This window comes from Clostridium vincentii (assembly GCF_002995745.1).
In the GTDB taxonomy this organism is placed as follows: Bacteria; Bacillota; Clostridia; order Clostridiales; family Clostridiaceae; genus Clostridium; species Clostridium vincentii.
Genome location: NZ_PVXQ01000006.1, coordinates 57,672 through 115,342, shown reverse-complemented (window position 1 = coordinate 115,342; position 57,671 = coordinate 57,672). Strand labels below are relative to the sequence as shown.

General features: G+C 31.6%; 57 protein-coding genes and 1 riboswitch (2 of these 58 cut by a window edge). Of the genes, 10 read left to right on the top strand and 47 right to left on the bottom strand.

Annotated features, from left to right (window positions below; all coding sequences use genetic code 11):
- Positions 1-164: the 3' end of a methyl-accepting chemotaxis protein gene (locus CLVI_RS04430; protein ID WP_106058915.1), read on the top strand. The gene continues 1,837 nt to the left of window position 1, outside the view; 164 of the gene's 2,001 nt are visible here — the last part of the coding sequence; its start codon lies off the left edge, out of view; its stop codon occupies positions 162-164.
- 141 nt (positions 165-305) lie between these two features.
- Here the strand turns inward: CLVI_RS04430 and rd are convergent, their stop codons facing one another.
- The 7 genes from rd to CLVI_RS17790 form a co-directional block, all read right to left on the bottom strand.
- Positions 306-470, bottom strand: coding sequence for a rubredoxin (gene rd, locus CLVI_RS04425; RefSeq protein WP_106058914.1), 165 nt, complete (start codon positions 468-470; stop codon positions 306-308).
- Between the two features lie 133 nt (positions 471-603).
- A complete protein-coding gene (locus CLVI_RS04420; RefSeq protein WP_106058913.1) occupies positions 604-2,598 on the bottom strand; it encodes a methyl-accepting chemotaxis protein in 1,995 nt (664 codons plus the stop codon).
- Positions 2,599-2,752: 154 nt separating this feature from the next.
- On the bottom strand, positions 2,753-2,929 hold the full coding sequence (locus tag CLVI_RS04415; protein WP_106058912.1) for a Spo0E family sporulation regulatory protein-aspartic acid phosphatase: 177 nt from the start codon (positions 2,927-2,929) through the stop codon (positions 2,753-2,755).
- A gap of 314 nt (positions 2,930-3,243) precedes the next feature.
- Positions 3,244-3,576, bottom strand: coding sequence for a helix-turn-helix domain-containing protein (locus CLVI_RS04410; protein ID WP_106058911.1), 333 nt, complete (start codon positions 3,574-3,576; stop codon positions 3,244-3,246).
- 158 nt (positions 3,577-3,734) lie between these two features.
- Positions 3,735-3,974, bottom strand: coding sequence for a YdbC family protein (locus CLVI_RS04405; protein ID WP_106058910.1), 240 nt, complete (start codon positions 3,972-3,974; stop codon positions 3,735-3,737).
- A 99-nt stretch (positions 3,975-4,073) separates the two neighbouring features.
- Positions 4,074-4,427: a PHP domain-containing protein gene (locus CLVI_RS17795; protein ID WP_242980553.1), complete on the bottom strand. Its 354-nt coding sequence runs from the start codon at positions 4,425-4,427 to the stop codon at positions 4,074-4,076.
- A 48-nt stretch (positions 4,428-4,475) separates the two neighbouring features.
- Positions 4,476-4,931, bottom strand: a complete 456-nt coding sequence (locus tag CLVI_RS17790; protein ID WP_242980552.1) for a PHP domain-containing protein — start codon at positions 4,929-4,931, stop codon at positions 4,476-4,478.
- Between the two features lie 269 nt (positions 4,932-5,200).
- Between CLVI_RS17790 and CLVI_RS04395 the strand changes: the two genes are divergently transcribed.
- Positions 5,201-6,001: a hypothetical protein gene (locus tag CLVI_RS04395; protein WP_106058909.1), complete on the top strand. Its 801-nt coding sequence runs from the start codon at positions 5,201-5,203 to the stop codon at positions 5,999-6,001.
- Between the two features lie 97 nt (positions 6,002-6,098).
- On the opposite strand, the gene CLVI_RS04390 is transcribed toward CLVI_RS04395, so the two are convergent.
- The gene (locus tag CLVI_RS04390) at positions 6,099-6,512 is read right to left on the bottom strand and encodes an Lrp/AsnC family transcriptional regulator (RefSeq protein ID WP_106058908.1); all 414 of its coding nucleotides are present in this window, start codon (positions 6,510-6,512) and stop codon (positions 6,099-6,101) included.
- Between the two features lie 97 nt (positions 6,513-6,609).
- Between CLVI_RS04390 and CLVI_RS04385 the strand changes: the two genes are divergently transcribed.
- Positions 6,610-7,362, top strand: a complete 753-nt coding sequence (locus CLVI_RS04385) for an MBL fold metallo-hydrolase (RefSeq protein ID WP_106058907.1) — start codon at positions 6,610-6,612, stop codon at positions 7,360-7,362.
- 146 nt (positions 7,363-7,508) lie between these two features.
- Here the strand turns inward: CLVI_RS04385 and CLVI_RS04380 are convergent, their stop codons facing one another.
- Both CLVI_RS04380 and CLVI_RS04375 read right to left on the bottom strand, forming a co-directional pair.
- Positions 7,509-7,799, bottom strand: a complete 291-nt coding sequence (locus tag CLVI_RS04380) for a YciI family protein (protein ID WP_106058906.1) — start codon at positions 7,797-7,799, stop codon at positions 7,509-7,511.
- 405 nt (positions 7,800-8,204) lie between these two features.
- Positions 8,205-8,990, bottom strand: coding sequence for an SDR family NAD(P)-dependent oxidoreductase (locus tag CLVI_RS04375; RefSeq protein ID WP_106058905.1), 786 nt, complete (start codon positions 8,988-8,990; stop codon positions 8,205-8,207).
- Between the two features lie 86 nt (positions 8,991-9,076).
- On the opposite strand from CLVI_RS04375, the gene CLVI_RS04370 reads away from it, so the two are divergent.
- Positions 9,077-9,445, top strand: coding sequence for a MerR family transcriptional regulator (locus CLVI_RS04370; protein WP_106058904.1), 369 nt, complete (start codon positions 9,077-9,079; stop codon positions 9,443-9,445).
- Here CLVI_RS04370 and CLVI_RS04365 read toward each other — a convergent pair.
- The 5 genes from CLVI_RS04365 to CLVI_RS04355 form a co-directional block, all read right to left on the bottom strand.
- The gene (locus CLVI_RS04365) at positions 9,438-9,635 is read right to left on the bottom strand and encodes an AlbA family DNA-binding domain-containing protein (protein WP_106058903.1); all 198 of its coding nucleotides are present in this window, start codon (positions 9,633-9,635) and stop codon (positions 9,438-9,440) included. The two genes, CLVI_RS04370 and CLVI_RS04365, sit on opposite strands and share 8 nt — an antisense overlap.
- 245 nt (positions 9,636-9,880) lie before the next feature.
- On the bottom strand, positions 9,881-10,024 hold the full coding sequence (locus CLVI_RS17365) for a hypothetical protein (RefSeq protein WP_170065586.1): 144 nt from the start codon (positions 10,022-10,024) through the stop codon (positions 9,881-9,883).
- Positions 10,025-10,788: 764 nt separating this feature from the next.
- Positions 10,789-10,923 (bottom strand): hypothetical protein, encoded by a 135-nt coding sequence (locus tag CLVI_RS17960; protein ID WP_278320498.1) that lies wholly within the window; start codon positions 10,921-10,923, stop codon positions 10,789-10,791.
- A gap of 13 nt (positions 10,924-10,936) precedes the next feature.
- The gene (gene glmS, locus CLVI_RS04360; RefSeq protein ID WP_106058902.1) at positions 10,937-12,763 is read right to left on the bottom strand and encodes a glutamine--fructose-6-phosphate transaminase (isomerizing); all 1,827 of its coding nucleotides are present in this window, start codon (positions 12,761-12,763) and stop codon (positions 10,937-10,939) included.
- A gap of 615 nt (positions 12,764-13,378) precedes the next feature.
- Positions 13,379-14,527: a trans-sulfuration enzyme family protein gene (locus tag CLVI_RS04355; RefSeq protein WP_106058901.1), complete on the bottom strand. Its 1,149-nt coding sequence runs from the start codon at positions 14,525-14,527 to the stop codon at positions 13,379-13,381.
- Positions 14,528-14,624: 97 nt separating this feature from the next.
- Positions 14,625-14,730: riboswitch (SAM riboswitch) on the bottom strand.
- Between the two features lie 209 nt (positions 14,731-14,939).
- On the opposite strand from CLVI_RS04355, the gene CLVI_RS04350 reads away from it, so the two are divergent.
- From CLVI_RS04350 to CLVI_RS04340, 3 genes are read left to right on the top strand one after another with little or no spacing between them, the layout of a single operon-like run.
- Complete coding sequence (locus CLVI_RS04350; RefSeq protein ID WP_106058900.1) at positions 14,940-15,941, top strand: ABC transporter ATP-binding protein; 1,002 nt, start codon at positions 14,940-14,942, stop codon at positions 15,939-15,941.
- A gap of 3 nt (positions 15,942-15,944) precedes the next feature.
- Positions 15,945-16,763: an ABC transporter permease gene (locus CLVI_RS04345; RefSeq protein WP_106058899.1), complete on the top strand. Its 819-nt coding sequence runs from the start codon at positions 15,945-15,947 to the stop codon at positions 16,761-16,763.
- A gap of 4 nt (positions 16,764-16,767) precedes the next feature.
- Positions 16,768-17,559 (top strand): ABC transporter permease, encoded by a 792-nt coding sequence (locus CLVI_RS04340; protein WP_106058898.1) that lies wholly within the window; start codon positions 16,768-16,770, stop codon positions 17,557-17,559.
- Positions 17,560-17,650: 91 nt separating this feature from the next.
- On the opposite strand, the gene CLVI_RS04335 is transcribed toward CLVI_RS04340, so the two are convergent.
- The 27 genes from CLVI_RS04335 to cdaA all read right to left on the bottom strand — a co-directional run bounded on the left by CLVI_RS04335 (position 17,651) and on the right by cdaA (position 50,409).
- The gene (locus tag CLVI_RS04335) at positions 17,651-17,917 is read right to left on the bottom strand and encodes a GIY-YIG nuclease family protein (RefSeq protein WP_106058897.1); all 267 of its coding nucleotides are present in this window, start codon (positions 17,915-17,917) and stop codon (positions 17,651-17,653) included.
- Positions 17,918-17,919: 2 nt separating this feature from the next.
- Positions 17,920-19,776 carry an ABC transporter ATP-binding protein gene (locus tag CLVI_RS04330; protein ID WP_106058896.1) on the bottom strand — a complete coding sequence of 619 codons (1,857 nt, stop codon included), beginning with the start codon at positions 19,774-19,776 and terminating at the stop codon, positions 17,920-17,922.
- A complete protein-coding gene (locus tag CLVI_RS04325) occupies positions 19,769-22,000 on the bottom strand; it encodes an ABC transporter ATP-binding protein (protein ID WP_106058895.1) in 2,232 nt (743 codons plus the stop codon). The genes CLVI_RS04330 and CLVI_RS04325 overlap by 8 nt, the downstream gene beginning before the upstream one ends.
- Complete coding sequence (locus CLVI_RS04320) at positions 22,000-22,473, bottom strand: MarR family winged helix-turn-helix transcriptional regulator (protein ID WP_106058894.1); 474 nt, start codon at positions 22,471-22,473, stop codon at positions 22,000-22,002. Before CLVI_RS04320 ends, CLVI_RS04325 begins: the two co-directional genes overlap by 1 nt.
- Before the next feature lie 239 nt (positions 22,474-22,712).
- Positions 22,713-23,714, bottom strand: a complete 1,002-nt coding sequence (ilvC, locus tag CLVI_RS04315; protein WP_106058893.1) for a ketol-acid reductoisomerase — start codon at positions 23,712-23,714, stop codon at positions 22,713-22,715.
- Between the two features lie 24 nt (positions 23,715-23,738).
- Positions 23,739-25,409, bottom strand: coding sequence for a biosynthetic-type acetolactate synthase large subunit (gene ilvB, locus CLVI_RS04310; protein WP_106058892.1), 1,671 nt, complete (start codon positions 25,407-25,409; stop codon positions 23,739-23,741).
- 65 nt (positions 25,410-25,474) lie between these two features.
- Positions 25,475-27,133 (bottom strand): dihydroxy-acid dehydratase, encoded by a 1,659-nt coding sequence (ilvD, locus tag CLVI_RS04305; RefSeq protein WP_106058891.1) that lies wholly within the window; start codon positions 27,131-27,133, stop codon positions 25,475-25,477.
- 3 nt (positions 27,134-27,136) lie between these two features.
- A complete protein-coding gene (leuB, locus tag CLVI_RS04300; protein WP_106058890.1) occupies positions 27,137-28,219 on the bottom strand; it encodes a 3-isopropylmalate dehydrogenase in 1,083 nt (360 codons plus the stop codon).
- A 35-nt stretch (positions 28,220-28,254) separates the two neighbouring features.
- On the bottom strand, positions 28,255-28,743 hold the full coding sequence (leuD, locus tag CLVI_RS04295) for a 3-isopropylmalate dehydratase small subunit (protein WP_106058889.1): 489 nt from the start codon (positions 28,741-28,743) through the stop codon (positions 28,255-28,257).
- Positions 28,744-28,757: 14 nt separating this feature from the next.
- Positions 28,758-30,017: a 3-isopropylmalate dehydratase large subunit gene (leuC, locus tag CLVI_RS04290; RefSeq protein WP_106058888.1), complete on the bottom strand. Its 1,260-nt coding sequence runs from the start codon at positions 30,015-30,017 to the stop codon at positions 28,758-28,760.
- 16 nt (positions 30,018-30,033) lie between these two features.
- The gene (gene cimA, locus CLVI_RS04285) at positions 30,034-31,620 is read right to left on the bottom strand and encodes a citramalate synthase (protein WP_106058887.1); all 1,587 of its coding nucleotides are present in this window, start codon (positions 31,618-31,620) and stop codon (positions 30,034-30,036) included.
- Positions 31,621-31,656: 36 nt separating this feature from the next.
- On the bottom strand, positions 31,657-32,178 hold the full coding sequence (gene ilvN / locus CLVI_RS04280; RefSeq protein ID WP_106058886.1) for an acetolactate synthase small subunit: 522 nt from the start codon (positions 32,176-32,178) through the stop codon (positions 31,657-31,659).
- Positions 32,179-32,969: 791 nt separating this feature from the next.
- On the bottom strand, positions 32,970-34,730 hold the full coding sequence (locus tag CLVI_RS04275; protein WP_106058885.1) for a class I mannose-6-phosphate isomerase: 1,761 nt from the start codon (positions 34,728-34,730) through the stop codon (positions 32,970-32,972).
- Positions 34,731-34,744: 14 nt separating this feature from the next.
- A complete protein-coding gene (locus tag CLVI_RS04270) occupies positions 34,745-35,287 on the bottom strand; it encodes a glucose-6-phosphate isomerase family protein (protein WP_106058884.1) in 543 nt (180 codons plus the stop codon).
- A gap of 17 nt (positions 35,288-35,304) precedes the next feature.
- A complete protein-coding gene (locus CLVI_RS04265) occupies positions 35,305-36,078 on the bottom strand; it encodes a glucose-6-phosphate isomerase family protein (protein WP_106058883.1) in 774 nt (257 codons plus the stop codon).
- Positions 36,079-36,302: 224 nt separating this feature from the next.
- Positions 36,303-37,700, bottom strand: coding sequence for a glycoside hydrolase family 1 protein (locus CLVI_RS04260; protein ID WP_106058882.1), 1,398 nt, complete (start codon positions 37,698-37,700; stop codon positions 36,303-36,305).
- Between the two features lie 75 nt (positions 37,701-37,775).
- A complete protein-coding gene (locus CLVI_RS04255; RefSeq protein WP_170065585.1) occupies positions 37,776-39,086 on the bottom strand; it encodes a PTS sugar transporter subunit IIC in 1,311 nt (436 codons plus the stop codon).
- Between the two features lie 160 nt (positions 39,087-39,246).
- The gene (locus CLVI_RS04250; protein WP_106058880.1) at positions 39,247-39,957 is read right to left on the bottom strand and encodes a GntR family transcriptional regulator; all 711 of its coding nucleotides are present in this window, start codon (positions 39,955-39,957) and stop codon (positions 39,247-39,249) included.
- 309 nt (positions 39,958-40,266) lie between these two features.
- Positions 40,267-41,613, bottom strand: coding sequence for a phosphoglucosamine mutase (glmM, locus tag CLVI_RS04245; protein WP_106058879.1), 1,347 nt, complete (start codon positions 41,611-41,613; stop codon positions 40,267-40,269).
- Between the two features lie 81 nt (positions 41,614-41,694).
- Positions 41,695-41,994 (bottom strand): YerC/YecD family TrpR-related protein, encoded by a 300-nt coding sequence (locus tag CLVI_RS04240; RefSeq protein ID WP_106058878.1) that lies wholly within the window; start codon positions 41,992-41,994, stop codon positions 41,695-41,697.
- A 132-nt stretch (positions 41,995-42,126) separates the two neighbouring features.
- Entirely contained in the window at positions 42,127-43,641 is a 1,515-nt protein-coding gene (locus tag CLVI_RS04235; RefSeq protein ID WP_106058877.1) for a sialate O-acetylesterase, read from the bottom strand.
- 31 nt (positions 43,642-43,672) lie between these two features.
- Positions 43,673-44,503 (bottom strand): AIM24 family protein, encoded by an 831-nt coding sequence (locus CLVI_RS04230; protein ID WP_106058876.1) that lies wholly within the window; start codon positions 44,501-44,503, stop codon positions 43,673-43,675.
- A 65-nt stretch (positions 44,504-44,568) separates the two neighbouring features.
- Positions 44,569-45,636: a butyrate kinase gene (gene buk / locus CLVI_RS04225; protein ID WP_106058875.1), complete on the bottom strand. Its 1,068-nt coding sequence runs from the start codon at positions 45,634-45,636 to the stop codon at positions 44,569-44,571.
- A 21-nt stretch (positions 45,637-45,657) separates the two neighbouring features.
- Positions 45,658-46,566, bottom strand: a complete 909-nt coding sequence (gene ptb, locus CLVI_RS04220) for a phosphate butyryltransferase (RefSeq protein WP_106058874.1) — start codon at positions 46,564-46,566, stop codon at positions 45,658-45,660.
- 141 nt (positions 46,567-46,707) lie between these two features.
- Complete coding sequence (locus CLVI_RS04215; protein WP_106058873.1) at positions 46,708-48,309, bottom strand: NAD(P)/FAD-dependent oxidoreductase; 1,602 nt, start codon at positions 48,307-48,309, stop codon at positions 46,708-46,710.
- Between the two features lie 49 nt (positions 48,310-48,358).
- The gene (locus tag CLVI_RS04210; RefSeq protein ID WP_106058872.1) at positions 48,359-49,585 is read right to left on the bottom strand and encodes a CdaR family protein; all 1,227 of its coding nucleotides are present in this window, start codon (positions 49,583-49,585) and stop codon (positions 48,359-48,361) included.
- A complete protein-coding gene (gene cdaA / locus CLVI_RS04205) occupies positions 49,558-50,409 on the bottom strand; it encodes a diadenylate cyclase CdaA (protein ID WP_106058871.1) in 852 nt (283 codons plus the stop codon). The genes CLVI_RS04210 and cdaA overlap by 28 nt, the downstream gene beginning before the upstream one ends.
- 150 nt (positions 50,410-50,559) lie before the next feature.
- Between cdaA and CLVI_RS04200 the strand changes: the two genes are divergently transcribed.
- Entirely contained in the window at positions 50,560-51,549 is a 990-nt protein-coding gene (locus tag CLVI_RS04200) for a hypothetical protein (RefSeq protein WP_106058870.1), read from the top strand.
- 62 nt (positions 51,550-51,611) lie between these two features.
- The gene (locus CLVI_RS04195) at positions 51,612-52,166 is read left to right on the top strand and encodes a cell wall hydrolase (protein ID WP_106058869.1); all 555 of its coding nucleotides are present in this window, start codon (positions 51,612-51,614) and stop codon (positions 52,164-52,166) included.
- Positions 52,167-52,192: 26 nt separating this feature from the next.
- Here the strand turns inward: CLVI_RS04195 and iadA are convergent, their stop codons facing one another.
- Genes iadA through CLVI_RS04175 form a run of 4 tightly spaced genes read right to left on the bottom strand, consistent with a single transcriptional unit; the run spans position 52,193 to position 55,699 of the window.
- Complete coding sequence (gene iadA / locus CLVI_RS04190) at positions 52,193-53,365, bottom strand: beta-aspartyl-peptidase (RefSeq protein ID WP_106058868.1); 1,173 nt, start codon at positions 53,363-53,365, stop codon at positions 52,193-52,195.
- 16 nt (positions 53,366-53,381) lie between these two features.
- Positions 53,382-54,629 (bottom strand): tetratricopeptide repeat protein, encoded by a 1,248-nt coding sequence (locus tag CLVI_RS04185; protein ID WP_106058867.1) that lies wholly within the window; start codon positions 54,627-54,629, stop codon positions 53,382-53,384.
- Positions 54,630-54,631: 2 nt separating this feature from the next.
- Positions 54,632-55,162: a chromate transporter gene (locus tag CLVI_RS04180; protein ID WP_106058866.1), complete on the bottom strand. Its 531-nt coding sequence runs from the start codon at positions 55,160-55,162 to the stop codon at positions 54,632-54,634.
- A complete protein-coding gene (locus CLVI_RS04175) occupies positions 55,163-55,699 on the bottom strand; it encodes a chromate transporter (protein WP_106058931.1) in 537 nt (178 codons plus the stop codon).
- A gap of 163 nt (positions 55,700-55,862) precedes the next feature.
- Between CLVI_RS04175 and CLVI_RS04170 the strand changes: the two genes are divergently transcribed.
- Positions 55,863-56,732 (top strand): DegV family protein, encoded by an 870-nt coding sequence (locus CLVI_RS04170; protein ID WP_106058865.1) that lies wholly within the window; start codon positions 55,863-55,865, stop codon positions 56,730-56,732.
- A 98-nt stretch (positions 56,733-56,830) separates the two neighbouring features.
- Here the strand turns inward: CLVI_RS04170 and CLVI_RS04165 are convergent, their stop codons facing one another.
- A protein-coding gene (locus tag CLVI_RS04165) for a YARHG domain-containing protein (protein ID WP_106058864.1) crosses the window boundary here: on the bottom strand, positions 56,831-57,671 show its 3' portion. The gene runs 677 nt beyond the window's last position; only the last 841 of its 1,518 coding nucleotides appear in the window; its start codon lies beyond the right edge, outside the window; its stop codon occupies positions 56,831-56,833.

The window sequence follows — 57,671 nt, the reverse complement described above, 5'->3', positions numbered from 1 at the left end:
ACATTTCATCAATATTAGAGCAAACAGCCGCGGCTTCACAAGAAGTTACTGCTTCAACAGAAGAAATAACAGCTACTATGCAAGAGTTTACAAGGCATTCAAGCGAACTTGAAACTTTGGCAAAGCAATTAGGCGCTGAAATAAATAAATTTAAAATTAATTAATTTAGGTAGAAAGAGCTGTTGCAGAATGATTTTTAAAATCATTCATGGCAACAGCTTTTTTTTAAATTATTCTTCCATATAACTAAAAAGTAGGAATACTTAATCTAAGTATTCCTACTTTAAATAAACTATTTTACTAATTTATTCTTCTACTTTTTCAAAATCTGATTTTGGTACTCCACATAATGGACATACCCAATCCTCAGGGATATCTTCAAATTTTGTTCCAGGATCAATACCATTATCAGTATCACCTTCCGCTGGATCGTAAATATAACCACATACTGTGCAAATATACTTTTCCATAATAACCCTCCTTAAATATAGCATACCTAGGACAAACCACCTTTCAGCTTATGTACCTATACTAGTAATTATAACCATTAATATCAGTATTAACTACCAAAATATAATTTTATCTACTCAATTATTATTTTATTTAAATTTTAAACTTGTTTACTTCCTTAATCATTTCATTAGTCATAGTGCTAAGCATTTGTGCTGCGGCGGCAACTTCTTCTGTAGATGCATTCATTTGTTCTGCTGATGCTGCAATTTCCTCTGATGAGGCTGAAACTTCAAGCGCAACTGATGATACACCATCTACTCTATCCAAAATAATATTTTTATCCTTGTTTATATCTTCAGCAGAATTTTTAACTGTTTCTATTTTAGGAATCACTTCATTCACCGCTTCTATAATCTTCTTGAAGGATACTATTGAACTATCTATAATCTTAACTTGGTTTATTAGTTCATCATCCATATCAACAGAATCTTGAACTATAACATCTGTATCTTTAGATATTCCATTAATCAATCTACTAATATCTCCTGAGGATACCTTTGATTGCTCAGCAAGTTTTCTTATTTCATCTGCTACCACAGAAAATCCTTTTCCGGCTTCCCCTGCTCTAGCTGCTTCAATAGCAGCATTTAATGCTAATAAATTTGTTTGCGCCGCAATATCATTTATTATATTAGTGATTTCATTTATTTCATTTATGTTTTTTCCAAGACCAATAATTTTCCCATTAAAGCTCTTGAAGGAATGGCTAACCTTTGTTACGGACTGGTTTAATTCATTCATTTCACTACTACTCTCATTTGCCATCACACTGATTCCCCTAGAATTTGAATCTACAACTTGTATTTCACTAACCATTCCAGATAACTTGTCACTAAAGTCATTAAGAATTTCGGTTACATTTATTAGATCATCAGCCTGGGAACTTGTACCTTTTGCAATCTCGTTTATTGCTTCTGCAACATTTTGAGTCGAACTAGAAATCTCTTCTGCAACTGCAGATAAATTTTCTGATTGAATATTAATATTTGAAGAATTACCTTTTATACCATTAATCATTCCCCTTAATGAGTCTTGCATTACCTTCATAGAATTAGTCATATCTCCAATTTCATCCTTTAGTTTCAGAGATTTAGGCGAAACCTCTTCACATAGATCTCCCTCTGCTAATAACTCTAAATGTTTTGAAGTGGATTTTATTCCTTTAGATATACTTGTTGAAATTATGTAAACTACTCCAAATCCAATTAATAAGAATACTATGGATACTATTAAAGTGGAAATCCTCAGACTATCAAGTTCTGATAATACCTCCGTTTTTGATACTACTACTGCTAATGACCATCCAGTTTTTCCTACAGGTGCATAACCTACATACTTGTCTACTCCATCAAACTCGTATTGATCTATCCCTGTCTCTCCTAAAGCCATCGTCTTTTCGATATCCGCTAAAGGCTTTAAACTAGCATCATTTTCAGACTCTTTAATGGCATTATACATTTTTAATACTAAATCTTTATTACTATGTGAAATGGTTGTCCCATCCCCTTTTATCATAAATGCATTACCTGTTTCTCCAAATTTAACTTCATTAGTTAAATTACTTAATTGATTTCCATCTCTTGTTGATATTAAAACTCCTACAACTTCATTATTATTTGTAATAGGAACTGCATATACTAATATTATTGAGTTATCAATCTTACTTACTATTGGATCAGATAGATTTTTTTCTCCTGCTATAGCCTTTTTGAAATATTCTCTATCTGTAAGATTTAAATTTGTTCCATCAGTAAATTTTGCCTCTCCATTTTTATCCGCAATCGCCATTTGTATATTTCCATTTCTTTTAACTTCCTCTAAAAGAATTAACTTTTTATTTTCCCACGAATTCCCAGAATCTTTTATGTCATTTCTTGATGCTACAACCTCTAATACACCCAGCTGTCCTTCAATTCTCCCTTGAATATTAGTGGCTGCTTGTTCTGCAATTTTAGGTAGCGTCTTACCTAGATTTGAAGTTAGCGCTTTTGATGCGTTAAGGAAAGAAGTCACACCTAACCCTATGCATATGCCCCCTATTAATAGTGCTAAAAATACTATTAGTTTTGCTTTTATACTTTTCATGATTTCCCCCTAAATTTAATTTGTTTTCGCTGAAATTTAATTTAGTACATAGTAATCTGATAAAGCCCTTTTTTCTTATGTGTAACAATCACTTATTTTTTTCTCTGCTACGGTTACAAATAACCATATTATGTAACTTTCAAATATTATCTCTTTATTTATTCATATATTTAACAATAAGCTTATCCATTTTCTTACTTACACTTAGTCTTTTTTTTAATTGTTCTGTGTCTTCATCTGTAGCACAGATTTCATTTAAAACATCTCTTAACTCTTCAATATCCCTTTTAAGTTGTACTTTATCAATGTAATAGTTTATCTCCCTATTCATAAATACCTACCTTTAAATATATTTAAGAGTTCTTATCCATATAAAAAAGCTATTATTTAGACAATATTATTTTCTTTGTCTCACCATTTATTAATCAAGTAGCATAAGGAATGATTTTTATTTATATAAAGGTTTTTTCTTTAACTTATAAATTCATCACCAAACCCCTTATAATCAACTCTATTTTACATAATATTATACTTTATACCATATTATACCTAAGTAATATAAAATAAAGGATATGCCATAAGCCTACTATTAACATTAGCTTACAGTATATCCTTTGTTTTTATGTATTTTTTTCATATAATTCTTTATCTTACAATGTGAGGTAAAATTGCTTTTGTAATTTCTTCGATAACCTTGGCCTCTTTTTCTGAACATTTGTTAATTAACTCTCGTAAACTATTATTCTCTTGGACCTTGTGAACCTTTCCAAATATCAAATAATCTATTGATATATGTAAACACTCTGAAACGTTTATCAATGTACTAATGCTCATTTTTCTCTCGCCTCTTTCAATTTGACCTATAAAAAATGGAGATAGGTCTAACAATTCCGCGAATTTTTCCCTTGATATATCGAATTTTTCTCTTTCAATCCTAATTTTATCGCCAATTTCCCTATAATTAATTTTTCTTTCCATAGTACTTTTTACCTCAATTATGCTATACTTAATTGTTTTTTCTAAATCTATAATATTTATTTATTTCTTAAATTTTATTGATTTTTTAAATTGTAATTGTTTACCTCTTTTATATATTTAATGACTGCTGAAAACTTTCAGCAGTCATTAATAACTATTTATTCTATATCTAATCCATCAATATCAACTTGATTTAAAATATCCTTTAACTGTTTTAATTCCTCTTTGTTTAGTGTTATACCTTTTCCCATTTGTTCATGATTTTCATCCCATTCACGAATATCGATCTTTACCTTTTTATTGTTCCAAGTCATTAAATTAACTTCTCTTTTCCATCCCTTTGCACTTTCTGATATAGTGCCTAAAGTCTTTTTGATATCAAATTTAAAATCTGCCATTTATATCACCCCTTTTACTCAACTTATAAATTCACCCTAACGCATAGTTTATATACTTTAGTTTACCACATTTTCATCTTTTTTTATTGCTGTACTTTTCTATTTTAATTTGATTGAAATTTTCTTATAAATATCATAAGGTATAAATAAATTATTATCTTTTCCAGTTCCAAGCTTTATTTCCGGTCTATTTTTACCATGATAATCAGTTCCGCCAGAGATCATTAGATCAAACTTTTCTATTAAATAATCTAAAAACTTATAATCCTCTTCTTTAAATGAAGGATAATATCTTTCAAGTCCATCTAAGCCTACACTAATTAAACATTTAATTTCTTTCTCTATATCTTTATTGTTAAGCCCAGCAAACCCTATAGATTTATTATAATGAGTTAAAAATGATAGACCTCCTGCTTTTTTTATAATACTAATTGCATCTTCTGATTTAATCAATTCTTTATCCCTAAAAGGAATTGGATTTAAATACTTATCCCAGACTTCTTAAGCAGTGTTGCATATTTTATTCTCAATAAAGTATCTATAAACATCATATCTATCTAAATATTTCCCTACAGCTTTTTTTCTTAACTCTTCTATTTCTATAATTATCCCTTGTTTTTTTATCTCTACTAATATAGGTTTTATCCCTTGGTCTCTAGCTTCTCTCATTTCATTGTAAGCACATAGAAACTCTTCATTATATAAATCAATTCCAATCCCTAAAATATGAAGTATTCTTCCATCTTTATATAAAGTGCTTATTTCAATCCCTTTTAGAAAATCTATGTTATTATTTTTTGCAAACATAGCTGCTTCTTCTACTCCAGCAATATTATCATGATCTGTAAGTGCTATTGCTTTAATATTTTCTTTGACAGCAACTTCTATTAATTCCTTAGGAGTACATGCTCCATCTGAAATATTCGTATGTGTGTGTAAATCTATTTTATAATTCATAATTCCACTCCTAAATAATATTATTTATAATTCACTGTGTTCCAATTTGATAAACAATGTCCCTTATCTGATTACGTTTATCTTCAATATATCATAAAGAACTGGAGGAATAAACCTTGCAGCAACAATGTGTTAAATGTAGTAAAGTAATATTGTTTCCTATCTTTTATTACTGTAATAAATCTTTAATTAATTTGGGTTAGATTTACTATACTAATAAAGGTATACTGGGATTACTGATTAAAACTAAATCTAAGGGAGTTGATTGGATGGATTATTTACTAACATTATTAATAAGAACATCGTTAGGCACATTGTATATGACAGGAATGATAATTCTTGTAGGTTTTATTCTTGGATTTTTAAGGAACCATTCAATTGCAAATTTTCAAAGGAGTTTTGGCTGGAAGGCTGTTGCTATTACTGCAGTTATAGGCGTTCCAATACATGAAATATCTCACGCTATATTTTGTTTTATCTTTAGACACAAAGTTACAAAGGTGGTACTGCTACAAAAGAGGGATGAAAATGGAGTACTTGGATATGTAACACATTCTTATAATCCAAATAGTATCTATCAACAAATAGGAAACTTTTTCATAGGGATAGCTCCTATCTTCGGAGGGATTGCAACTATAATTGCTTTAATGCACTTCATAATCCCTGGGACATATGATGAATTCATAACTATATCTATGAATAATTTAAGCATAACTGATATAAGCGGCATAAATTTGAATGGAATATTTACCTCTTATCTTGATTTAATAAAAATAATTTTTTCAATTAATAATCTAAGTAATCCATATTTCATATTGTTTCTATTTTTAGCAATATGTATTTCAGCTCACATATCATTGAGCTCTGCGGATATTAAAGGAGCTTCTTCTGGATTCTTTATAATCGTACTTATAATATTAGGTCTTAATATCCTTGGCTTTTCAAAATTCAATATAGCTGAAAGCATATTAAAATATAACCTTATACTAATAGGATTTTTGATAGTAGCACTGATTTTTTCAAGTATAACTTATTTAATAAGTTTAATACTATCACTTATAAAGAAATAGACTGAATAAAAAAGTGAAGGAGATTTTGGGGATTACCCCTATATTTCCTTCACTATTTTTTATCTCTTTATATCAATTTTCAGAGCAGTTCCCTGATTTACTTTATATTTTCTATTGATAGATTTACTTTATAATTCCCATATTTTAAAATTTCATCTAATATACCTACAAGTTCTTCTTGAGTAGATGCTATTACTTTTATCAAATAGCAACCTTCCCCACTTATTCTATTAGCTTCAGCTATCAGCAGGTTATTTTGAATATATTTTTGAAATGATCCATGGTTAGTTGTTTTCATGAAAATAGTTACAAAAGCAGTTAATTCTTTACCAATCATCTTAGAATTTATTTTTATAGTATATCCCTGAATAACTCCTAGTTTTTCCATTTTCTTTATTCTATTTCTAACTGCCTGTCCAGTTAAGTGAACTTCTTCACCAATTTCCTGCCACTGCATCCGTGAATTTTTTGTAAGCAAATTTAAAATTTGTATATCTGTTTGATCAAGCATAATTACTCAAATCCTTTCATGATGAAATCATTTTCCCCCTACACTTACTCTAAGCAAGTAATATTAATTATATAATAAAGAACTGGAGGGATAAACATTGAAGATTCAATTGATTCGTCATGCTACCTTAATAATATCCGTAAATAATAAAAGAATCCTTGTAGATCCTGTTTTAAGCGAATCTGGCTCTATGGAACCTATTAAGAAAATACCCAACCAGAACTACAATCCATTAGTAGAATTGCCTACAAGCATTGATAATATTACTAATTGTGACGCTGTACTTGTTACCCATACGCACCGCGACCACTTTGATGAGGCTGCAGCAAAACTACTTCCTAAAAGTATTCCTATCTTCTGTCAGCCCAAAGATGAACTAAAATTGCATTCCTATGGATTTTCTGATGTGCACCCTATTAAGTATACTTACATTTGGAATAATATCCTCTTTAACCGCACTAAAGGAAAACATGGTCACGGCGTACTTGCTATGAAAATGGCGCCCGTATCTGGCTTTGTTGTTTCCTCCCAGGGAGAACCTTCTGTCTATATTGCCGGGGATACAATATGGTGCAAAGAAGTTGAAAAATCTATAGAAAAGTTTAAACCTGAAGTAGTTGTCTGTAATTGTGGTGGAGCACAATTTTCCTTTGGAAAACCAATTACTATGGCAACTAAAGATATAGATGAAATATGCTGTAGATATGCAAATATAAAGGTTGTTGCTGTACACATGGACGCATGGAATCATTGCAGATTATCAAGAAGATATTTGAGAAATTATATTAACGCCAATAAAATCACCTCAAATGTATTTATCCCCGAGGATGGAGAATTATTAATTTTCTAAAATTTAAATCCTCATTTTTGTTAAAACTTAAAATAATTCTTTTTTAATCATACAAATAGCCTAGACCCCTCATGTTTCCTATAACTTCTTTTCTTCTTTTCTCCATATCTCATTATATTCTGCAGCGTATTTATTCTACAGAATATTTACTCTCCAATGAAACGTTCAAAACCATCAGCATATTTTGTAGGTGAAAATTCAGTTATTTCGTATTCTGCAATTTCATTAATATAGAATGGATCTTCTTTAATTATTGTTTTAACTTCCTCCATATTCTTTGCATTACAAATAATTACTCCACCTACTCTGGGATTTCTTCTGCCTGAACAAATAAATTTTTGTAACGAATAATATTTCTCTAGATGTTTTATATGTGACTTTAATTCTTTTTCAACTTCGTCTAGTGACTTTATGTACTTTAATACTAAAATAAACATTAATGTTCTCCTCCTAAAAATTATTTCTTCAATTCTCTTATATAATTCAGTGATTTTTTATATGCTACATAAGATAAATAGATCTATATAATTGTAGCGATTACTACGATATCAACATAATCTACAACTTATATTTCCCCCATTAAATTTGTTCACCCAAATAATGCTATATTTAAATCATAATACATAAAATTTTTATAATCAATACGCGGCATGTTTTTTCAACTACCTTATTTAGTACGTTTAGTACTATCTGTGAACAAACATCAGAGTTTGATGGGTATTCCTAAAATAAAAATTGTCCACACTAAAACTGAATTTTATAGTTCTACTGTGGACAACTTTGTTTATAACATATGGGTCTACACCAAATGGATCCCGTTAGGCTGAATTTTAATTAATACTTTAAGTCGTTTGATTGTGTTTTGAATTTCCTGCATAAGCAAATAGTGGAGAGCCCAAATTAAATTCAAAAGCCTCTCGATTGACTGTTCCAACAACCTCACGACTATCATACAATTGAAGTAAAAAATCAGCCATTTCTTTGCTAGTATGATAAGTACCAAAAGACTTATCATAATCGTAGCCTTCTATATTATTAGCTACGTTTCCAAAGTTTGTTTTTGTAGCAGCCGGCGCTAATACTTTTGCTTGTAATTTGGCATGAGATTCTTGCAATTCTCTTGCCAATCCCTCAGTGAATGTGCTTACAAAAAATTTGCTTGCACAATAAGTAACAGCATTTGGAACAATAGTATAGCCACCAGCAGATGAAATATTTATAAGTTGAGAACCCTCAATATTTTGATAATCATGTACAAACAAGGAAGATAGAATGACCAATGTTTCTACATTCAATCGTAGCATAGTTTCTACCTTTTCTAAACTTTGATTAGCTACGCTGTCATAATTACCAAAACCAGCATTGTTTATCAATGTTTCAATATGATATGGCTTTAGTTCTTGATACAACTGATAAACATTGGGGGTAATAGATAAATCAACATTTTTAACTATGACATTTAATGATGGATTATCATGTAAAATCTCCATTCTTAATTTTTCCAAATTCTCTTTGTTACAGGCAACAATAACTAAATTCTTACCCCTTTTTGCAAATGCCTTTGCAGTTTCATATCCAATGCCTGAACTTGCACCTGTAATAACTGTATATTTATTATCTTGTTTCATTTGAAAAACCCCCTTTAATATGTTATTATTCACATTATATAATGTAGAGTTAACTCTAGGTCAAGTATTAAAAGGAGATTTATAAAATGAATTATTCAATCGGAGAATTTTCAATTCTTACTAATACGAGCATATACACATTACGATACTACGAAAAAGAACATTTAATTATTCCAAATCGCAAAGAAAACGGTAGACGTTGTTATAGTGAACAGGACGTGACTTGGATGCAATTTATAAAACGATTAAAGGATACTGAAATGCCTATCAAGGAAATTCAGAAATATGCCAACCTTCGTGCTGCTGGTGATTGTAGTATGAATGCAAGGATGGCAATGCTGATAAAACATAGAACTGCTCTTAAAGAAGAAATTGCCAAATCCACTGAACATCTTGAAAAATTAAATGATAAAATTAATTTTTATAAAATGGCAATAGATAAACAACCTATATAAAGAATGTGAAGACCACTTGTTTATCCAGGTCTTCACATTCTTTAGATTCGTCTGATAAACCAACAATTAACTTGCCTCCAGCTGTATTTGTAAATGCAATAATGATCTTGATGTATTTTTTACTTTCTGGAAGTTTTTCTTTTAATTCTAGTTTCTTAGATTCACCTTGTAGACTTTCTTCTAATATCATTTATTGTCTCCTTCTTTCCAGAATTCTTGCAATCTTAGTAGATATATTATATCCCTATTAATTACAAAAGTATAAGAGAGCCTTGCACCCCTATTATGCTTTTTTACTCTAAGGTTCTTTTACTCTTTTATTTTCACCTTCTAAAAATTTTAAATTGTGCAGACAGTGTATGCACAATTTAAAAATCTCCAAAGTTTATTACAATATTAAAAGGGCAGATGTCATCATGACATCTGCCCTTCCCCTTAAACTCTACTAACCAACCCTTCCAAATCTTTAATTATAGTCTGAACCATCTCCAACTTTGCCTTAGCAAAATCATTTTCCGGCTGCTGTAAACAAACATCAGAGTCTGTCCCAAATCCCCCATCACTCCAACACCCTCTCATCCCTTCACCCCCAACCCATTCCACCCATTCCAACCCTCAACCCAATTTCTCCCACAAACATTAAAGTCTGTCCCAAAATCACTCCTTTTCTCTCCTCCATTCTCCTAAAATACTCCTAAATCACACACAAATACGAATATTAAAGTCTGTCTTTTTTCATTAATTTAATCTACCCTTCCATCATATTTTCATACCCTTTTCCCTACTTAAATCTATCATCCTATCCGCCCTTAGCTCCCTCAAAAGGTCTGACGACCATTCTATTAATCCCTCTCATATCAAGCCTTTCATCAGCTTTGTTTCTATTTTAATCAATCATTTTATCAATCCTTATTCAATCTTTTCTGTTAGTTCTTCAATCATTTGGTCAATCTTTTTATCTGTATTCAGTGGCTTAGGCAAAGGAGGCACAATGATAAGAGAAGGGGCGGTAAACCGCCCAATACCCTATGTTATGGGATATGGAGAGATTTATATTTGAACAAAATAAAAGAAAAATTGTCCACAGTAGCACTCAATTTTATGAGTCTGATGTGGACAGTTCTGTTGATAACTCTATTTAAATATACCTGGTATTTTAACCTATCAATCCACCATGGCGTAGCCTTAGGCCCATTCTCTCACGCTTTTTTCTTGAATTTATTCGGGTAAATTATCGGGAGGGTTGGTCGGGTAGGAATCTGCGATTAGGGGGCGGGGGAAATAAAAAAATGAAGGAAGGCAGGTTGGTGTTCCTGCGTTTCCTTCATATATTGAGACAGACTTTATTGTTTGTGGACAGACTTTAATATTCGGGGACAAGGTTTATTGTTTGTGTACAGCTGCCACTCTAATCCTTGATTTAAGCATTTTTCTGTTTCTCTATATTCACTTAGTAGATTATTAATGTTTTCATTCATTAACTACACCTCTTTATTCAACAGTAACAGATTTTGCAAGATTTCTTGGCTTATCTATATCAAAATTCTTTTCCTTTGCTGTATAGTATGCTAATAATTGTAGTGCAACTGCAGCAACTACTGGAGCTACCATATTTAGAATCCTTGGTATTCTTATAATATTATTGAATACTGATTCATCTATTTCATCACCTTCGTAAGCTAAACCTATAGTCTCTGCTCCTCTAGCCTTAACCTCTACAATATTACTTATCATCTTTTCCTTTAATCTTGTTTGAGTTAATAAAGCTATAACTTTTGTACCTTTTTCAATTAAAGCTATTGGTCCATGCTTTAATTCTCCACCAGCATAAGCTTCTGAGTGAATATAAGTTATTTCCTTAAGCTTTAATGAACCTTCTAATGCTAAAGCAAAATCAACTCCTCTTCCTAAGAAGAATACATCCTTTTCCTTAGCTAAAATCTTAGCCACTTCTTCAATTTGTTCCTTATTAGCTAGAAGTTCTTCTATCTTTTCTGGAATTAATAATAAAGCATCTTCTAATTCCTTTTCAGCTTCCTTAGTTAGAGTTCCCTTTAATTGTCCAAAGTACATTCCTATTAAATTCATAACAACAACTTGAGTTGTATATGCCTTAGTAGATGCAACAGCTATTTCAGGTCCAGCCATTGTGTATATAACATGTTCAGCTTCTCTTGAAATAGTACTTCCAACAACATTAGTTATTGCTAAAGTTTTAGCCCCTGCTTTTTTACTATCTCTAAGAACTGCTAAAGTATCAGCAGTCTCTCCTGATTGACTTACTGTAATTACTAATGTCTTATTTGTAACTAATGGTTCTCTATATCTAAACTCTGAAGCTATATCAACGTCTACTGGAATCTTTGCAAACTTTTCTATAGCTACTTTTCCTATAAGTCCTGCATGGTATGCAGTACCACAAGCTACTATATAGACTTTATCAATTCCTTCAAGTTGTTCTTTTGTTAACTTAAAGTCTTCAAATACAACCTTTTTATCTGCTGATATCTTACCAGTTAGAGTATCTCGTATTGCCTTTGGTTGTTCATGGATCTCCTTCATCATAAAGGAATCAAAACCACCCTTTTCAGCAGCCTCTGCAGTCCATGTAACTTTATATATTTCTTTATCTATATTTTCCCCATCACTATTTAGAACCTTTGCTCCTTCTCTAGTGATAAGAACAAATTCATTATCTTCTAAAAGATATATATCTCTTGTATAACTTATTACAGCTGGAATATCTGAAGCAATGAAAGTTTCATCTTTTCCAAGTCCTATTATTAACGGGCTATCCTTTCTAACTGCAACTATCTTATCTGGATCATCTCCACAAATTACACCTAAAGCATAACTTCCTTCTAATTTTTCAGTAGCTTTTACTACAGCTTTTAAAAGATCTCCTTCATAATAAAAGTCAATAAGGTTTGGTATTACCTCTGTATCTGTTTGAGATAAGAATTCATAACCTTCTTCCTTAAGCCATTTCCTAAGTCCAAGATAATTTTCTATAATTCCATTATGAACTACAGTTATATCTCCCTTTGAACTTCTATGTGGATGAGAGTTAGCATCTGAAGGCTCTCCATGAGTTGCCCATCTAGTATGTCCTATACCGATAGTTCCTTCCACAGGGTTCTTTTCTAAATCATTACTTAGATTTAAAAGACGTCCCTTATGCTTTACTACTTCAATTTTTCCGTCCTTTTCAACAGCTATCCCCGCTGAATCATAACCTCTGTATTCAAGCTTTGATAATCCATCTACTAAAAAAGATGTTGCCCTCTTATTTCCTATATAACCAACTATTCCGCACATATTTTTTCTTCCTTCCTTCTTTAAATATTTATTTATTTTTATCCTCTTTAAATCTCCGTCCTAGCAAAAATCTTATAGGTATAATGCTCCTAGGAATAAAAGGACTTAAATGAAGGTTTTAACACCAAGCTGAGTTTGTACTATAAATCACTTTATAGTTTTGTCAGCCGTTTACGGTAGTGCAATACCGTGGGGCATCCGCCGAAGGATTCGATACTCCCCATCCTCGTCAACTTAAGTGAACCTTGCAAAATCATAGATACGTTATACCATTTCCAAAAAGGAAACTCGACTCTCTACTTTCGCTGAGTAAGTTCGATCAACCAAATCAAAGATTTGGAATCTCACTTAAGTTCTGGCGCTTTAACTAATTTAATCTATATTTCTCTCTATAATAATACACTTCCTTTTTTTTGTACTTTATACCCTATAAACATTTTATCATAATTACTAGGATTGTCTATATAATATACTATTTGAAATCTTACAATTGAGTTACAATTAATATTATTCCAATAAAATCATGTGAAATATACCTCGTCTCCCTTTAAGATTATTCTGTGCAATAATGCCATAAAAAATCGACTTATCGTAAATAGATAAGTCGATTTTTTATTATCCCTTAATAGCTTGCTTTAAATCACCTAATATATCATCGATGTTTTCTATTCCTACTGAAAGTCTTAATAAATACTCATCTACACCTAATTTCTTTCTAAGATCATCTGGCATTTCAGCATGAGTCTGAGTGAATGGATAGGTTATTAATAAATCTACTCCTCCTAAACTTTCTGCAAAGGACACTACTTTTACACTTTTTAAGATTTTAGCTACTAACCCTATATCTTTAACCCTAAAGGATAATGTAGTTCCAAAACCAGAACTTTGAGATTTGTTTATTTCATAACCTTCACTTCCCACAATCCCTACATAATGAACCTCTGTAATTTCTTCTTGCTTATCTAACCAGTTCGCAACTGCAATGGCATTATCCTGTGATCTATCTAGTCTTATATGAAGAGTCTTAATTCCTCTTAAAACTAGCCAAGCCTCAAAAGCTCCTAGTGTTGCCCCCGTAGACATTTGAATATATTTTAATCTTTCAACATGGGTCTTATCCTTAACTACAATAAGTCCTGCTAAAACATCATTATGCCCTCCTAGATACTTTGTTCCACTATGTACTACTACATCTGCTCCAAGCTCTAAGGGTCTTTGATAGTAAGGAGTTAAGAATGTATTATCCACTATAAATATAAGATTATTCGTTTTTGCTATTTTCCCAATGGCTCTTATATCTGTAATTCTTAAAGACGGATTGGAAGGAGTCTCAATTAGTATTCCCTTAGTATTTTTCTTTACCGCTTTTTCTACTTCCTCTAAATTTCTAGTGTCTACAAAGGTTGCCTCTATTCCAAGGTCATTATATATATCATGAAATAATCTAAAAGTTCCTCCATATAAATCTTCTGAAATAATAACATGGTCTCCGCCCTTAAATAAATGAATACAACAGGTAATCGCTGCTAGACCTGTGGCAAAAGCTAAGGCCTCTTCACCCTTTTCTAATAAAGCTACTGTCTTCTCAAGTTCTTCCACAGTTGGATTTTGAAGTCTTGAATAATCATATCCTGTACTTTCATTTAATCCAGCGTGCTTAAATGTTGCACTTTGGTATATTGGAAAACTTATGGCACCAGTTATACGATCTCCCCCTGATGCTCCTCTTACTGCTCTAGTTTCAAAATTACATTTATCACTCATATTCTTTAGCCTCCATTTTTTTGTACAAAAAAGTCGCTTCTTTTATAAGAAGCGACTGTTATCAGTCTAAATTTATAGTCTAATGAGACTATTATTTTTCTTATCTGCCAGGAGATATTCCTGCAGGATTTAGCACCACGTAATAAAACATTACAGGTTGCTGGGCTTCAAAGGGCCGGTCCCTCCACCACTCTTAATAAGGTATACTTATTTATTTAATTGTCGTTAGACTCTATTATACATTTTATTTTGGGATTGTCAACGCGACTTAAAGTTTTCCACTAAGATTACTTATTTTCTCTGATTTATCTTCTTATATAATTCATTTTTAATACTTAACCATTAAACTTTTCAATTCAAAAATTTAATGTTAAAATTAAGTAATTAAGTTAATTATTAAAGGGGTGAATTTATGATTAGGGTTGATAATTTAACTAAGAAATTTAGAATTAATAAAAAATATCCTGGATTTAAAGGAGCTATTAAATCCTTTTTTTCTACTGACTATACTAATAAAGTTGCTGTTAACAACATAAGTTTTGAGATAAAAAAAGGAGAGATAGTTGGATATATAGGTGCTAATGGAGCCGGTAAATCTACGACAATAAAAATGATGACAGGCATTCTTACACCCAACTCCGGAACCGTTTACGTTAATGGGCTTATCCCGTATGAAAATAGGGAAGCTAATGCTAAAAATATAGGTGTAGTCTTTGGCCAAAAGACTCAGTTATGGTGGGACTTGCCTATTTCAGAAACATTCACATTGCTTAAGGATATTTACAATGTACCTGATGATGCTTTCAAAGAAAGGATGTCTTTTCTAAATGAGGTTTTAGACTTGCAGCCTTTTTACTTAAGCCCTGTTAGAACTTTATCTTTAGGTCAAAGAATGAGAGCTGATTTAGCTGCTGCATTAATTCATAATCCAAAGGTTTTATATCTTGACGAACCAACAATTGGGTTAGATGTTGTAGTAAAAGAAAAGGTTAGAAAAGCTATTAAGCTTATTAATGATGAGTTTGATACAACAATTATATTAACAACTCATGATTTAATTGATATAGAGGAACTATGTAGCAGGATTATTATTATTGATAATGGTCAAAAAATATATGATGGTAAAATCGATGATATAAAAGCGCTTTATGGATATTTAACAACTATAGAAATTCAATTTAAGGAAGACATAAAATTAGAGGAACTAGATCTTAAGAATGAATTGGACCTGCAGGATGATGAGTTTAAAATAGAAGTCATAGAAAATAAATTTATGATAACATTTAATAAAAATAAAATAACTACATCTGCTATCATGTCAAAAATCATGAAACAATTTACTGTTTTAGATTTTTCAATTAAAGATACAAGTATTGAGGATATTATTAAAAAGATGTATAGAAGAGGGGTGTAGGTTATGAACTACGTAAAAAATTTAAAAACCTACTTACCCTTTGCTACTAATACATTTCAACGGCTTATATCTTATAAAGCAAATGTACTTATATTTATATTTGGTGAATCATTAATGCTCGCAGTAACCTATTATTTATGGAAAGCAATCTATGGAAGTTCTACAGGTGCTTCTATACATGGATTTAGCTTTAATGAAATGATAATATATCTATTTATTTCATTTTTGACAAACTTAATGATATCTGTTGATATTGGCTCTGATATCTCTAGAGAAGTGAAAGATGGATCTATTGCCATTAATTTAATTAGACCAATTAGCTATGAGAAGAGAATGTTATTTCAGGGCCTTGGAACTATATTTTATAATTTTATATTTATATTTATAGGTACCTTCTTGATCACAACAACTATGTTTTATAGATTCTTTGGGTATATAAGTATAGTAAATATTTTATTTTATTTCATCAGTATGATACTTGGAATACTGCTTAATTTTTATTTTAATTATATCTTTGGGTTATTATCATTTAAAATAACTAATATGTGGGGCTTATCTCAAATAACACAAGCTATAGTCCAACTTTTATCTGGAATTATGATACCAATTGTGTTTTTTCCAGTATGGGCACAGCCTTTATTTAAATTTTTGCCTTTTAGTTCTATGATTTATACCCCTACTATGATATACCTGGGAAAATTAAATGATTTTGAAATTTTAAAAGCATTAACAGTCCAAGGTATATGGATAATAATATTAATACTAATAGCAAAAATAATGTGGAAAAAATTAATTAAAACTTTAACTATTTTAGGAGGTTGAGTATATGAAGAGATATATGAAATTATATTTAAAATTTCTACAGCAATATATTAAAACCTTAATTGAATATAGAGCAGATTTTATCTTAGGATTAATAGGTTTTGTGTTAGTACAATTTGTTGGTGTAATTTTTATTCAATTAATATTTAATTCTATTCCAACTCTTCAAGGATGGAATTTCTACGAAATATTATTCATCTATGGATTCGCACAAATCCCTCGAGGAATTGATCATGTTTTTACAGACTATTTGTGGATATTTAGCTGGAAAACAATAGTTCAAGGAGAATTCGATAAATATTTAGTTAGGCCTCTTAATCCACTTTTTCAAGTTATTTCAGAAAAATTCCAACCAGATGGCTTTGGTGAAATAATTATAGGTTCAATCCTTCTTATAACATCTTGGATTAACCTTGAAATTGAAGTAACTATAATTAAATTGCTAACACTAATAGTTGTAATTTTATTTGCAACATTAATATATACATCTATAAAACTCGCAGTTACTTCCTTAGCTTTTTGGGTTAAATTTGCACAAAGCTATATGTTTATGGCTTATCAATTAAGTAGTTTTGTTAAATATCCTATTTCTATATATCCTTTTGGTATCAGATTTATAGTAACTTTCTTAATTCCTTTTGCTTTTACTGGATACTATCCAGGAGCATATTTTTTAGGAAGAGAAAACTTTGTACAGGGAATATTATTAACCTGTTTAATTGCAGTAGTAGCATTTATAATTGCTTATAGAATATGGGTTATAGGTATTAGTAAATATGAAAGCACTGGAAGTTGATTAGTATTTTTTAGCTTTAGACATAAAAAAGTCGCTTCTTTTTATAAGAAGCGACTTTTATCAGTCTAAATTTATAGTTATAATTCGGATATTATTTTATCGTTGTAACCCTACTCTTGAAGCTTTCTACTAAAACGTCCTTTTCTTTTCTGGTTAGTTTTTTTATAGCATATTCTCTTTTCATAGCATCCACCTTATTTTCAAAGACTTCATGATATACAATTTCTAGGGGCCCTCGCCCCTTAGTATACTTAGCTCCTTTTCCCTGTTTATGATCTTCAAATCTTTTTTCTAAGTTATTTGTCCATCCTGTGTATAAGGTATTATCTCCACATTTTAAAATATAAACATAATTCATTTTTAAACAGCTTCATCACTAATCTTATCAAATTGTGAATTATATAAATTGCAATAGAATCCATCAGCCTTTAATAATTCTTCATGGCTTCCCTGTTCTACTATATCTCCATCCTTCATCACTAAAATTAAATCTGCATTGCGAATAGTAGATAATCTATGAGCTATTATAAAGCTTGTTCTGCCATGCATTAAATTATCCATAGCTTTTTGAATTAAAACTTCTGTTCTTGTATCAACAGAGCTTGTTGCTTCATCAAGTATTAATATCTTTGGATCTGCTAAAATAGCACGAGCAATTGTTAAAAGTTGCTTTTGTCCTTGAGATACATTACTCGCTTCTTCATTTAACTCCATATCATATCCAGCAGGCAGTGTTTTAACAAAATGATGAACATGAGCTGCTTTAGCAGCTTGAATAACTTCTTCATCAGTTGCATTAAGATTACCATATCTGATATTTTCTCTTATACTACCATTAAATAACCAAGTATCTTGAAGAACCATTCCAAATAATTCTCTTAATTCACTACGATTAAAATCTGTAATACTATTTCCATCAATTAAAATATCACCGCTATTTAGATCGTAGAATCTCATAAGAAGCTTAACTATAGTAGTTTTACCAGCTCCTGTAGGTCCAACAATCGCCACCTTCTGTCCCGGCTTAATCTTAGCTGTAAAATCATTAATTATAGTCTTATCAGCATTATATCCAAAATTAACATCTTGGAAAGTAACTTGACCTTCAAGACCTTCAATAGAAACAGCTTTTTCAGATATTTGTTCTTCCTCATCTTCATCAACAAATTCAAATACTCTTTCTGCTGCTGCTGCTGTAGATTGCATTAAGTTCGCAATTTGAGCAACTTGTGCCATAGGTTGAGTAAAGGATCTTATATATTGAACAAAGGCTAAAATGTCTCCAACTGCAATAGTCTTTTTAATTGCAAGCCATCCACCAAGTATTGATACCATAACATATCCTAAATTACCAATAAATATCATTATTGGCATCATCATACCTGATAAGAATTGTGACTTCCAACCTGAATCATATAAGTTATCATTTAGCTTATCAAATTCTTTTACAGCATCTTCTTCACCATTAAATGCCTTAACTATATTATGTCCACTATAAATTTCTTCCACTTGCCCATTTACATGACCTAAAAATTCTTGCTGAGCTTTAAAAAACTTTTGTGATTTCTTAACTACAAGAGCAATTAACACTCCTGAAACAGGTATCATTAGTAATGTTGCAATAGTCATAGTAGCACTTATTGATAACATCATTATAAGTACACCAATCATAGTAGCAATAGATGATATTACCTGCGTCATACTTTGATTTAAATTTTGGCTTACTGTATCTATATCATTTGTAACCCTTGATAATACTTCTCCATGGGTTCTTGTATCAAAATACTTTAAAGGCATTCTATTAATTTTCTCTGAAAGGTCCCGTCTTAATTTATAAGAAACCTTCTGAGTAACACCACTCATTATATAGCCTTGAATAAAGGAAAGTAGTGCACTAATAACATATAAGCCTAAAAGCATTAATAAGGTCTTTCCTAAGGACTCAAAGTCAATCCCATCTCCAGTTCCAGATATTTTAGCTAATAAACCTTCAAATATATTTGTAACTTGTTCACCTAGTATTTTAGGTCCAACTATATTAAAGGCTGAACTTCCAATGGCAAATATTACAACCATTATTATTGATGTTCTATAAGGCTTTAAATATTTTAAAAGAGTCTTCATAGTTTCCTTAAAATTCTTAGCCTTTTCTCCGCCTTTCATCATTGCGCCCATAGGGCCTCCGCCCATATCTTGTTTTTTGTTTTCCTTACTCATGGTCTAGCTCCTCCTTTGAAAGTTGTGATAAAGCTATTTGCTTATATACTTCACAATTATTTAGAAGCTCTTTATGGGTACCTATCCCAACTACCTGACCTTCTTCTAGCACTATAATTTGGTCAGCTTGTAAAATTGTACTTATTCTTTGAGCAACTATAAGTACTGTGCTTTCTGCTGTTTCATGCTTTAATGCTTTTCTTAAAAGTGTATCAGTTTTAAAATCTAGTGCTGAAAAACTATCATCAAATATATAGATCTCTGGATTCTTAGCAATAGCTCTTGCAATAGATAGTCTTTGTTTTTGCCCACCTGATACATTTGTTCCACCTTGGGATATTTCAGTTTGAAGCCCTTCTGACATTGAGGAGATAAATTCTGTAGCTTGAGAAATTCTTGCTGCCTTTGTAATTTCTTCTTCTGTAGCATTATCTCTACCATATTTCAGATTAGACTCAATTGTTCCAGAGAATAATATGCCCTTTTGTGGAACATATCCAATTCGTTCTCTTAAGTCATGTTGAGATACATCTTTAACATTAACTCCATCAACTAAAATTTCACCCTTACTTATATCGTAAAATCTAGGTATTAAATTAATTAACGTAGATTTACCACTACCTGTACTACCAATAAATGCTGTTGTTTCACCTGGTTTTGCTGTGAAACTTATATTACTTAATACATTTTCATCTGCCCCTGGATATTTAAAGGCAACATCCTTAAATTCAATTACTCCCTTTTTATTATCATCAAAATTCTTTTTATTCTTAGGATCTTCTATTGAAAGACCCGTTGATAATATTTCTTCTACACGAACAGCTGATACAGCTGCTCTAGGAAGCATTATAGATACCATTGATATCATTAAGAATGCCATTATGATTTGCATTGTATATTGTATAAATGCCATCATATCTCCAACCTGCATTACACCATCATTAATACTATGGGCTCCACTCCATACAATTAATATTGTAATACCATTCATAATTAACATCATAAGTGGCATCATAAGAGACATTGTTCTAGTTACAAAAAGATTTGTTCTTGTTAAATCTTGATTAGCAACATCAAATCTCTTTTCTTCATGCTTTTCAGTACTGAATGCACGAATTACAAGTATTCCTGTTAAAATTTCACGAGTTACCAAGTTAAGCTTATCTACAAGTTTTTGTACTATCTTAAACTTAGGCATTACTACTGCAAATAATAATATTACAAGGGATAAAATAGCCATAACTGCCACTCCTATTATCCATCCCATAGAAGTATTAGTATTTAATACTTTAATAACACCACCAATTGCAAGAATTGGTGCATAGAATAATATCCTAAGTAGCATAACCATAAGGGTCTGAATTTGTTGAATATCATTAGTGCTACGGGTAATTAAAGATGCTGTTGAAAATTTATCCATTTCTGTATTGGAAAATGAAACAACCTTCTTAAATACCTTACTTCTAAGATCTTGTCCAAGTTTTGCTGCTACCTTAGCTCCTAAGAATCCTACTGCAACTGTAGCAATCATACTTATAAGTGCTAGCCCAAGCATTTTAACGCCTGCTAGTAATATATAATTTTTCTGAAAACTATCAGTGTCTAATCCTAGATTGGTATATTCAGCCTTTACATAGGAAACTGCGCCTTGAGTTATTATAGTATCTGGCATTTCCTCAAAACTTTTGTTTATTTCATCTGTAATATTCGTTAATTGTTCTTGAGGTAACATAGCTAATATTTTAAGAATGTCCCCATCAGCTGCCTCTATCATTTGAGGTGGCATATTAGCTAATAATTGTTCCTTCATAACCTTTGTTTGGTCGCTATCTTCATTAATACCTGATACTATTAGCATCGGCTTTCCAAATATAGCATTAAGATTATCAAGTTTCTCTTTATCTTCAGTATTTAACTCATATACGGCTCCATCACCACTAAGTTCTTCCTTTGTAGCGTCTGAAGCCTTATCTAAGCTTTTATAATTATCTAAAACTATATTTTTATCTTCTTCATTCATAAACAAAGTTAATTTTTCAAGTTCACTTTTACTTATTACATCAGGTACTGCATTTAGAACACCACCCTGTTGTATCCCCACATTAACTATTTTAGATGTATAGTCTGGAAGGGCAAGATCACAGGCTGCTTGTAGTACTAAAAGTGCTACTATAACCATAACTGACAAGGCTGATTTTTTCATGTATTTTAATATTTTTAACATTATCTATTATCCTCCACTTCCTGGCTTTCCTTAGATTTATCACAACCTACAACTAAATTATCTCTTATCTGCATCAATAATCTTCTTAACACTATCTTCTCGTCTTGAGTAAAATTTTCAAAGCATTCCGCTTCCATTCCTTTGTGTATCTCTATTAACTGTTTACAAACATCATTACCTTTTTCAGTAATATAAATTCTAGAAATCCTTTGATCCTTTTCATCCTGCTCACGTTTAATAAAATTTGTTTTCTCCATCCTTTTTATCATTACCGTCATAGTGGCAGGTTGTATTCTCATTTTCTTTGCTAGATCCTTTTGACTTTGTCCATTTTTTTTATAAAGTGCAAATAGTAATGGAGGTTGACCTGGGTATACCCCTGTTTTTTCCAAAAAACTATGTGTCCTTAAAAAATGTAACCGTCCTATTTCTGCAAACAAACCATATACGGAATCTTTAGGGAAACATTCCATTTCAAACCTCCTTTAATTAGTCGACTAACTAATATAATACTTATCTTATATAAATATTGCAACATATTTATACAACATTTAGACATTATTAATATTATCGTCATATTTTAGGATATTTATAGTTAGGTGGCTACATATTAATTCATTGTATAAAAAGTAACTATGCCATTTTTTTAAATTAAAAAAGGAGTCTTACTAAATAATTTAGTAAAACTCCTTAATTCTAGAATTAATTGATACTAGTCTAACTTCTTGTTAATCCAGCTCATCATTCCTCTTAATTCAGCACCAACCTTTTCGATTTGGTGTTCAGATTCCATTCTTCTCTTAGCCTTGAAGTTTGGTCTTCCTACTTGGTTTTCCATTAGCCAATTTCTAGCAAATGTTCCATCTTGAATTTCAGTAAGAACTTTCTTCATTTCTTTCTTAGTTTCAGCAGTGATTATTCTATCACCTATCATGTAGTCACCGTATTCAGCTGTGTCTGAGATTGAATATCTCATTGTAGCCATACCACCTTGGTACATTAAGTCTACGATTAACTTCATTTCATGCATACATTCAAAGTAAGCATTTTCTGGAGCATATCCAGCTTCAACTAAAGTTTCAAAACCAGCTTTGATAAGAGCTGTAACTCCTCCACAAAGTACTGCTTGTTCTCCAAATAAATCTGTTTCAGTCTCGTCTTTAAATGTAGTTTCAAGTACACCTGATCTTGCACCGCCAATTCCATTAGAATAAGCTAAAGCTAATTCCATAGCATTTCCTGAAGCATTTTGATGTACAGCTACTAAACATGGAACTCCTGATCCTTCAGTATATGTTCTTCTAACCATGTGTCCTGGTCCCTTTGGAGCAACCATGAATACATCTACACCTGCTGGTGCAGTTATTTGTCCGTAGTTTATGTTAAATCCATGAGCGAAAGCTAAAGCATTACCTTCTTCTAAAAATGGAGCTATTTGTTCTTTATATATTGCGCCTTGTCTTTCATCTGGAACTAAAACCATTGTTATGTCTGCTTCCTTAACAGCATCTGCAACAGTAGCTACCTTTAATCCATCTTTTTCAGCTATTGCCCATGACTTACTTCCAACATATAACCCAACAATAACATCAATTCCGCTATCATGTAAGTTTAATGCATGTGCATGTCCTTGGCTACCATAGCCTATTACAGCCACCTTCTTGCCCTTTAAATAATCAAGATTTGTGTCTTTTTCGTAATACATTTTTACCATTTTAATATTCCTCCTTAAGTTTTGTTAAAGATCTTCTTCGCATATTATTTGATTAATTGGCGCACCAGGTGCAACCATAGGAAAAACTTTTTTATTATTATCTATTCTATAATCAATAAGAACTGGTGTCTTACTGGCTAAAGCTTCTTTAAGTATACCACGAAGTTCTTGCTTTTTGTTAACTCTATAGCCCTTAGCCCCAAAAGCTTCTGCTAATTTAACTAAATCTGTCTGCCTATCCAATGTGGTATTTGAATACCTTCCCTCAAAAAATAAGGTCTGCCATTGTCTAACCATCCCTAGCACATTGTTATTCATAATAACTTGAACAATAGGTAATTTGTTTTGAACAGCTGTTGCAATCTCCTGACAATTCATCATGAAACTTCCGTCTCCAGCTATATTAATAACCTTACATTCTGGCCTTGCAAATTGAGCTCCAATTGCAGCTCCAAGACCAAACCCCATAGTCCCCAGACCACCTGATGTAATGAAGGTTCTAGGCTTTTTAAAGTGATAATGCTGTGCTGTCCACATTTGATGTTGTCCAACCTCTGTTGAAATAATCAAGTTTCCTGGATCTAAAGAATTTAATTCTTCGAAGAAATACTCTGGAGTTAATTCCTCTCCTTTGCTTTTCTTATATGCACTTAATGATTTCAAGTTCTTCATACTATCTAACCATTCTTGATTTTTTGCTTCATTAACATTAGGTAGCAATCTTTGCAAAACTGACTTTAAATCCCCTATAATAGATAAATCAACCTTAATATTCTTGTTAATTTCAGCTGCATCAACATCAATATGAATTATCTTTGCATTACTTAGATTTTCACGATTTGTAATAACCCTATCAGAAAACCTCGCTCCTAATGCCATGAACAAGTCACATTTTGTTGCACTTATATTTGAGGCCTTAGTTCCATGCATTCCAATCATTCCTGTGTACAATTCATGGTCAGATGGTATTACTCCCCTTGCCATTAAAGAATTACAAATCGGAGAGTTTATTTTTTCAGCCAAAGCAATAACTTCTTCACTTGCATCTGCGGCTATTGCTCCACCACCTACATAAATAAATGGATTCTTGGCATTGTTAATTAACTCAATAGCTTCCTGAATCTTTTTATCTCTAATTGTAAACTCTTTTCTTTCAATCTTCCAAGGCTTAATTTTCTTATACTCAGTCTTCTCTATTTGAATATTCTTAGGAATATCAATTAAAACCGGTCCAGGCCTACCTTCCTTGGCAATATAAAATGCCTCATTTATAACAGCTTGTAACTTACTTATATCTTTAACAATATAATTATGTTTTGTTATAGGCATTGTAATACCTGTTATATCTACTTCCTGGAAGCTATCTTTTCCAAGCAAATTCATTGGAACATTACCAGTAATAGCAACCAATGGAATGGAATCCATATAAGCAGTTGCTATTCCAGTAACTAAATTTGTAGCTCCAGGACCAGATGTAGCAATACATACTCCAACCTTGCCTGTAGCTCTAGCATATCCATCAGCAGCATGTGATGCCCCTTGTTCATGACAAGTCAAGACGTGCTTTATTTGGTCTTTATACTTATACAATGAATCATAAAGATTAATTACTTGACCACCTGGATACCCAAAGACTAGATCAACTCCCTCATCAATAATAGATTGTATTACTATGTCAGATCCTGTTAATATCATCTAGTCCCCTCCTTTTCATAAAATTCAATATTATAAATTTACTCATTTAAATACCCTAAATAATGCTATTTAAATATTGCTCCAGTACTAGCTGAACTTACAAGTTTTGAATATCTAGCTAGATAACCTTCAGTAACATTTGAAACAAATGGCTTTAAATCTTTTCTTCTTTCAGCTATTTCCTGGTCTGAAACCATAAGTTCAAGCTTTCCTTCAATCATATCAATAGAAATAACATCTCCATCTTGAACTAGTGCTATAAGTCCGCCTTCAGCAGCTTCTGGTGATACATGACCTATCGAAGCTCCCTTTGTAGCTCCACTAAATCTTCCATCAGTTATAAGAGCAACTGATCTATCAAGTCCCATTCCAGCAATTGCTGATGTAGGTGACAACATTTCTCTCATTCCAGGGCCACCCTTTGGTCCTTCATATCTGATTACAATAACATCTCCAGCTACTATTTTCTTCCCTTTAATAGCTGCAATACAATCTTCCTCAGAATCAAATACCTTAGCAGGTCCTTTATGTTGATGCATTTCAGGTGCCACTGCTGATTTCTTTACAACTGCTCCATCTACTGCAAGATTACCTCTAAGAACTGCTATACCACCAGTTTTGCTATATGGCTTATCTATTGGCATAACAACATTATAATCTAAAACATTCTTGCCTTCTATATTTTCTCCTTGAGTTTTACCTGTAGCAGTTATGCAATCAAGATGAATAAAATCCTTCTTTGAAAGTTCATTAATTACCGCTTGAATACCTCCTGCATAATACAAATCTATTATATGAGTTTGTGATGCTGGTGCTAACCGACAAAGGTTAGGAACTCTAGCTGCAACTTCATTAATAATATCAAGATTTATTGGTAACTTAGCTTCATTTGCTATAGCTGTTAAATGTAAAACTGAATTTGTAGAACACCCTAATGCCATCTCTACAGATAAAGCATTTTCTATAGAATTTCTAGTTACTATATCCCTAGGTTTTATGTCCTTTTCCAAAAGATTCATAACAGCCATACCAGCATGTTTTGCAAGTCTTATTCTTTCAGAATAAACTGCAGGTATTGTTCCATTACCTGGTAGTGCAAGCCCTAAAGCTTCTGCTAAACAGTTCATTGAGTTTGCAGTAAACATTCCTGAACATGATCCACAAGTTGGACATGCATTATCTTCTAAGTCCTTAAGATCAGCTTCCAGCATTGTTCCATTTTCAAAAGCTCCAACACCTTCAAAAACAGTTGTTAAAGAAACATCTTTTCCCTTAACCCTGCCTGGAAGCATTGCACCTCCACTAACTAATACTGATGGAATATTAAGTCTTAATGCAGCCATCATCATACCAGGTACGATTTTATCACAATTTGGTATAAAAACTAAAGCATCGAAAGCATGTGCCATTGCTACACATTCAATTGAATCTGCGATAAGTTCTCTAGTTACTAGAGAATATCTCATTCCTTCATGGCCCATTGCTATACCATCACATACTCCTATGGTTGGGAATACTAATGGTGTCCCCCCTGCCATAAGTATGCCTTTCTTAACACCTTCAACTATTTGCCCTAGATTAATATGCCCTGGAATTATATCATTTTGTGATGTTACTACTCCAATTAGCGGTCTATCTATTTCTTCATCAGTAAGACCGGTAGCTTTGAGTAGTGATCTATGGGGTGCTCTTTCAGGACCTTTTTTTATAGCGTCACTTCTCATAACTTACATCCCCTTTTCTATTTTTTCCATTACTAACTTTCCAATTTCTGTTGTTCCAACAAGTTTCATGCCTTCACTCATTATATCTCCTGTTCTATACCCATCTTCTAATACTCCTAGAACAGCCTTTTCTATTACTTGAGCTTCATCTTCTAATTTAAAGCTATTTCTAAGCATCATTGCGCCTGATAAAATAGTTGCAAGAGGATTTGCTATTCCTTTTCCTGCTATATCAGGAGCACTTCCATGGATTGGTTCATACATACCAAAGCTATTTTCTCCTAATGATGCTGATGGTAACATACCAATTGAACCTGTTACCATGCTTGCTTCATCTGATAATATATCTCCGAATAAATTTGAAGTAACTATTACATCAAATTGTGTTGGATCCTTAACCATTTGCATTGCAGCATTATCTATATATAAGTGACTTAATTCAACTTCTGGATAACCAGTAGCTACTTCCTCGACAACTCTTCTCCACAATCTTGAACTTTCAAGTATATTAGCCTTATCTACTGAAGTAATCTTTTTACCTCTTTTCATTGCTGACTCAAAACCAATTTTTGCAATTCTTCTAACTTCTTCTTCATTATACTTTTCAGTATCATAAGCCGCTGGAATTCCATTATCAGTAGTTAATCCTCTTTCACCAAAGTAGATACCACCTGTTAATTCTCTTACAACAAGAACATCAATTCCATTTGCTATAATACTTTCCTTAAGTGGTGATGCATCCTTTAATGGAGCATATAGTACAGCTGGTCTTAAGTTGCAATAAAGTCCAAGTGCACCTCTTAATCCTAAAAGAGCTTGCTCTGGTCTAATTTTTGCAGTTGGATCATCCCATTTAGGGCCGCCTACAGCTCCAAGTAAAACTGCATCGCTTTTTCTACAAATCTCTAATGTTTCCTCAGGAAGTGGTGTTCCTAGTTTATCTATTGCACAACCACCTGCTAAAAGATATTGGTAGTCAAATCTATGTCCAAACTTTTCTCCTACTAAATTAAGTACCTTAACTGTTTCCTGAACAACTTCAGGTCCTATTCCATCTCCAGCAATTACTGCTATATTGTATTTCATTACATGACCTCCATTTTATTTTAAACTATTAAAAACTATTTTTTACTTTTTATATATCCAATTAACCCATTATTATCAATGATTTTTTGCATGAAGGCTGGGAATGCTTCCCCTTGATAGCTTTCATCTTTTGAAAGATTTTTTATAATACCAGTTGAAAAATCAATTTCCACTTGGTCACCAGCTTCTATTGCCTTAACAGCTGCTTCGCATTCAAGTATTGGCAAACCTATATTGATCGCATTTCTGTAAAAAATTCTAGCAAAAGTTGTCGCTATAACACAGCTAATTCCTGATTCTTTTATAACTATTGGAGCATGTTCTCTTGAAGAACCACATCCAAAATTTTTATTTGCTACTATTATATCACCAGGTCTAACATTCTTTACAAAATCAAGATCTATATCTTCCATAGCGTGAGCTGCAAGTTCTTTATGATTTGATGTATTCAAGTATCTAGCTGGAATTATTACATCCGTGTCTACATTATTTCCGTATTTAAAAACTTTTCCTGTTACTTTCATTATTCATATCCCCCTTAAACTAACTCTGGATCTGTTATTTTTCCTGTTAATGCTGAAGCCGCTGCAACTGCTGGACTTGCTAAGTACACTTCTGACCCAACGTGTCCCATTCTTCCAACGAAATTTCTGTTAGTTGTTGATACAGCTCTTTCTCCATCAGCTAATATACCCATATGTCCACCTAAACATGGCCCACAAGTTGGAGTTGAAACAATAGCTCCTGCTACTATTAAATCCTTAATGATTCCTTCTTCTAATGCTTGAAGATAAATCTTTTGAGTTCCTGGGAAGAAAATGCATCTAATTCCCTTCTTAACTTTCTTACCTTTTAGGATGTCTCTTGCTATTCTTAAATCTGTTATTCTACCATTAGTACAAGATCCTATAACAACTTGATCAATTGTAATTTCACCAACATTATCTATTGTTCTTGTGTTATCAGGTAAATGTGGGAATGCTACAGTTGGTCTTAATGTGCTTAAATCTATTTCATAAACTTTATCATACTCTGCATCTGCATCTGCTTCATACTTTTTCCATTCTCTTTGTGCATGTTCTTTTAAATATTCTTCTGTCTTTTCATCCACTGGGAAGATACCATTCTTTGCACCAGCTTCTATTGCCATATTAGCCATTGTAAATCTATCGTCCATAGGAAGATAATTTAGTCCATCTCCTACAAATTCCATTGATTTATATAATGCTCCATCAACACCAATCATTCCTATGATATGTAAGATTATATCCTTACCACTGACCCATTTTGCAGGTTTTCCCTTAAGTACAAACTTAAGAGCTGAAGGTACTTTAAACCAGCATTCTCCGGTAGCCATACCAGCTGCCATATCAGTTGAACCAACTCCTGTTGAAAAAGCTCCAAGAGCTCCATAGGTACAAGTATGTGAATCTGCTCCTATAACTGCATCTCCAGCAACAGCTAATCCCTTTTCAGGAATAAGACAATGTTCTATTCCCATTTCTCCTAGTTCAAAGAAGTTAACTATTTCTTTTTCATTAGCAAATTCTCTAATGTATTTTACTTGTTCTGCTGCTTTTATATCCTTATTTGGTGTAAAGTGATCAGGTACTATAGCAATTTTTTCTTTATTAAATACCTTATCTAACCCAAACTTCTTAAATTCAGTTACTGCTACAGGTGTTGTAATATCATTCCCTAATACCAAGTCAAGTTTAGCTTCAATTAATTGTCCAGCTTTTACGCTTTCTAATCCAGCATGAGCTGCTAATATTTTTTGTGTCATTGTCATACCCATTTTATTACTCATCTCCTTAAAATTTTGTTTTTTCACTATCTTTTATTAATTTATATTCTATAGAGTCTACTAAAGCGATCCAACTGGCTTGGATAATATCCCTAGATACTCCAACTGTACTCCAGTTTTGCACTCCATCCGTAGATTCTATTAAAACTCTAACCTTCGAACTTGTAGCACTTTCTGAATCTAAAACTCTAACCTTATAATCCACAAGCCTTACATCATTTAGTTGAGGATAGAAAACTTCCAAAGCCTTTCTAAGTGCCTTATCCAGTGCATTTACAGGGCCATTTCCTTCTGCTGCACTCATTTCTTCCTTTCCATCAACAGTTATATTAATCATTACTGATGAACTAAACTCTCCAGCACTTGAAGGTTGTTCTGCAAAAGCCTTAAAATGGTTTAGCTTAAAGAAAGGTTTATATTTATCTACAATCTTTCTCATAACTAATTCAACAGTTCCTTCTGCACCTTCAAATTGATATCCTTCATACTCTAGTTCCTTTAGTCTATCAGTGATTTTTTGTATATCTTCACTTTCTTTAGATATATTAGGAAATATTTTTTTTACTTGTGAAAATATTGTACTTTTACCACTAACTTCAGATATTAAAAACCTTCTGTTATTGCCCACAAGCTCTGGAGCAATATGTTCATAGGCCTTTGGTGCCTTGCAAATAGCATCAATATGCATTCCCCCTTTATGGGCAAAGGCTGCACTTCCTACGTAAGGGGATTCATCTCTTAACGTTATATTTGAGATCTCAGCTATAAATCTTGCAACACTGGTTAATCTTGAAATATTTTTATCTTCTATAGTGTTGTATCCTAGCTTTAATTTTAAAGTTGGTATTATGGTGCTTAAATTTGCATTACCACATCTTTCTCCTATACCTATAAAAGTTCCTTGAATGTGATTTGCCCCAGCTTGTGCTGCCACAATGGAACTAGCTACTGCCATACCCATATCATCATGACAATGTATTCCAATATTTCCCCCTACTTTTTCTATAACATCCTCTACTATTTCTTTAATTTCGCTAGGTAGTGTTCCCCCATTTGTATCACATAAAACAATAACATTTGCTCCAGCACTCTTTGCTCTCTTTATTGATTCTAAAGCATAGTCCTTATTATCCTTATATCCATCAAAAAAATGCTCCGCATCAAATATTACCTCTTTTTTGTTTTTTACTAAATATTTTATTGTATCACTTATCATATTTAAGTTTTCTTCAAGAGAAGTTCTTAATATATCTGCAACTTGAAAATCCCATGACTTTCCAAATATTACTGTGACCTCTGTATCTGCCTCTAATAAATTTTGCAGATTCTTATCCTGAGCTGGATCTGTTCCTGGTCGTCTTGTAGAGCCGAATGCTGCTATTTTTGCTTTTTTGAGCTTAATATCCTTAATTCTTTTAAAGAATTCCATATCTTTTGGGTTAGAGCCTGGATTTCCTGCTTCTATATAACTAACACCTATATCATCTAAGACTTTAACTATTTTTAGTTTGTCTTCTAATGAAAAGGAGATTCCTTGCCCCTGTGCACCATCTCTTAATGTTGAGTCAAAAATGCTTACATTCCTATTCTCCATAATGCCCCCCTTTATAAACTTTATAAACTTTATAAACTATATTTCTTCTCTATAATCGTCATAACTTACTATAGTCTTATCTCCTCTTTCAAGTGCTGCAACTCCCGTTCTTACCATCTCTTTTATTCCGTATGCTTCCAACAATTTTACCAGTGCGCATATTTTACTTTGATCCCCAGTAAGTTCAATAGTTAAAGTATCTATAGATAAATCAATAATTTTACATCTGAATATATTTACGATTTCATTTATATCTGCCCTTTTTTCAGCTTTAGCATTAACCTTTATTAGTACTAACTCTCTATATACTGAATTATTAGCCTTAAGATCAATTACCTTAATTACGTCCTCAAGCTTATTTAATTGCTTTTTAACTTGTTCTAGAACATCACTATCACCCGTTAAAGTTATGGTCATTCTTGATATTTTTGCATTTTCAGTTCTTCCTACTGTTAAACTGTCAATGTTATAACCTCTTCTTGAGAATAGACCCGATACTCTACTTAATACACCTGACGAGTTTTTTACAAGAACTGACAACACATGTTTTTGTTCCATCTCTACCCCTCCTTAATATTAAATAACACTTAAATTTGTACTTTCCCCTATAAGGTATAAAAAAACCACCTTTAATGATAAATACACCATAAAAAGTGGGATAATACTCCGCCTAAATATAATATCACTAGATTCCAACAAACCCTTGCATATAACGGATGCTCACCGGATATCGCTTACTAACTTTATTAGAGCTTTCTGGATTCTGCTTAGGAATGATATCTATTCAACTAAAAACATCAGTTTGCACCAACCACTGACTCTCTTAAGCTCTTAACGTTAAATAACCTTCTCCATCTTGGCATTTCTATAAATTTCAGGAATTATTTAGTTTTGCTTTATTTAAGATTTTACTATCATAATCATATAATGTCAACAATCTATTCTTACTTTTAAGAGTTTATTGTTATAAACTTTTTCTTTATTTTCTTATAAGTAAAACTTTACTATTATATAATTCTACCTTATTATCTATGATAACGGAAATACATATTAGTTATGAGTAGTATAACTATCAGTTATATCAAAATAAAATATCATTAATATTATGTATATTTAGATATTTGATTACTTCTTGACTCCACTACCCTTAAAACATTTATTTCTATGATAAATCACATGAGTCTAAATTTCCATGTCTTAACACATTTAATCGATTTTTATAACCAATCAACGTTGCATCTATATCAAAAAAAACACAATTTTTATTTTATCCATTCTCTGCCCCTTTATACATACTTAAAGGCTACCATAAATATCATGGTAGCCTTTATCATTAACTAGAGGTAATATTAATTCCTTACATAGGCTTTTACTGTAGCTATTTTTTTGCCTACAGAATCACCGTAAGGACTAATTGTATATTCAACAATAGATGCTGGAATTATAAATGTTTCTGCATAATTCACTATAAAAGGTTCAAATGCACTTGTAGGAGATTCTACAATAGCTTGGTCTCCTTCTACTAAATTTAATACATTTACACCATCATTCGTATTGTGCAATACTGTCTTAGTAAACCAATGTCTTCTAGTTTCTATAAACTCCTTTTCATGAAGACCAGTTCTTTCTTCAATCCAGCCATCCCCCTCATCTATAACTTCAACTCTATTAACAAGGTTTTTCATAGTCCATTTGGTATCTCTATCAAATTGAACTACCTCTTCACCATGAGCTATATTAATTGGTCTTGGTTTTCCATCCATACCAAGTCTTGACCAATCCCAAAGCTTAAATGTAAATAAGTTTGGAGTTGCTGATATCTCCAAAACCATAGTATCCGCTCCAGAACAGTGAACTGTTCCAGGGGGTATTAAGAAGTGATCATGTTTCTTAGCTTGTATTTTATTTGAATATTCTTCTGGATTAAAGTTGCCTTTACCATCCTGAGCTTTTCTTAAGGCACAAAAGAATTTTTCTTTTGTGATTCCATCTTTTACGCCAAGATATACAAAAGCATCTTTGTCTTTCTTTACATCTAGAAGGTAATAAGATTCTTCTTGGGTATAGTGTAACCCAAACTTTTCTTGTGCATACTCTACAACTGGATGTACTTGAAGGGATAAGTTTTGTCCGCCCATTGTATCTAAAAGATCAAATCTTATTGGAAAGTCCGCTCCAAATCTGGCATACACCTTTTCGCCTAATAGTTCTCTAGGATGAGTTAGTACTACATCAATTGATGGAACTTCTACTACAGTATTTCCGACTTTAAGCAAAAGAGAATTTTCTTCCGGAACGCAGTCAAAACACCATGCATAGTTTTCCATATTTCTATCTAGGTCACAGACTTCTTTCATCCATTGCCCTCCCCATAACCCTGGATCAAAGAACGGAACGACTCTAAATGGTCTGTTTGCAGTCACTTTCAACCCTGCTCTAAAAGCTTCACCTGTAATCATTTTAGGCTTATTTTTTAAATTTGTATCAAGTATATAATCAAATTTATCAAATCTACGCTTCTTATATCTATCAGCTACTCTCCATTCAAAGAAATATCCTCTTTTTAATTTTCTTAAAGGATCTTCATTATAGTTTTTGCCTTTCCAATTTGGAATATTTCCCGATCTATATCTTTGTTGAATTTCCCATCTTGCTAGGTCTGCAAATATGTATATATCAGGTTCAACTAATAAATTTATACCTACACCATATACTACAACAATCCCTTTAGCGTTATTTATTTTTTCTTTAGTCTTACTTAGGCTATCCAAATTAATAAAATCTTCAAGGGTATCCAAAGAAATTTTTCCAAAAACTCTATCCTCAGTCACATCGTCTTTAATTCTATCTTCTACAGTACTTATATCTTCAAAAATTTCTTCATCCGTATATACTGATAACTCAGTGTTTAATCTATCTACTATACCAGATTTAATTTCTTCTGTTCTGATCCCTGGGTAGAAATCAATTGCCACTATCTTCTTTTCTGATGATATAGTATCTAACTTTGATTTTATTTGTGAAACAATATCATCATATCCATTCCAATCATGGTCATTATTATATCCCTTAACTTCTACATGGGGTTGCTTATCATATTTAAAAGCCATTTAAATACCTCCCTTTAATCTCTAAATATTGTTTCATTATTAATTTTATATACTCTTTTAGGGAAAGGCTTATTCTCTATTGCTTTATAATCATGTCCAGCTACATCTCTCCAACAAGCCCCTACTTTAAAATCTATATCACCAGTATTTATTAATCTATGTGCATAATTTCCATGAATATAATGAACAGAGCCTTTAAATACTTTTTCACAAAAACTATTCCCATCTTCGTCCATATACATAAGTAAGCCTTGTCCACCTAATCCAAAGTACAGTTCAGGTTCAGTTCTATCTAAGTGAAAATGCCCCCTAGTAAGGTTACATTCTTCATTTACAGTAATAGGATGTAATATTGTTAATCCCCAAAGTAGAGTGTTTTCTCCACCACAATTAAAGAAATAGACTTCGTACATCTCAGTATCTAGTGCTAATCCTTTATCAACATCCGCATATGCAAAGCTAATATCTTTATATGTTTTTTTATAAGATTCCACATTTTCCCCATTAATTACACCATTAAAAAAGTCATGTGTATATTTCGGTTCTCTAATTTCCATACGAACGCCTCCTATAATTAAGGGATAAATTTTTCCCAAATCTCTTTATACTTAAACGGATTTGTAACAAAATCAAATTTAGTTCTATTTTCTCTATATTGAGTATATATTGATTTTGTATAATCTAATTTAAGCTCTTCATACTTTCTTGCTTTTTTAATTTCTAATTTACATTCTGAATATTTAGGATTCTTTTCAAACTCTATCTTTCCATTTTTAACTATTGGAAAATATGATAAACCATTATGAGCTCTTACATCTACATAGTCGAATCCATAATCTCTAACGCACCATGCTCCAAATATCATATAATTTTCTGGGCTTGCGTTCACTGTGTAGTGTGCCCAACCAGGTGGTACAAAAACCACATCGCCTTCTTCAGCCTCTACCACAAAAACTCTACCGGGATTATCTTTAGCACTTTCTTGCATAAATATAATTGCTTTTCCATGCCATATTTCATATAGTTCTCCTGTAGAGTAATTACAGGAGCTTGATATAGCATGAATATGCCCTTGAGATCTAACAGGCTCATCATCCATCATCCCATTAGAATAGATACAAGCACCATATAATAAATTTCTATTTATTAAATCTTCTCTATCTTCTTTTAAGCCTACATCCATTGCTATACTATATACAATTTCTGGCCCATTACAATTAGGATTTTTAAGACTTTTCCTTATATCATCTAATTTTCTTTTTTCTGTAATTGGACCAAAATTGTTTGTCCCATAAATGAATTCCCTTGTATTAAAATTAAATTCTATTCCAATTCCGTTATTGAACACTATGTCTCCTCCTTGATATATGGATTCAATTAACTTACTTTATCATTTTTCTATCCGTAACTATCCAGATTTACAAATCTCCGCAAACCACTTTCCTGATTTTTTAATCTTCATTTCTTTATTTTTTTAACTCTCTCTATAAAAACCATATCTATTCGTGTCTCTGCTTCCCTCTACGCCAGTAGCCCAGGTAGCTCCTTCCCATAAAGAATTCTTAGAAAATTTTAGTCTGTACACTTTAGACTCCTTGTTATTATCAATTCTTTATACCACGATGCACTCTTCTTTAATTTAGATTCCTTTGTTATTAAATTATATTCAACAAATCCGTAACAATTTAAAAATTGATTACTCGGTGACCATAAGTCAATAAATGACCACATATGATACCCTTTTAAGTTACTTCCATCATTTAAAGCCTTAATGCATGACTCTAAATGTTCAGTAACATATTCAATTCTATAATCATCTTGAATTACTCCATCTTTCCCTCTAAATCTTTCTTCTTCTTGTACACCCATTCCATTTTCTGTTATATAACATTCTATGTTATTATATTTTTCTTTTATTTTCATTAATGTATCATATATAGATTGCGGATATATTTCCCAACCTCTAAATAGATTCATTCTTCTTCCATGCATAATATGATTGTCATAGAAAGTATGCATAGTTAATGGAGCATTCGGATTTGGAATACTTTCTTTTGCTTTTACTCTTTCAGGAAAATAATTGTTAATTCCTAAAACTGAAATAGTATTATTTTGAATTATTTCTAAATCTCCATCTTCCATATCAATGTTAATTTTATGCTCCTTATATATTTGAAATAATTCATCACTAAACTTTCCAAGTATAAGAGGGTATAACCATGCTTCCTCTTGAAGAATTTCAAAATATCTTTTAGCTTTCAAATCAAATATATTCTTACTTCTTGGATAAATATATTTTACATCTACAACTGAGCCTATCTTACAATTATTTAACCCTAACTTCTTAAACTCATTTACAACCATTCCATGTGCAACTATCATATTGTATTGAGCTTGACAAGACTTATCAAAGTCTACCTCATTTGGATAACACATTTCCTCTTGATATTTGAACATTAAGTCTACCCCAGGCTCATTATAAACATAGAATATATCTACATACTCATTAAATAACTCAATAGCCTTTTTAGAATACCTAACAAAACTATCTACTACTTTCCTATTTGAAAACCCTCCTATATTTTCTAAATAAACAGGCATATCAAACCAGTATAATACTACCCACAATTTTATGCCTTTTCCTTTTATATATTTAAAGTAATTCCTATAGAATTCTATTGCTTTCTCATTTACATTTTCACCATCTGGTATTAATCTTGCCCATGTTATGGATGTTCTAAAAGATTCTAAACCCATTTCAGACATTATATCAACATATTTTTTGTAATCATGATACCAATTTAAAGTCTCAAAAGGTCCTATTCCACCTTGCATTCTATTGGGTTCATCCAAAGCAAACTGTTCCATAACAGTTAACGACTTTTCATCTTCATTGTAAGCGCCTTCAGTTCCTTGAGCCCATACTGCTGCTCCTAATGTGAACGTTTTTGGTATAGTATAAGTTCTCATTATTTTCATCTCCTTATTTATTAAGATAGATACTATGCCTTCATACAATAGTATCTATCTTCTGTTTTTTAAAATCTAAAGACTTTGAATTTTTTCATCACTTAAATGTTTATTATCTAAAATCTTCAAAAATGGGATCCATATTACCATTCCAACAGCAAATAATATTACTTGAGTTGCTACACCCATTACGTTAAAGTTTGTTGATATTAGACCACTAATAAATATAGGTGTTGTCCAAGGAACTGGTAGTACTGGTATTGGTGCAAATTTTATTGCACATAAGAAATAAGCTAAACCTATTTGTATAACTGGAATTATTACAAAAGGAATAAGCAATATTGGATTCATAAATGCTGGCATTCCAAATGTATATGGTTCTTGTATATTAAACATTGCAGGTGCTATTGAAAGATTATTTATAGCCTTAGCTTGTCTTGATTTCATAACTATAAATCCTGCTGTTATTGCACATAAGATACCTTGTGCCCCACCAACCCCATAAACTTCTCTGAAAGTTTGAGTCGCAATATATGGCAAATCCAATCCTGTTTGAAAAGCAGTTAAATTAGCTAGTGTCATTGTTGTCTCAATTGGTCCCCAAACTGACATAACAATTTGAGTTCCATGTATTCCGAAAAACCACAATATTTGTTGAATAAATGTTAAAATTATTATAGAAATTGAATAGTTTGCCAAACTTGTTAACGGTTTAGTTATTAATGTATAAATTGCATTTTGCAATGTACCGAATGACGTCAATTCTAAAATATTTCTGAATACCAAGAATAAAATAAAAACTAAAAACATAGGAATTAAACTAGCAAATGACTCCGATGCATTTTTAGGAACTGATTCTGGCATTTTGATTGTCCACTTTTTGCTAATAAAAAATGCTAATAATCTAATTGCTACAAAAGAAATAATCATTGCTGTAAACATTCCTTCTGCACCTAAAAGATTAGCAGGAATAACATTTGAAACAGTTAGGCCTTGTACTTCTTGTCCATTTAAAATACCATTAGTTGTTATTGTGAAATTTGTCATTATTATTAAAGAACAAACTGCTGTAAGTATACCTGCAATTTCGCTTATTTCTAGTCTTTTGGCATAGTTATATGATATTGAAATAAGTGCTGCAAGGCCTATTAATCCTAATGTAGCGGGTGTACCTTGTGAAAAAAAATGTTGTATTTTACCTACAAATTCAGGTGCTACTGTATTTAAATAAGGTATATTTCCAAGGATTAGCACGAAAGAACCAAATAGCATTAAAGGTAATATTGCCATCATACCATCTTTTAAAGAACCTACAACTTTATTTGTATTAAGATATGCTGCTATAGGCATTAACTTATCTTCTAAAAATTTTTGAAATTTATTCATTATTTTTCCCCCCATATATTTATTCTAATTTACCTGTCATTTTGAATAACTAAGCGCGCTTATTTGTTATAACATTATAATAATATATCTTTTGTATCCTGTCAATATTTTTCTATAAAAAAAATACACCATATTTATAGTGCATTTATATTTATAGTATTTAATTCAAATCTACTGTTATCACATAACCTTCAGCAAGATATCTTGTATATGTTAGCTCAACTGGAATATCATTTGAAAACCCATACTTTTTTCTAGTTATTATAGCGGTTACTTCATTCAGCTTAAATATCTTCTTATCTTCCTCATTTGAAATTGTTGCAGTTATTTCTTCCCTTCCTTTAGTTATTGGATAACCTTTAGATTCTAGCAATTTATAAAATGATTTCGTAAAGTCATCCTTAATAGTTACTGGTATATTAGGATTAATAAAACTTTTAAATACACCAACTATTTTTCCATTTACTTCTATAATTCTTTTCATCATTATTAAATTTGTTGACTTATCTATATTAAACAACTCTAAAATATCTTTTGACGGTTCAACTACATCTACCTCTAATAATGTTTTTTTAATTTTTTCACCTTTTTCTTCTAATTGTGTAAATGAAGATTTCATTGAAGTTGAAACATCTTCTCTCTTTATTACAACTGTACCTTTTCCTCTTCTTCTAATTATATATCCTTCTTCGACTAAATAACCTAATGCTTGCCGCATTGTTATTCTTGATACTCCAAACTCATTTATTAATTTCATCTCCGATGGCAAAATTTCTCCAACCTTAAATTCATTGTTCTTTATCATCTCTTTTAATATACTTGCAACTTGACTCCATAAAGGTTTTGATCCATTACTATAATCTAAAAACACAGTTATACATCCTTTCTACATATAATTATTCAATTAAAGTATAACACTAAATATTAGAAACATTCTAATATTGTTATTACATAATACTACCTATTTATATATAACTGCAGCTATATTTAATTTTAACCTAAAATTACTTTATTTTTATTCTCCAATTTTATACTTTTTCAATTTATTGCACTAAAAACATAATGTTATAGGATCCAATACTTTTTATTATTGTCTCAATTAACTGATATAATTCTCAGTTATATTAGAACAAGATATAAAAAGAAACGCCAAATTAAATCAGCGTTTCTTCTATTTAGTCTATCTACATTTTTGAACTATCATATCTGCAAGATTGTGAGCCATTTTATTAAGCTCCTCTTGATTTTCTCCCTCTAGCATAACCCTTACCAGCGGCTCTGTACCTGAAGGTCTAATTAAAACTCTACCCTTTCCTTGTAATTTTCTCTCTATTCTTTTTATCTCTTCTTTTATTTCTTCATCCTCTAAGTATATATTCTTCTTATCATTTGGTACAACTGCATTTGCTAGCACCTGTGGTAAATTGGTCATAATAGAACATAATTCACTTAGAGTCTTTTTCTGTTTCTTAACTATAGATGCAATTTGAAGAGCTGTAACCAGTCCGTCCCCTGTTGTATTATAATCTAAGAATATAATATGACCAGATTGTTCTCCACCTAAAACATATTTTCCTTTGATCATTTCTTCAAGAACATACCTATCTCCTACCCTAGTCTTTAGAGCATTAATCTCTAATCCTTGACAAGCTATATCTAGCCCGAGATTACTCATTACAGTTACAACTACAGTATCATCCTTTAATCTATTTATTTCTTTTAAATGTTTTGCACATATTGTTAGGATAAAATCTCCATTTATTAGATTTCCTTTTTCATCAACTGCAAGACACCTATCTGCATCTCCATCGAAGGCAAATCCCATATCACAGCCTTTTCTAACAACGTAATCCATTAGTTCTTCCGGATGGGTTGAACCACATTTTTCATTTATATTTGTACCATCTGGATTATCATTTATTACGTAAATCTCTGCATTCAGTTCTCTGAAGCCTCTTACAGCCGCTTCATAAGCTGAACCATTAGCACAATCTAAGGCAATTTTCATTCCTTCTAAATTAGTAGCTGTAGTGCCTTTTGCAAAATCTATATATTCATCTAAAGCGCCTATCTCTACTACTTGCCTTCCTATACCTGTCCCAACTGGACTTGGGACTCCATAAAAGTCTCCTTCAATTACGCTTTGAATTTGATCTTCTAATTCATCTGAAAGCTTATAGCCTTTTTCATCAAAAAATTTAATTCCATTATATTCAACAGGGTTATGAGAAGCAGATATCATAATACCAGCATCAGCATTATACTTTCTTGTTAAATGTGCAACTGCTGGTGTTGGAACTACTCCAAGTATTACAGCTTCAGCTCCTACCGATAATATTCCTGCAACTAAAGCTGACTCTAGCATATCTCCTGAAATCCTTGTATCTTTCCCTACTAATATCTTTGGCTTATGGGCACCTTCAGTTAGAACAAAAGCTCCAGCTCTTCCTAAATTATATGCAAGATTTGCAGTTAACTCCATATTAGCTATACCTCTAACTCCATCGGTTCCGAACATTCTAATCATATTTTGTACCTCACTACATTAATATTATTTGGTGTTTTTTTCTATACGTTATTATAAACTGCAACTACATTTATTTCAACTTTATATTTCTTTTAATCTTTCAAGAACTAGCTTATATCCATCACTTCCATAATTTAAGCATCTATTTATTCTACTTATGGTAGCAGTGCTAGCTCCAGTTATTTCTCCTATTTCTGTATATGTTTTCTTTTCACTTAACAATCTAGCTACATGAATTCTTTGAGACAATGCCTTTACTTCATTTATAGTCGCCACATCTTCAAAAAACTTATAACAATCCTCTATACTTTCAAGTTTCAATATTGCGTTAAAAAACAATTCTACTTCATCACTTTTAATTTTCGAATTATTACTATGCATTTCTTCACCTCTTCTCAAAAAAATGGTTTAGAAGTCCAGTGATGCTAATTTTCACATCAACCTTAAACCATTACCACTTCTAATTATATTAATTTAGACATCAGATTTCAATAGATTATTAAGCCTTAATTTCTATAGCTCAATTTGAAAGGGGCTAGCAGGCAATCCGTTCACTCCATATAGATTTATATTACCATAATTAAACCATGCATATCTTACTATTTTTAGCTTATTTCCAAAATCATTTTTTATAATTACCTTATTGCACTTAATTTCAGCAACTGCTGCAATAAATTTTTCTCCATCTTCTGAAATTTTAAAACCCTCTAACTCTCCACCATCTTTTACAATAAGTTCATTTTCCTTTACATTATCAAACGAAATAATTATTTTTCCCTTATCAACCTTTATTTCTTTATATATTGGTGAATGTCCATTTACATTTTCATTATAAAACTTTTCGCGAACAAGTAAGGCTACCCTCTCACCAACATCTTTTTTATTAATTGGATGTATGTTATATCTTTCTCCACAATCAAATGAAATAACAATATCACTACTTTCATCATTTTTAGCAACTAATAATTGAGCATTCCTTACAACTGCCCAATCCTTATTTGGTTTATCATCTTCATAAGAAGGTAATTGTACGATAATAAATGGTAAATTATTGTTTACCAAATCCCGTCTCCAATTTTCAATTAATAATTCTAGTAATTCTTTATATAAACCACTGTTTTGGGTATCCTCTTCTCCTTGATACCATATTACTGCTTTTACTTTAAATTTGTTAATCTTCTTAAACATAGTACTATATAATCCACAAGGACGTAAAAATGCTTTCCTTCCTATTGGTGGTGGCCACGGTGTATGTCCAACTTGCTTTTTTACGTCTCCCAGTGTCATATTCGGATTTTCTTTTGTATACTCTTCTAATTTTTTTTGATACACATTGAATATTTTTTCATATTCCTTATTCCTCTTATTTTCTTCTTCTTGAGTTAAATTAGCTATTACTGAATTATATTTATCCCAATATACTTCTTTTATCTTTTCATTCCTAACTAAATACTCTTGATCCATCCAACACGCTATAGAGGTCCCCCCGCTATTACATCCAATTATTCCTATTGGAATATTAGTGTTTCTATGTATTGATTTAGCAAAATAATATGCTATTGCGGAATATTCTTCGGAAGTGTTTGGATTGCATATTGTCCACTGTCCTTCATCTAAATTAGGTATTGTTTCTTTTTCATCCTCATATTCAATTTTAGGAACATCATAATATCTTATGTAAGGATAATCAGATTTTTCAATTTCTTCATCTCCACCTAATGAATCCTTTAGCATAAACTGAATATTTGATTGACCTGCTGCAATGTATACATCACCTATTAAAATATTATCAATCATTTTTTCTATATCTTTTGTTTTTACCACCATGGTATATGGTCCGCCAGCCTTCATAGGTGCTAAGAAAATCTCCCATCTCCCATTGTTAGACCTTACCTTCTTATACTGTCCACAAAAATCCAATTCTACTTCTATACCACTTACTGCATTACCAGAAATAATTGCAACTTCATTTCTTTGCAATACCATATTATCTGTAATGATTGCATCTATAGTAAAATCCTTATTCATTTTAAGAGACTCCTCACTTAATTATTTTTCTCTAAACTTCTGTATTGCTCTTTCCTTCAGGATTTCTCATTTGTTCAAGCCCCATAGCTTTAATATCGCTATATATGCTCTTAGTCGGTAATAGCCACACTTCTCCTGTCCCTGAATACACATTCAATAATCCCTCTCCATTAGTTGTACTTCCAATTATAGAGGATGATTTTTCTACAGTGAATTTAACATTACTTGTTCGTAAAACAACTAAATTCCCATCAACTCTTATAGTGTCATTAAATAATTTACACTTAAAAACCTCTGATTCTGGAACAGGTAATTCTAATACAACAATTCCACTTCCTAAAATCTTAGTTTGAAACAGACCCTCATTTCCAAACATCATGGAAGATATGCTTTTTTGCATTGATGAACCAACCTCTACCTCTTCTTCGCAGGCATAAAAAAGTCCATCATCTACAATTATTTCCTCATCCTCTAATTCAATTAAGGCAAAATTTCCAAAGGAAGGCTCTAAAAATATTTCTCCAGTTCCCTCATAGGTTGGCTTGAACATTTTTTCTCCAGTAAGCTTACTGTTTATAAATTTCTTTCCTAACCCAATAACTCCACCAGTTTTATTTTTTATATTTATATCACCCTTCATATAACTTAAGGCTCCTGATTCTAGTTTTACTGAACTATCTTCAAGTATTATTCTCACTTGTTTAAGTTTAATTCCAGTGTTATTCATAATATTTATCCCAAATGCAGTTTGAACATCTAAAGCACCCTCAAGCTTATCATATTCTAGAACTTGGAATTTTGCGTCATTTGACATTTGTGACAACATTGTTAACTTATTCTCTGAATTTATTGTCGTTCTCATAATTCCACTCCTTATCAAATGTAAAATTAAAAAATGAGAGTGCATTCACACTCTCATTGTTTATCCTAGTAAATTTTAGCTTTTTCTTCTCCATTTAAAACTCTAATAGCACCTTGTGCCAAAGCTAACAATTCATCTTCTCCTGGATAAACAGTAACTGGAGCGATCCACTCTATATTTGCTTTTAAATCAGGTACTAATGTTGGTGAATACGCAATACCCCCAGTAAGGACAATTTGATCAACCTTACCTTTTAATGCAGCTGCCATTTCTCCAACAGATTTTGTGATTTGATAAATGAATGCGTCATAAATTTTTTCACATTCTTTATCTCCCTCTTCCATCTTATCTATTGTTCCTTTAACATCATTTGTGTCTAAGTATGCAACAAATCCACCTTTACCAACTACCTTACCATATACTTCTGCTTGACTAAACTTTCCGCTAAAGCACATTTTAATTAAATCTCCAACTGGAACTGATCCAGCTCTTTCTGGTGAAAATGGGCCATCCCCATCTAGTGCATTGTTTACATCAACAACTTTTCCGTGTTTATGAGCTCCAACTGAAACTCCTCCACCCATATGAACAACTACAAGATTTAAGTTTTCATATCCTTTTCCACTTTCTTTACCGTATCTCTTAGCCACGGCCTTCTGGTTTAAAGCATGGAATTTACTCTTTCTTGGAATTTCTGGCATTCCTGATAATCTAGCTACAGCTACTAATTCATCTGTAACAACAGGGTCTACTATAAATGAAGGTACTCCTAATTCATCCCCAATTGATTTAGAAATAATTCCTCCAAGATTTGAAGCATGTGGTCCTTGTACTCCAACTTTTAAATCTTCTACCATAGAATCATTAACAGTATAAGTTCCACCTTCTACAGGTTTAAGCATTCCGCCTCTACCAACAACAGCACTTAAAGTCTTTATATCAAAGTTCTTTTCTTTAAGAACCTTTAATATAACTTCTTTTCTAAATCCAAATTGATCATATATTGTATCATATCTCTTTATTTCTTCATTTGTATGTCTTAATGTTTCTTCAAATAATTCTTTCTCATCTTCATAAACACCAATCTTAGTTGAAGTTGAACCTGGATTAATAATTAATAATTTATATGACATATTTAAAACCCCACTTATTGTTTATTTTGTAGATTCTGCAACTATCGCTGCTAAAGCAATTGAATTTACCTTAGTTTCAAAACTATCAGCTCTTGAAGTTAATATAACCGGTGCTGATGTTCCTACTAAAATTCCACCATTTCTTGATTTTGAAGTATAAGTTAAAGTCTTATACATAACATTAGCTGTTTCAATATTAGGAAGCATTACTATATCAGCCTTACCTGCAACTGGTCCAGTTATTCCTTTATGATGAGCAGCCTCTTCCGATAAAGCATTATCAAGGGCAAGAGGACCGTCTATAATACATCCCTTAATTTGTCCTCTATCGTTCATTTTTGCTAATAATGAAGCATCTACTGTTGCTGGCATATCTACATTTACTACTTCAACTGCGCATACTGCTGCAACTTTAGGACAGTCTATTCCACAAGCCTTAGCAACATGAACTGAATTATTTATTATTTGGACTTTAGCTTTTAAATCTGGATATGTATTAAATGCAGCATCTGTTAAGAATATCAATCTATCAATGCCTTCTATTTCAAAAACTGCCACATGAGACATAACTTTTCCTGTTCTAAGGCCAACTTCTTTATTCAATACGCTTCTTAAGAATGTAGCTGTATCCACTAATCCCTTCATAACCATATCTGCTCTACCACTTGATACTAATTGAATAGCGAAAAGTGTAGCTTTTTTCACATCTGGTTCATGAATTATCTCAAATTGACTTAAATCCATACCAATTGAATCTGCTATTATTTTAATCTTTTCTTTATCTCCTACTAATATCGCATCAGCTATCCCTTGTTCCTTTGCTGCCTTTACAGCTTCTAATACTGGTTCATCTTGAGCTACTGCAACAGAAACTTTCTTTCTTTCGCACCCTTTAACCTTTGATAATAAATCGTCAAAATTTTTACTCATTAAACTTGCACCCCTTATTAATAAATTATTTATTTTAATATGTTAATTTTATCACAATCAAGTAAGTAACTTAATAAATCACACTAGTCTTATTGTAACAAAAAATATTCTAAAAAGCCAAGTTATCAGAATATTTCCAGGTTATATTTCTTTATATTCATTTACTATTTTCTCAGCGACCTTAATTCCATCAACAGCAGCTGATATAATTCCACCTGCGAATCCGGAACCTTCTCCTGCTGGATATAATCCTTTAGCACTTATACTTTCAAGAGATTCATTTCTAACTATCTTTACAGGCGCTGAAGTTCTAGTTTCTATTCCAGTTAAGACAGCATCCTTCATAGCATATCCTCTAATTCTACTATCAAATTTTATAATTCCATCCTTTAAAGTTTCTACCACATAATCAGGTAGACATTTTTTAAGTTCCCTTAATTCTACCCCTGGAGTATAAGAAGGTTTAACCTTTCCTATTTTAGTACTATTCTTATCCTTAAGAAAATCTCCAAGAAGTTGTACTGGAGCCTTATATGCTCCTCCGCCTAGATTGTAAGCTAGCCCTTCATAATATCTTTGGAATTCCATACCATTTAATGGAGATGAACCCTCAAAATCCTTTGGACCTACAGTTACAACTAGAGCAGAATTTGCATTTTCTAAATCTCGTGCATGATAACTCATCCCATTTGACACAAGTCTATTCTCTTCTGTAGGTGCAGACACTACCATACCGCCTGGGCACATGCAGAAAGAATATACGCCTCTATTAAACTTAGGACTTTGATAAGCTAATTTATAGTCTGCTGCTTTAAGTTTTGGATGATTAGCAAACTTTCCATATTGACTGTTATTTATTAATTCTTGTGGATGCTCGATTCTAACCCCAATTGCAAAAGGCTTACTTTCCATAAATACTCCAGCTTTATATAACATTTCATATGTATCTCTAGAACTATGACCTATAGATAATACTAGTGCTTCACAGTATATTTCGGCTCCATTTACTACTATATTTTCAATCTTTCCCTCTTTAATATTTATATATTCTAGCTTTGAATTAAAATGAACCTCTCCACCTAATGCTTTAATCTCTTCTCTTATATTTTTTACAACATCCTTTAATATATCTGTTCCTACATGAGGTTTACCAACATACTTAATCTCCTCTGGCGCTCCAGCTTTAACTAATTCTTGTAAAACGAAACTACATCTTTTATCTTTAATTCTAGTTGTAAGCTTACCATCTGAAAAGGCTCCTGCTCCCCCCTCTCCAAACTGTACATTCGATTCTAAGTTTAAGTCTGAAGTTCCATTCCAAAAACTTTCCACAGTCTTTGTTCTGTTATCCACATCCTGTCCACGTTCGAAAACAATTGGCCTATATCCTTCCTTAGCTAATGTTAGTGCTGCAAAGAGTCCAGAAGGACCTAATCCTATTACAATAGGTCTAGCTTTTAAAGTCTTTTTTCCGTGGACTAAAGAGAGTACTTCATAATCTTCTACAGGTTTAGCATCTTTACTTTTAGATTCAGATAATACTCTTTTTTCATCCTCACACTTTATATCGACAGAATAATTAAATTTAATATTATCCTTTTTCCTTGCATCTATACTTTCTTTAATTATTCTATATTCTAATATATCCCCTTCAGATATCTTTAATTCTTTTGCAATTTTTCTCGTAATTGATTCTTCCAGATCATCTATATCTAAAATTATATTGTTAATTCTAATACTCATATTTATCACCCTTTCCTTTTAGATAAGTTATTTATCGCAAAAAAAGTGGCTATGCCACTTTTTCACTTATCTTTACTTTAACTTTTTCAGGCTTACTTGATATTTTTATATTAGCATTAGATTCTACTAAGCTAACATCTAGTTTCACTTCCGACTCTCCAACTACAGCTAATTCAGCAATAGATGCCGATGCTTTAAAATCTGTTAAAGTTAACCCACTTAAAGCTTCCGCTGTACCCCTTATAGTAACACTAACAGTTGGTACCTCGTATGTAAATTTTTCTTTTTTATCAGCAAGATTTACTACAATTCCATCTATAATTTTTGTTATAGTCTCTTCCTCTTTAATTTTAATATTTGCAGTAACGTATTTACGATTACTTGCTATACTTGTCCCTTCAGGAATTATAAAATTTAAGTTAATATCCTGAGTTGAAGTGATTTGAGATAGGTCAATTGGTTGTGTTTCTATTTTATCGATTTCTCCGATAACATCCGGATCACCTATTATAGTAATTTTATTACTAGATAGATCTAAGCTCTCAACCTTTAATCCAGCTTTAAGGCTACCTGAATAACTACTTCCTATAGAAACGTCCTTTTGACTACCTACCTTTAATAAAAGTGTACCTTCTGTTTGACTTAAGTTAACACCAGTAACCTCATTACCACTATCATCAATAGGAATTATGTTGAAATTTTCCTCATAATTCTCATCAATATCTAAAGCTTCTCCAACCAAAGAGGCTGATGTAACTTTATTAACAGCGCTTGCGGGCCCAGAAACCTCAATACTATTGGGCTTTACTACAGCTGAGCTTTTAATAACCCCACTTTTAAAACTTGTCTTTACATTTGAATAAACATTAATCTCTTTTTCTATTAATTCCTCTATCGTAATCTTAACTGACAGAGCAGCATTGTTCTTAATATTTATCCCCGTAGGATAATCTTCAATTTGCACTGGAATATTATTATCTCCTATTTTCAAAGCATAGGCACTTAAATCCGCTTTTATAACAAACTCCTCTTTGTTTATAGAATAAATTTCATTGGCAGTACCCTCTAAATCTAAATCTACAGTGATTTTTTGACCTGGAGATATGGACATATTCGATTTAGCTAATGTATCCTCATTTGTAAGTTCAACTTGTACAGACTTTAAGGTTGTTGATCTCGTAGGATTATCCACATTAGTTATATACAACCATAATACAAAGGCTAATATTCCACAGATTATCTTTATACCTAGTCTTTTTTCATTCCCTTTATCCATGTCTTCACCTTCTCCCCAGCAGTTTTAACTCTTTTTGAATCTCTATTTTCCATTATTTTTAATAATATTGTTTTCAATTTTTCTTTGTCATAATTTCTTGTTAATCTTCCGTTTACTGCTAGGGATATTACCCCAGTTTCTTCTGATACTACTATAATTAGCGCATCTGAATTTTCCGACAATCCAATTGCAGCTCTATGCCTTGTTCCTAATTTCTTATTTGTTAAATTATTCACAGTTAATGGTAGAACACAACCGGCTGCATAAATTCTATTCTTTTTTATTATTGTGGCGCCGTCATGTAATGGGGTATTTACAACAAATATATTTTCAAGCAAATTTGAACTAAGCTTCGCATCTATAATTGTTCCCGATGCAAATACTTCCCCTATTCCTGTTCCTTGTTCTATAGCTATAAGTGCTCCTGTTTTACTTTCAGCTAAACAACTTACGGCCATAACAATTTCATTGACTGTTTCACTTCTCTTTTCGACATTTTGTCCATTATGAATATCCTCAAAAGCACTTCTTCCTAAATGCTCTAAAGCTCTTCTTATCTCAGGCTGAAAAATAATTATTACTGACAGAACTCCTATAGTTAATGTCTTATTCAAAATGAAATTCAGCATATCTAATTTTAATATACTGCTAATAGGAATAAGAAGAACTATTAAAACGATTCCTTTTAATAATTGTTCAGCTCTAGTCTCCTTAATTAATAAGTAACCTTTATAAAATATAAAAGATACTACTAATATATCCAATACAGACCAGATTGATATATTTTTTATTGTGTTTAGTAACAATGTATATAATTCTTGCATAGGTCACCTCTTATAAATACTATATTTAAATTATACACCAATTTAGCCATCCTTCAATATAAGACTCATTACAAACTTATGAATATTTCTATTTTATTAAAATATATATTGTAATAAGTATTATTTTTAATAAAAAAAGGAGATGTACTAATGAATTTACAAAAAATTAAATTAAATTTGAATAAAAAGCTTATTTATCTCTTAGGTGTATTATTGATAATACCCTTAATAATTCTAGTAATAATTAATTTAACCCCAGCCAATAGAAATTTAACTGACTTAAATAAATACGGGGATGAAATTAGCACCTGTAATTTATCTCTTAAAGATGCTTTTGATAATAACGGAATAAATTTAAATTCTGCCGAAAATATCTTATCTACAAAACTAATAACTTTAACTGAAATAAAAGACAATATTTTTGCTCTTGAGGTTGTTGACGAGAAACTTAATTCCAAATCCAAACTATTGGAGACTTTAGATTATAATATATCTATTTATGAATTATGTTTAAGTTTAATACGAAATCCAAAGGACAAAGATATTATAACTACTTATAATAAATATTATACGACCTATTCTCTATGTATCAATAATTATGATAGCCTTTCTTTATTAGGCATTAAGGCAAAATTCCCTAAAGATGCCACTAGCTTTTTCGAGGCTTCCTTTAATTATTTTAACATACTCATAAAAATAAATAGAGAAAGTGATATTACAACTGACCAAAACAAAGCTTATATATCTAGCATGAAAGATTGTATAACTCTCTTTGAGGATATAGATGAAGATTTGCAGCCTGCATTAATTAATATTAGAGAAGAGAAAAGAAGCTTAGATCTTCTTACAAGTGATATAAAACTAAAGAAATCAAAATTAAATGAAATCAAAAACAAATCATATTCCATAACAATTCCAGATTCAGGTAATAATTGTTATAATCTTTTATCAAATACTATAAACTATTATGACTTATATATAACCTCATTAGAACATTCCATAGTTGTTGAGAAGTCTCTTTCAAAGGATGAAAATGATGAAATCAATGAAGAAAATTATAATAATAGTTTTTCAAAATATACAGATTTTATTAAAAGTTTTAAGGATTTAAATGCAGATCTGGATAATTTTAATAAATAATAGTATATAATATCTTTTTTTGGCTATAATATTTTGTGACCGGGTTAGAAAAGGAGGTTAATATGAAAATATCAAAAAAACTATGTTTGCTTTGTTTAGCCCTCTCACTTGTATTCCTTTGCAGCAATCCTGCAACTGCAAAAGCCCTTTCTATTTCTATTAATAATGAAATAGAATCAACTACTGAAAATACCGAAAATAATATAGATACAGCAGTAGAAGTTTTCAACAGTGGTACCCAAACATTATATTTAACTCGCTCAGATATCGATTTAATGGCAAAACTAATTTATGCCGAAAGTAGAGGTGAACCTTTCGAAGGTAAAGTAGCTGTAGCTTCTGTCGTATTAAACAGGGTCGTAGATCCTAAATTCCCAAGCACTGTAACCGATGTGATATTTCAATCTAAAGCCTTTTCTTGTGTCCAAAATGGAGATATAAAGGCTTTTCCAGATGAAATTTGTTACTCTGCAGTATATGAAGCTATAAGAGGAACTGACCCCACAAATGAGGCTGTTTTCTTTTACAATCCTACCATTTCCACCTGTTCATGGATGAAGTCAACAGAAAAAAAGGATTCAAAATCCATAGGACACCATTTATTTTTTAAATGTTAAAAAGAGGGCAATATTGCCCTCTTTCTCTATTCAAAAGTTCCTTTTACAACCGTCTTTCCACTTACAACTAAGGGGGCGCCTTTTCCATATACACAACTTATATTAAGGTTTTCTTTATCAACTAATACAAAATCTGATAAATATCCTTTTTCTATTTTGCCTCTATCCTTCAGCTTAAGCATCTTTGCAACATTTGACGTTATTACGCTAATAGCTTTTTCAATAGGTACGCCCTCTTGTAAGATTGCATTTCTAACTTCACTATATAAAGTTTTTACAGAGCAAACGCTAAGTGCTACTAGTTCTCTTTTTTCATTAAATACTGGCATACTTCCATTCCCATCAGAAGAAAAAGTAATCTTCTCAATTGGTACTTTAAGATCACAAAATTTCTTTAGTGCCTTGCTGGCTGTTAACTCTCCTGGATCTAAAAAATTTTTGTCTGAACTAGTGGTTAAATCAACATATCCACCTTTATTTATATAGTCTATACTCATATTAAAAAGTTGTATACTTCTATTTATATGAGTTGGTAAAAGTTGTTCTCCCGGTATCTCTGTATTTTCAATTAAAGAAAATAACATATCTAACTTCCTAGCCCCACCGCCTAGATGAACATTCACTATTCCAGCCTTATTAGATAGCATTCCACCTACCCTTGCCTCTGCAACTAAATTAACAAATTGTTCATATGTGGGCTGAGAACTTCTATGATCTGATAATGCCACTTCTCCTACTCCTATAAATTTATCAATCAACATTAAATCTTCCTTAATACTGCCAGTGAGAGTTTTTACTGGTATATCATAGGAACCCGTATAACAATAAGTTGAAATGCCCTCTTCTTCTAAAGCCTTTGCCTTTGCTATCAAGGTTCTGGAATCGCGACATACGCTATCTGTACCAATACATCCAACAACAGTAGTTATTCCTGCACTAGTCAAATCTGTAAACTTAATTTCTGGAGTCCTAGTCGAAAAACCGCCTTCTCCGCCGCCTCCGATAATATGAACATGGGAATCAATAAATCCTGGGAACATTAATTTCCCTTCCCCATTGACTTCATTAATATGAATAAAATCCTTAGGGATATTTATATTATCATAAATCCCCTCAATTTTATCATTAACTATTACTACCTGTTTTTTTCCTAAGTACTCTGGACTATAAACCTCTATATTTTTTATAATAGTAATCAATATACCACATCCTAATTTATTTATTATCTAGTAAATTAGAAATCACTTGATTATTATATATTGAGTCTGCATGATCTTGCCTTATTTCCTTAGCATATAATATACTCTTATCCCTATCTTTATCCATATTGAGAATTGCTAGTTTATATATAGTCTCAGATATATAAGTGTCTTCTTTATATGTATTATAATATTCGCCATATTCTTTTATAGCATTATCTACATTTCCTAACTGTTCGTCAGAGGCAGCATTAAAAAATATTATATGAGGATATAAATAATTTTTTGCCCCATATTCATAACCCTTTACAAATTGGATCTTTGCTTCATTAAAATTCTTTTCGCTATATAATTCAGATCCTTTTTTATAGAAAAAGCTTACTCCTTCAGTCTCTAGAATCTCTTTCCCCTTCAAATAAATTGCTTTTTCTTCTCCTTGTATATTCTCTACGGAAATATCCTTCATTGAATTATATATTGAATCAAAATCCTTATTATTGATTCTTTCCTGCAATTCATCATAATTTACTAGATTTTCAGTTTTAGTTTCTCCCGTTTCCTCTTTCTCATCCTCGTTAATAGGGGACACTTCCTCAATTACTTCTGTTATAGATTCAGATTTTGAAATTTCTTTGTCTTTATTTATTTCTATTAGTCTATATGTGATAACTACTCCAGTAAAAATTAGACATAAAACTATTATTACTATTGTGTGCTTAAGCATATTATTTTTTTTAGTCACCTCTAGCTTGATTCCTTGAACCTCTTCTATTTCCTTTGCTAAAGCTTTAGCTCCAGAGTTATTTTTATCTATATTTAAAACTTTAGAAACATAAACGCTACTTGTACTATAATCTCCTTTTTTTCCAAAGCAAATTGCCAATGCCAAATTTACTCTTATTGCGTTAAAATCGCTTTCCTTACACTTATTTAAACTATCTATAGCTTCATCTATAGCCAGGCTCTTTAATAGCATTTCTCCATTTCTATATAAAGCTAATCTTTCCATATCACTCTTAGAATCATAAATGTAATTTTTCGCCATGGAATCATCATTAAAATCAGAATTTATTTTCCATTGGGTAATTGCTCCATCTAAATCACCCTTAAGATATAATAATAAACCCTTTAAATTAAGGGCTGAGGAATTTTTCAAACTATTAGAAATAGACTCTTCACATTTTTTTATAGATTTTTCTATTTCACATTCCTCATAATATCTAACAGCTTTTATATATGCCTTATCTTTTTTAATCTTTTCCAAAATTAAAATCCTCCCCATAATATTATTCCCAAAACCGCTGCTATTGCTATTGTCGCCATAGGATGTACTTTCTTTGATAATAAACAGCCGCCTATAATTAACGTTACTATTACTGACTTCACATCAATATATGCGCTTTTCGCTAATGATAAAAAAGCATTTATAATTAGAGCTATTAAGACAGGTCTCATGCCTAAAAAACAGGCTTTTAAGATTATAGAATCCTTAAATTTGTTTATCAATTTATTTGCAATACTTATTAAAATAAATGATACCGCGGTCATCCCTAACGTTGCAGCTATACTACCTGCTATTCCTGAAACTTTATATCCTACAAATGTAGCAGAATTAATTGCAATAGGCCCTGGAGTCATTTGAGATATACCTATTATATCAATAAATTCACTTATAGTTAACCAGTTATTAATGTCTATAATTTCACTTTGCATAAATGGGAGCATTGCATATCCACCACCAAAGCTAAGTGCACCTATCTTAAAGAAAGTTAAAAATAATTTCAATAATATCATCATTTATTTTACCTGCTTTCTTAAAAATATTATCCCGTATAAAGCTCCACCTAGGGTTATTATGACTGGATGTACTTTAAATATAACCAAAGCAATCAATGAAATTACCACAACAGCTATATTTGCAAAATTCTTATTAACACTTTTTCCCATACTTATAACACCAGTTAAAACTAGCATAGGGACAGCTGCAGCTATACCTTTAAACGCTAAATTTACGTAATAGTTATCTCTAAATTGCATAAATGACATAGCTACAACTATTATTATTAAAAATGATGGCAAGGTAACTCCAAGCACTCCAATAAGTCCGCCTACTACTCCTCCTAATCTATACCCAATAAATGTACAACAATTTACTGCCATGGTTCCAGGCAGACTTTGGGATATTATAAGCATATCCATGAATTCATCTTTACTAACCCATTTATTCTTATTTACTACCTCTTCTTCAATAAATGGTATCATAGCATACCCTCCACCAAAAGTGACCGCTCCTATTTTAAAAAAAGAGATAAACATTTTATATAAATTATTCATATTTCCTCCTTCTTCATATTTTCTAACATATCTAATTCTATCATAATAGTATTTTATCTTCATAGTAGTAAATTTATTAACATATATTATATATTGGCACCCTTTAGTTAATTTATAATTAACTTTTATTCGTGGTATAATTTTTTTATGAAAGGAGTTTTTTATGAATGATTTTATAATTATGGCTGATTCAGCCTGTGACTTACCGATAAATATAATAGAACAGAATAATATACAATACCTTGGATTAAAGTGCCTTTTTAAAGGAAATGAATATATTGAGGATTGCGGAGCATCTCTTACCTATAAAGATTTTTACAAAGGAATACGAGAAGGAGAGATGCCTACTACCTCTCAGGTTAATAATTTTCAATTTCAGTCAGCCTTTAAAGAAATAATAGAGGCTGGTAAAGACGTCTTGTATCTATCTTTTTCTTCAGCTCTAAGTGGAACAATAAATAGCGCTAACATTGCACGCTCTACAATATTAGAAACTTATCCCAAAGCTAATATAACTATACTTGATACGAAGTCAGCCTCTTTAGGTTATGGCCTTTTAGTTATTCAAGCTTGTAAACTAAAGTCAGAAGGTATGCCCCTGATAGAAATAGTACAGAGAATTGAAGAAACTATACCAAAGCTTAATCATATTGTTGCAATGGACGATTTACAATACTTAAAGCGAGGTGGGCGCCTCTCAGGTACTGCTGCAACTCTTGGAACCATTCTTCAGTTAAAACCTATGGTTAAAATCAATGATGTGGGTCAACTTATTAATTATAGTAAGGTACAAGGACGAAAAAAGTCCATAAACACTCTATTTAAAGAGTTCGAAGAAAGAACTGTAGATATTACTTCTGAAAGCTTAATTGCCATCTCTCATTCAGATTGTATAGAGGATGCTGAGAGGCTTGCAAAAATGATCAAGGAAAAATACTCCATAAACATTTTAATTAATGATATTGGATGTGTTATTGGCAGTCATACAGGATCTAATACAGTTGCACTATTCTTTCTAGGAAGAAATAGATAATATAAGGGCCTGTAGTATATTTATATACTACAGGCACCTTATTATAATATTAATAAATACTTTGACTTTAATCTTCCGTGAAAAGTATTTACCCTAATCTATTTCTCCTCCCACGCTTGAATAAGTTTATAATTAGCTATCTCATATTCATTTAATGTGGAATCTGTACCATCATAACTAGGATTAGGCGCATACCAGCTTTTGTTCGCAAAGTAGCTTTTAAACTTTTCTTCATTAAATACATACCCGTGACGAGCATATATCTCATTTCTACAAAGTGCGAGTTCATCTTTGCTTAAACTTTTAATATCCTCATCAGTAATATACGTATTACTACTTTCTTTTAAAATATAATCACTAGCATTATTAGGGGTAGTTGTAGTGGTCGTATTAGATTTATCTATATTCACTTCGGTTGGAGTCCTACCATCTTCATAGACTTTGTAACATTTAGAAACATCTTCTGATGATGAAGTCACAAGACTTGTGCTGTTTGAAATGATTTCATATATTCCATCATTATCAGCATCCTCTACCTTAGTATAATTATTTCCAAATATTGTTCCTTTTAGTCCTAATTTACTATCACCCACACCAAATACAGATATAGCAAACCCTTCTTTCATATTTTCATAATTTACAAATATCCCCTTTTTGTCAGTGTCATAGGCATAAATGCCTTCCAGCTTTCCACTATAAGCACTATTTATAGATTTACTATCTACTAAATTATATTTTCCATCTTTATATTTATACAAATTCATTTTAATTTGACTACTATTAGCGTAATATGAACTCTTACTTTCTAATTGTACTATTTCATCAAAAGAATCATCATCCAAATTTTCATAATATATTGAATCGCTTTCCATGAGGAAATTTTTATTACTTCTTAGGCTAGTCCCCGCTAACTTAGAAATAGTATTTAACATTATATCA

Excerpts from the sequence above, each read along its gene's own strand:
- ptb (WP_106058874.1), bottom strand. The coding sequence starts at position 46,566 with ATGAGTAAAAATTTTGACGATTTATTATCAAAGGTTAAAGGGTGCGAA.
- CLVI_RS04335 (WP_106058897.1), bottom strand. The coding sequence starts at position 17,917 with ATGAATTATGTTTATATTTTAAAATGTGGAGATAATACCTTATACACA.
- CLVI_RS04240 (WP_106058878.1), bottom strand. The coding sequence starts at position 41,994 with ATGCATAGTAATAATTCGAAAATTAAAAGTGATGAAGTAGAATTGTTT.
- CLVI_RS04175 (WP_106058931.1), bottom strand. The coding sequence starts at position 55,699 with ATGAATAATTTATATAAAATGTTTATCTCTTTTTTTAAAATAGGAGCG.
- leuD (WP_106058889.1), bottom strand. The coding sequence starts at position 28,743 with ATGAAAGTAACAGGAAAAGTTTTTAAATACGGAAATAATGTAGACACG.
- buk (WP_106058875.1), bottom strand. The coding sequence starts at position 45,636 with ATGTCATATAAATTATTAATTATTAATCCAGGTTCAACTTCAACTAAG.
- CLVI_RS04275 (WP_106058885.1), bottom strand. The coding sequence starts at position 34,730 with ATGGCTTTTAAATATGATAAGCAACCCCATGTAGAAGTTAAGGGATAT.
- CLVI_RS04260 (WP_106058882.1), bottom strand. The coding sequence starts at position 37,700 with ATGAGAACTTATACTATACCAAAAACGTTCACATTAGGAGCAGCAGTA.
- CLVI_RS04180 (WP_106058866.1), bottom strand. The coding sequence starts at position 55,162 with ATGATGATATTATTGAAATTATTTTTAACTTTCTTTAAGATAGGTGCA.
- CLVI_RS04415 (WP_106058912.1), bottom strand. The coding sequence starts at position 2,929 with ATGAATAGGGAGATAAACTATTACATTGATAAAGTACAACTTAAAAGG.
- ilvD (WP_106058891.1), bottom strand. The coding sequence starts at position 27,133 with ATGAGAAGTGACGCTATAAAAAAAGGTCCTGAAAGAGCACCCCATAGA.
- CLVI_RS04170 (WP_106058865.1), top strand. The coding sequence starts at position 55,863 with ATGAATGATTTTATAATTATGGCTGATTCAGCCTGTGACTTACCGATA.
- leuC (WP_106058888.1), bottom strand. The coding sequence starts at position 30,017 with ATGGGTATGACAATGACACAAAAAATATTAGCAGCTCATGCTGGATTA.
- CLVI_RS04355 (WP_106058901.1), bottom strand. The coding sequence starts at position 14,527 with ATGAGTGATAAATGTAATTTTGAAACTAGAGCAGTAAGAGGAGCATCA.
- cdaA (WP_106058871.1), bottom strand. The coding sequence starts at position 50,409 with ATGCAAGAATTATATACATTGTTACTAAACACAATAAAAAATATATCA.
- CLVI_RS04255 (WP_170065585.1), bottom strand. The coding sequence starts at position 39,086 with ATGAATAAATTTCAAAAATTTTTAGAAGATAAGTTAATGCCTATAGCA.
- CLVI_RS17790 (WP_242980552.1), bottom strand. The coding sequence starts at position 4,931 with ATGAATTATAAAATAGATTTACACACACATACGAATATTTCAGATGGA.
- CLVI_RS04325 (WP_106058895.1), bottom strand. The coding sequence starts at position 22,000 with ATGTTAAAAATATTAAAATACATGAAAAAATCAGCCTTGTCAGTTATG.
- ilvB (WP_106058892.1), bottom strand. The coding sequence starts at position 25,409 with ATGATATTAACAGGATCTGACATAGTAATACAATCTATTATTGATGAG.
- rd (WP_106058914.1), bottom strand. The coding sequence starts at position 470 with ATGGAAAAGTATATTTGCACAGTATGTGGTTATATTTACGATCCAGCG.
- CLVI_RS04195 (WP_106058869.1), top strand. The coding sequence starts at position 51,612 with ATGAAAATATCAAAAAAACTATGTTTGCTTTGTTTAGCCCTCTCACTT.
- CLVI_RS04420 (WP_106058913.1), bottom strand. The coding sequence starts at position 2,598 with ATGAAAAGTATAAAAGCAAAACTAATAGTATTTTTAGCACTATTAATA.
- CLVI_RS04270 (WP_106058884.1), bottom strand. The coding sequence starts at position 35,287 with ATGGAAATTAGAGAACCGAAATATACACATGACTTTTTTAATGGTGTA.
- CLVI_RS04320 (WP_106058894.1), bottom strand. The coding sequence starts at position 22,473 with ATGGAATGTTTCCCTAAAGATTCCGTATATGGTTTGTTTGCAGAAATA.
- CLVI_RS04330 (WP_106058896.1), bottom strand. The coding sequence starts at position 19,776 with ATGAGTAAGGAAAACAAAAAACAAGATATGGGCGGAGGCCCTATGGGC.
- CLVI_RS04405 (WP_106058910.1), bottom strand. The coding sequence starts at position 3,974 with ATGGCAGATTTTAAATTTGATATCAAAAAGACTTTAGGCACTATATCA.
- CLVI_RS04395 (WP_106058909.1), top strand. The coding sequence starts at position 5,201 with ATGGATTATTTACTAACATTATTAATAAGAACATCGTTAGGCACATTG.
- CLVI_RS04390 (WP_106058908.1), bottom strand. The coding sequence starts at position 6,512 with ATGCTTGATCAAACAGATATACAAATTTTAAATTTGCTTACAAAAAAT.
- cimA (WP_106058887.1), bottom strand. The coding sequence starts at position 31,620 with ATGGAGAATAGGAATGTAAGCATTTTTGACTCAACATTAAGAGATGGT.
- CLVI_RS17960 (WP_278320498.1), bottom strand. The coding sequence starts at position 10,923 with ATGAATGAAAACATTAATAATCTACTAAGTGAATATAGAGAAACAGAA.
- glmM (WP_106058879.1), bottom strand. The coding sequence starts at position 41,613 with ATGATTAGAATGTTCGGAACCGATGGAGTTAGAGGTATAGCTAATATG.
- ilvC (WP_106058893.1), bottom strand. The coding sequence starts at position 23,714 with ATGGTAAAAATGTATTACGAAAAAGACACAAATCTTGATTATTTAAAG.
- CLVI_RS04365 (WP_106058903.1), bottom strand. The coding sequence starts at position 9,635 with ATGATATTAGAAGAAAGTCTACAAGGTGAATCTAAGAAACTAGAATTA.
- ilvN (WP_106058886.1), bottom strand. The coding sequence starts at position 32,178 with ATGGAACAAAAACATGTGTTGTCAGTTCTTGTAAAAAACTCGTCAGGT.
- CLVI_RS04370 (WP_106058904.1), top strand. The coding sequence starts at position 9,077 with ATGAATTATTCAATCGGAGAATTTTCAATTCTTACTAATACGAGCATA.
- CLVI_RS04210 (WP_106058872.1), bottom strand. The coding sequence starts at position 49,585 with ATGGATAAAGGGAATGAAAAAAGACTAGGTATAAAGATAATCTGTGGA.
- CLVI_RS04380 (WP_106058906.1), bottom strand. The coding sequence starts at position 7,799 with ATGTTTATTTTAGTATTAAAGTACATAAAGTCACTAGACGAAGTTGAA.
- CLVI_RS04230 (WP_106058876.1), bottom strand. The coding sequence starts at position 44,503 with ATGAGAACGACAATAAATTCAGAGAATAAGTTAACAATGTTGTCACAA.
- CLVI_RS04200 (WP_106058870.1), top strand. The coding sequence starts at position 50,560 with ATGAATTTACAAAAAATTAAATTAAATTTGAATAAAAAGCTTATTTAT.
- CLVI_RS17365 (WP_170065586.1), bottom strand. The coding sequence starts at position 10,024 with ATGAGAGGGTGTTGGAGTGATGGGGGATTTGGGACAGACTCTGATGTT.
- CLVI_RS04215 (WP_106058873.1), bottom strand. The coding sequence starts at position 48,309 with ATGAGTATTAGAATTAACAATATAATTTTAGATATAGATGATCTGGAA.
- glmS (WP_106058902.1), bottom strand. The coding sequence starts at position 12,763 with ATGTGCGGAATAGTTGGTTATATAGGAAATAAGAGGGCAACATCTTTT.
- CLVI_RS04410 (WP_106058911.1), bottom strand. The coding sequence starts at position 3,576 with ATGGAAAGAAAAATTAATTATAGGGAAATTGGCGATAAAATTAGGATT.
- CLVI_RS04375 (WP_106058905.1), bottom strand. The coding sequence starts at position 8,990 with ATGAAACAAGATAATAAATATACAGTTATTACAGGTGCAAGTTCAGGC.
- CLVI_RS04350 (WP_106058900.1), top strand. The coding sequence starts at position 14,940 with ATGATTAGGGTTGATAATTTAACTAAGAAATTTAGAATTAATAAAAAA.
- CLVI_RS04345 (WP_106058899.1), top strand. The coding sequence starts at position 15,945 with ATGAACTACGTAAAAAATTTAAAAACCTACTTACCCTTTGCTACTAAT.
- leuB (WP_106058890.1), bottom strand. The coding sequence starts at position 28,219 with ATGAAATACAATATAGCAGTAATTGCTGGAGATGGAATAGGACCTGAA.
- CLVI_RS04340 (WP_106058898.1), top strand. The coding sequence starts at position 16,768 with ATGAAGAGATATATGAAATTATATTTAAAATTTCTACAGCAATATATT.
- CLVI_RS04235 (WP_106058877.1), bottom strand. The coding sequence starts at position 43,641 with ATGAATAAGGATTTTACTATAGATGCAATCATTACAGATAATATGGTA.